We start from the raw sequence: 49,865 nt of genomic DNA, 5'->3' as shown, positions 1-49,865 counted from the left end.
TAGTGAGTGGACCCTGAAGGATTCGAACCTTCGACCCTCTGCTTGTAAGGCAGATGCTCTAAACCAACTGAGCTAAGGATCCGATATATCTTCTTTTTGCTTTAGCTTTGCAAAGGTACTATAAATATTTCAATCTACCAAAGAAGTCGCCAATGTTTTTTGAGTCACGTAGAATATAAGTTGAATATAAAATGAGAGACACCCTAGACCTAGGTCTAAGGTGTCTCTATGTATTTACAAGTGTCGGATTAAAGATTACTGAAACTTGTATCTGCGGTCTTTAATATCCGACTTCTGGATAATATAGGTAAGTGCCTGTGAGCGAACTATGCCCTTACGCTCAGCATCGAGTAGCCCCTTAGTATCTGCTTCCGTAGCAGGATCCTCAGTACGATTCAGAGCCTTAACGAGGTAGACACTACGCACTCCCTTGAGTGGTTGTAGACTCTCTACTGGAGCATAAGCAGCTGCAGCATTGATAGCTGGCTCGTAGCCGATACCTGCCAATCGTGTAGTATTGAACTTCACCGTGCTGAGGGTGTCGACCTGGCTATGTAGCTGCTCTGCAAAGGCCTCGAGATTGCTGTACTTAGCACCTGTGAGTTGCGCATACATTGCCTCTACCTTCTTCTCGTCACGTACGATATCAGTTACTTGATCCTTTACCATTGCTAGTGGGATCACCTTATCGGTAAATGAAGAGTTGAGACGCACAAATACCCACTTATCTCCACACTCCGTGATATCGCTGACCTCGCCTGGCTTAGCCGACATTGCCCACTTAACTAGCGAACGGCTATTCTCGATGCCCTGAGTAAGCATAGGCTGGTCTGCACTCACCTTAACATTTGGAAGCACCTGATATCCCTTATTGAGTGCCAATGAATCAATATCTTTATCCATATTCTGAGCAATGAAGCTACTGATATCATTGTAGAGAGCAGTCTGTGTCTCATTGCTTGCCACGATATTTCGCTGTGCAAAGGCCACCTTGTACTTAGACACATTGTCCTTAGCTTCGTTTACAAGCACAATATGCTCACCATATTGCGACTTAAATGCAAAGGGCACTCCAACGGTTGCCTTGTAAATAGCATCGCTAAAGTCTTCGCCTAGATATTGAGCTGCAGTGGCCTCATTGAGCCAAGTGATCTCTCCACCATTGGTCTTGGTATTGGTATCGATCGAATAATTAGCAGCCAAAGTGGCAAATTGACTTGGATCGGCTTTCAATACAGTGAGAAGGCTATCCACAGTTGGCTGACCAGCTTGTGCAGGTGCCAGCATGATGTGGCTTACTCTCAGCATCTCTGGCGAAACCTTCTTATCCAATAGTTTTGCCACACTTACAGACTGTCCAAGGTCATAAACCTGAGAAACCTCTCCTACTGGAGCCGACTCAAGGAACGCAGCAAAGTCAGCAGGGAAGATAGGATTATTAAATTCACCAATTGGAAGATAGTAATCAACGTACTTCACATCAGAGTAGTCCTCCAAAACGTTGGCTGGGTTCTCGCCCGCCTTAAGTGCCTTCTCCGCCTCGGCAATATCACTCTTCGCCGACTCCACATCGCTAGCCGATGGAGTAATAGTAGCATAGATCACATCTAGGTCAGCACCGCCATTTTGTGAAGCAAATAGCTCCTTATGGCTATCGTAATAAGCCTTGATATCTGCGTCCGTCACTTGGACATCTGCATCAGGCGCTTGAGCTACGCTTTGCTGTACATACGCGAGGTCCGCCGCTACGCTATTAGCCTTGGTATAGTAGGCTAGCTCTAGCTTGTTGGCTACTACGGCACCCGATATCAGACTAGTGTACTTCTCACCTAGCTTATTAGAGCGAATATCATCCTCTAGCTGTACCCAAATGGCCTTATACTGATCAATAAGTGCCTGCTCTTGAGGAGTGGCTCCCTTTGTCTTGATCTGCTTAAGGAAATTGAGAAGAGCAGCCCTATCAAAGAGCCCCGTCTCGGGATTGGTAAATAGCCCACTCTGTAGGATCATTGGAGATAGATTATCCCCTTGCACTAGGTCAAATGTCTCTGCAGGAGTCACTGTGAGACCAATCTTATCAGCCTCTTCGGAGAGTATTTGCTTGCTCACCATTGTCTGATAGACCATATTGCGTACTTGCTGAGTCTCCGCCTCACTTAGGTTGCGGTTCATCTGCTTGTACTGCTCCATTGTTTGGCTCACTGCCTGCTCATAGTCTTGGATCTTCACCTTATTGCCATTGACGATGAAAGCATCCATCTCGCTGTCGCGATAAAGCGACGAAAACCAATTGCCCACATCCCCAAAGATAAAGGCAAAGAGACCCAAGCCGATGGCTATCACTAGGATGACTGCCCTGCTTCTAATCTTTTCTAATACTGCCATATATATACTAATGTTTGTTTACATGTTCCACATCTATCGTCACCGTTGGTGCACCCTATTTCGAAGTGTACCCATTTGGTTTGCGAAGTTAGCAATTTTTTAGGACTATATCAAATATCCTTTCTTACGAATTTATCTCTACTCCCCCATTCCCTTGATATTATCAATGTCTACTACGGGTTGTTCGAGCTCAGTAAAGGGTAGTTGTCTAGCTAATCGTATGGCCTCCCACTCCTGGGCATACTCATCGTAAATATCCATTCGGAAGTTCTCCGAACCAAGTCGATCCATCGCTGTGAGCACCCTCTTGATCGTAATAGAAGTGATCTCAGAGGCAGGTGCATAGGTAACAGGCTGGCTGGACTTTTTCGACTCTATTGCCACTAGAAGGCGACAGGCAACTAGCTTATCTAGAGTATCTTGCACAATCACTATCGGCAGGTCGGTCTCACCCGCTAGTAGATCGGCACTATACGACTCACCCTCGTGCCTGAAGGCCTTGCATATCTTCTTCATAATGATCAGGGCTACAAGGTCTCTAAAGCGTCGGCTAATGCGCTCACTCTCCTTCCTAAATACATATTGCTTTACATTTTGTATAGCATAGCTCAGCTGTGCCCCAAAGAGGATGATGGTCCACGAGAATTGCATAAAGAGCATCAGTAGGGGGATCGCAGCGACACTTCCGTAGATGCTATTGTACTTAGAAACCCATAACTGCCCCGAGATATAGACCATCTGAAAAATCTGAAAAGCTGCTCCAGCCAAGACCGCCGAAGCAAAAGCGGGTAGAAACTTCACCCGCGTATTGGGGAGTAGCATATAGAGGGCGGTAAGAATCAATATAATCACCACAAAAGGAAGCACCTTCAGTAGCGTGGTGACAACTGGAGTAATACTAATCGTACCAAGTAGCTCAATAGAACTAAGCGAGCCGATAAAGATGTTGGAAAATGAGATGGCAATCAGCGAGATAGGCACGATCACAATGGCGGCAAAGTAGCCAATTAGGCTCTTGCTAATAGAGCGAGAGTCTTTGATCTGCCAAATCTGGTTGAAAACACTTTCCACCGTCAGTAGCATACTAAATACCGTATAGATCAACACAATAAGACCCACAATAATTAGCACACTACTCTGGATCTCAGCTAGGTACGACTCCACAAAATCAAAGGCTGTAGTGAGCTCCATCTGATGGGCTGGGAAAGCATCGTAGAGGGCACGCTGCACCGAGGCCTGCATCCCAAAGCCAGCGGCCACACTAAGGATAATAGCGAGCGTAGGCACCAATGCCAGTAGCGTGGTATAAGTGAGGGCGGAGGACTTCTGGGCCACCGACCCATCGATAAACTCCTTTACTGAGATATAAAGCACCCTTAGGATACGCACGAAAAAGCCCGACACCCCTTTCATCTCGGCGTCATAAAGCCGCCACATATCACTCGTGATAAAATTATAGGCATTGCCAAACCACTTGCCGAGACGATTAAAGACGGAATTTTTTGATTCCCTCTTACTTCTCTCCTCTTGGATCTTTTCCAGCCTTTGGTTGATATCCTCCTCTTGATTTCTCATTCAATACTTCCTATATATATAATGAGTAAAGAAAAAACGTATGAGTCCTCAATAAGCCGGGTTCTGTCTGCCTTCTCCCTAGGGATAAGGCTGCTTGCCATCTATCTAGACCTAGAGTCACCCCTAGGCTCTATCGGTCTACCCCCCAGCATCGGGCGAGCCACCCTACAAGCGCTGGTATACGCGACCTTTCCACCCACAATGCATACTGCAGCTCGATATCACTATCAGCTCGGTGGGCTCTTACCCCACCTTTTCACCCTTACCTGTGAAGTTTGCACTCAGTGCAAAGCCACGTGGCGGTTATTTTCTGTTATGCTCATCTACCTCACGATAGCTTCCCGTTAGGAAGTGTAGTGCTCTTTGTGGCCCAGACTTTCCTCTCGTGTAGCACGCTACACCAGCGGCACGCTTTCGGACTCATACGCTCTTACTCTCTCAGTTTCTCCAAAATAAAAGCTCCTAAAGCCGTTGCAAAGATACCAAATTGTTACGACACCACTTGAACCCATGCGCAGGGGTTACGCATTAGAAATATAAACTTAAGTTACAGCCTTAATATGGATAGCTTGTACTAGACAAGCGAGAAAGGACCTCGGAGAGGTCCTTTCTCAAAGACACCTCCCCAAAAACCATACGGTGATACCTTTCTAATGCGTTACCCCTTGCCACTCCGCCAGGGGTAACCCTGAATAGGTTTAGGGAAAAGTTGATTTCTTGAGTTATTATTGATAACTTTGCGAGTACATTTTTGTTCATAACTTGATAGCCATTAGTTGAATAAATACTGTTGATACTCAAGCTGTAAATAGGATTTTACTCCTAACAATCTATAATAGTATTGAGCAGTATTTTTAGGCCTCCTTATTGCCCCCAATAGATTCTATGATATTCATAGAATAATCAAGGATTTCGCCTAACTAACTAATGGCTATCTCTTTTATCGCTCTGCCCTTTATGCAAAAGGAGGAAACGAGTAAGGGCGGGCACCAATTGGTGCCCGCCCTTATCATTATCAGTCAATAGGAGGGTTACTCCTTATTTCCATCAGCAATAGCCGCTTTGAGGTGCTCAAGGTAAATATTGTTGATCTCCTTATAGTCGCCAAGGCCTTTCATATGTGTCTCTACCTTCCAGCCTTTCTTTTCCAATTGCCACTTCCAGCTCTGGTCTTCATCAGCCTCGCCTTTCTCGTAATCTCCAGCCATATCATTATTAGCGTGGTCACCTACGATGGTCATAAGAGGTTGTAGATGGATTTTCTTATTAGCTACTTTATCCTCTACCATCTTTAGTTCACCAACGAGGTAGTCAAATAGCATTGCTGGATAGTCCACAGTAGCTACATATACATAGCCATGTCCGTAGTTTTCCTTAGCATACTTTTGCATCTCTTGCTCTAGCATCTTATACTTTTGGTTGGCATACTCGTAGTTCTCCTCAGGGTTACCGTGACCCATAAAGGCTACTGCCTCACCCTTCTGGATATGCTCCTTATGATCGTCCACTAGGATCTTAGCTACCTTTTGGATATCCTCTTTAGAGTAGAGAAGAGGGTGACCTAGCACAGCATCATTACGACCTTTTCGATCATCAACCAACTTTACGTTGTACTCCTTCTTCACATAAGCATCCCTTAGAAGTGTAAACTCCTCACCTGGGATAACGTGGAAAGACTGTACATGGACATTCTTGTAGTTCTTCTTCAAGAAGCTTTGCATCCACATTGCAGGTGGAATAAACTCCTTTCCTTGAGCCTGCATACGGTTAATAATAATCCTAGAAGTATAGGAGAGGTAAAGGTCGGTATTGGGGAATTGCTTTTGGAAAAACTCCTTTTGCTTCTCAAAGGTTTGCTGTGGCACGGGATAGGTTGAGCCAAAGGTCACTAGTAGTAGAGCAGTGTCGTGCTTCTTTGGGAAAGCATCGGCTGGGTTTTGTGTGGGAGCTTTTACCTCCTCATCACAGGCAGTAAATGCGATTGCTGTCATAGCTAGAGCGACTAGCGTCAGCACCAAGTTGTAATACTTTTTCATCATTCTTGTAGTTAAAAGGTTATTAGAATATATTATTCATCTCTCTTCTGGTCAAAGCCTATCTTCACCGTAGCGAAGTAGGTACGTCCAGGCGTCTTTGTCCCGAAGTTGAGCCCATAGGGATGGGTCTCCTTGTAGTCAAAGATATTATTTACTCCGAGCGTCAGCTGGAGATTCCACTGCTTCCAATACTTAAATCGGTGGGTAGTGGTGAGGTTCCAAAGTGCAAAGCCAGGGGCATCGCCATAGTAGGCATAGTATCTATCTGTCTGAAGCCTACCATGTAGCCCTGCCACAAGGTCGTAGTGCTTTTTGCGAAGCGTGTAGGTGGCTCCTACCGTCCCCTTATGCTTAGAGGTGCCGTCTATTGGCCGCTCCACGATCACCGGCTTGCCATCGCCCTTTTTGGTGAGCTCCGAATCATACACATGGGTACTGGTATTGGTGAGCGTGTAGCCCATAGAGAGCTTCAGATACTTCACTGGTGCCCACGTCATGGCATACTCCAGCTCCCATATCTTGGCATCCTCAGCATTGATATACTGCATGGCACCATCTAGCTCTCGCCCTTCATCGCTTTGGTATTTAGAAGGCAATGGAACTGGGATTAGGGTAATCATATTATTGAGCTGGTTATAAGAGCCATAAAGGTGCATAGAGAGCTTCTTGCTAGGGTCATAGCTAAAGCCTAGAGAGAAGTAGTCTGATACTTGAGGCTTCAGGTCAGGATTACCCAGATAGACCCTTAGTTTACTCATCATCGTCCGCTGATATTCGTAGTAGATCTCCTTAATGGTTGGAGTTTTGAACCCTCGACCATAGGTACCACGGAGTTGCAACCCACTCTCCCCAAAACGGTATTGCAGAGAGAGCTTTGGAGTGATATGGCTACCAAATGCTTTATGGTACAAATACCTCACGCCACCCGTGACATTAAATAGAGGAGTTACCTGCCACTCATCCTGAGCATAAGCCGAAAGGGTATAGGCCGATCCGGAGCCATTGGGCATACGATTGGGAGCAATCAAATGGTCCACAATCCCCTCCACACCAAAGGTAGCTTGATGGTCCGTGCCAAAGTACATAGAGCCCTTGGCATGAAGTAGGTATTGGCGTTGGTCGCTCTCCAAAGACGACTCTCCAGGCTGATAATAAAATGGCATCGGCACATAATGTAGCCTACCATCATCTAGGACCTCAGGCTGTAAATACTCATCTAGGTAGCGACTGTAATAATCATAGTGGTAGGCGTGTCGGTCAAAGCTAGCTAAGAGATTAAAGGTCTGGTAGGCACTTGGTCGGTAGGTGGTCTCCACGCTTGCTGCCTGGTCATTGTATCTCAGGTTAAACTGTCTCCACCGTGGACCCCCTGGCTTGTGATAAATACGCTTTTTGTAGAGCATACCTGTACCACGCACCTCCCACTGCCTATTGGGTCGCCAAGCGATCTCTTGCTGGATACGATGATTATAAAAGGCACTAGTAGTCTCTGTAGTACTATTTTCGTAAAGCTCCTTCCGGTAAAGCTCCTGCGTGCTATTTTGCCAGCCACTACTCCTATCACCTGAGTATTGGGTCACGCTAGAAAAGGTCTTGTACCCCCACGCAATGGTATTATTCTGCTGCCATTGCCCATACGAACCTAGGCGTGTACTATTGACCACCGAAAGTGGCGTATCAGTATAGTCCTTGGTGATGATATTGATCACACCCGCAATGGCATCCGATCCATACAGCGTAGAGGCTGCTCCTTTGACGATCTCGATCTTCTCTATCATAGAAGCACTAATCTTGCCGAGGTCATTTTGACCACCCACATCGCCATGTAGTCTGCGGCCATTCACCAGCACTAAAATGTAGCTATTGCCTAGCCCGCCAAGAGTGATTCCACTTCCCATACCACTATTCAGAGCATCAAATGAAGGGGATATCGTAGTGAGGATACCATCGAGATTGTGCCCCGAAATACTGATCAAATCTTGCTTCGACACCACCTCTGTACGGACCGGTGCCACCGCACTATAGTGGCGGGTACCAGTACCCGTTACCACCACCTCCTCCAGCTGATCCGAGAGCTGAATAGAATCCTTAGGAAGCGACTGGGCCTCTGCACCTACCCCATAAAGAATACAGCAAAGCAGGCACCCAAACACGCACCATACACTCCACCTTTTACGTGAGCACATAATATAATAACGATAAATAAATACACACGGATACTAGCCTGTTCCTGAGCCAAGAGTATCCATAAAAATACTAGGCAAGTAGGCAGGTCTCCCGACTTAGTCTTATCCCTTTTAATAGAAAAGCCTTCCCAGAGTAAATCCAGTGGCTTCAGAGAATATCTGAAAGGCGGAGGCAACCTACCTCCTCAAGACATTACGGTAGCAGGAACTGTTTTGGATTCTCACCAAATTCCCTATTAAACAGCCACCCATCGTACACAAGTGGCCATACCTATCTGCTTTCTGCAAAGGTACCCAAAAGAAACACAAAAACAATAAAAATTAAGATTTATTTTCCACAACACGCAACACGCCACCCACCAGCAGAAAAAAGAATAGGCGATCACAGCCAAAACTGAGATGCAACTAAGCGATCGACGAGTTGCAACTAAGCAAACGGCGAGTTGCAACAAAGCAAACGCTTAGTTGCAACTAAACTTTTCGCCCGACCACTACCTCCGACTCGTCCGACCTGTCCGACTCGTCCGATTAGGCACTCCCGATTAATCGCCCTATAGTAAGAACCCCTGCTATAAACCATACGGTAAGAACTTTCTCATGCGTCACCCCTAGGTAGAGGGCTACTATAGTGGATTAATCAATATATTCTTGGTACCTTAGTGCAACTATTGTAAATACGAGGTAGAGAAGTAAGTATGAATATTGCGATTATTGGCACAGGATATGTGGGGCTAGTGAGTGGCACTTGCTTTGCGGAGATGGGGGTAAATGTCTGCTGCATTGATAAGGATCAAACCAAGATTGAAGCACTCAGAAGGGGCGAAATACCAATATACGAGCCAGGGCTGGCCGAGCTAGTGGCTAAGAATAGAGCCCAAGGACGTCTCTCCTTTTACACAGACTTGGGAGAGGTGATCAATAAGGTTGACATCCTCTTTATTGCTGTCGGCACCCCTACTGGTGAGGGCGGGGAAGCCGACCTTCAGTATGTATTTGCTGTAGCCGAGGAGATAGGACAATTGGCCACCAAGCACCTATTGGTGGTGACCAAGAGCACCATACCAGTAGGGACTACAGATCGGGTGGAGGAGATAATAAGGGCTGGGTATGCCAAGCGAGGGCTCGCAACACTCGAGCTAGACATGGCAAATAACCCTGAATTCTTAAAGGAGGGGGCAGCGATCAAAGACTTTATGAGCCCCGATCGTGTAGTGGTGGGGTACAAAAGCGACTATGCCAAGGAGCTGTTGCATCGGCTCTACAGACCCTTTCTGCTTAATAATTATCGTGTCATCAGCATGGATATCCACTCTTCGGAGCTCACTAAGTATGCCTCCAATGCGATGCTCGCCACTCGCATCAGTTTTATGAACGAGCTGGCCAACCTTGCAGAGGCAATTGGAGCCGACATCTCTCTTGTTCGGGAGGGTATGGGTTCGGACAAACGCATCGGCAAGGCCTTTTTGTACCCTGGCTGTGGCTATGGGGGCTCTTGCTTTCCAAAGGATGTACAGGCACTCGCCAGCACTGGCCGCGAGCACGGTCGGCCACTGACCATTATTGAGCAGGTGCATAAGGTGAATGAGTGGCAGAAGCTACGCCCCTATGAAAAAGTGGTAGAGCTCCTAGGCGACCTCAAGGGGAAAAAGGTGGCAGTATGGGGACTAGCTTTTAAACCTGAGACGGATGATATGCGACAAGCACCCTCTATCGTGGTGATTAATGAGCTGATCAAGGCGGGAGCAGAGGTATCCGCTTTTGATCCAATCGCCATTGAGAATGCCCGCAATATCTTACCAGCACAAGTGGCTTATGGCCAAGATATATATGATGTGGTGGAGGGGGCAGATGCTCTAATCTTACTGACTGAGTGGAAGCAGTTTAGGCTCCCCAATTGGAAGCGCGTCAAGGAGCTGATGCGTGGAAATCTTGTGGTAGATGGCCGAAATATCTATCCGGCGGAGGAGCTAGAGGCTCTCGGCTTGGAATACAAAGGAATTGGAATTAACTAATTAATAACAACAAAAGGATTATGAGAAAGTATCTTATCTATTTAGGAATTGCACTCGCAGCTCTTGCTCTAAGTAGCTGTAGTAACAAGCAAAAGACGAATGAAGAGCAAACAACCACTACCACAACTGAAACAGCCGTAGTGGCAGATGAGGGAGTGGACTTCTTTAAGGCTGTTCCTAAGGAGCAACTCGAGGGCGAGTGGACTGTCCAAAAGATCGGGAAGACGGAGATGACTGAGGTGAGCCTCACCCTCTCTTTTGACATTGCCAAGAATCGATTCGCAGGCAACTTTGGCTGCAATGACTACATGGGCAACCTTGAATTTGACGACCCAACCGATGATGACTATGATGCCACGGAGATCGACTTCGATGACCTTGCTGGCACCCTAGCCCTCTGCGAGCATATGGATATTGAGAAGCAATTCACTCAGCTACTCGATAAGGTTGAGCACTTTACCATCTCTGAAAATGGTGAGCTCTATCTACTTGACGATTTCCGCAAGCCTCTAGCTACACTCGTACGCAAGTAACTCTCATTTGCTTTATGAGCAACAAAAAAGGCAGTCTTGACATTAAGCCGAGACTGCCTTTTATTATAGAGAGAAGGTCGGTAAAAATGGGTATATTTGCAGATAGTTATTAAGGAACATATATTAGGAAACGTATGCGACATTACCTATCACTGGCTGTGGCTCTCATAGCTATCACAGCAGCGACTCTGCCGAGCTTTGGACAGAATAAATTGGATAACAGCCTCACGCCTAGAGAGGTTCTTCGCCTAAGAGAGGGTTGGCACTTCACTAGGGAAGACCAAAAGGCGTTTAGCAACCCCAAGTACGACGATAGCAAGTGGTCACAAGTGGTGGTGCCACACGATTGGGCCATCTATGGCCCTTATAGCCCAGAGATAGATAAGCAGTTCTTGGCCATTTCACAAGATGGTCAGAATACACCTATTTACCACGTAGCTCGTACGGGTGGTTTACCACATGTGGGAGCTGGCTGGTACCGCAATACCTTTGCCCTAAAGGAGGGTTATCAGAGCTCCGACCGCACCTATCTACGAATAGATGGAGCGATGAGCAATGCAAGGGTCTTTATCAATGGTAAGGAGGCGATCTACTGGCCTTATGGGTACAGCCCGTTTCAGGTGGATATCACTGATTATATCAATCCACAAGAGAAGCTTCAGAGCATTGCCATTCGCTTAGAAAACCCTGACGAGACCTCTCGCTGGTATCCTGGTGCTGGGCTCTACCGCAATGTATGGGTTACCTTTGCCTCTGGAGTAAAGGTAGCCGAATGGGGCACCCAGATCACTACACCCAGAGTAGACAAGGAGTGGGCACAGGTGAATATCAAGACGACACTCGAAAACCATACCGCTATCGAGCCTGAAAGGATCTCTATCCGTACTGCACTTCTTGAAGGAGGAAATGAGGTGGCGGTAATGGAGAATTCTGGCAGCGAGCTAATGGGAAATCTACTGGAGCAGAATATCAAGCTCCAACACCCCAAGCTATGGGATCTCAATGAGCCCAACCTATACACTGCCCTTACTCAGGTATTTGTAGATGGCGAGCTGGTGGATAGCTACCAGACGAGATTCGGGGTGAGGACCATTGAACTACGCCCCGATGACGGCTTTTACCTCAATGGCAATAAGGTGATGATTCAGGGCGTCTGTTTGCATCACGACCTAGGCCCATTGGGCGGAGCAAGCCACAAGAGGGGATATGAGAGGCAGATTCGACTGATGAAGGATATGGGTGTGAATGCTATTCGCACTTCGCACAATATGCCAGCCCCAGAGTTGATTGAAGCTTGCAACGAGATGGGGATGATGGTGATGGCTGAGAGCTTTGATGAGTGGGCACGCCCTAAGGTGAAGAATGGTTACCACCTCTACTTTGAGCAGTGGGCGGATCGAGACCTGACCAATCTTGCGAGAGCTTTCCGCAACGACCCTTCTATCGTGATGTGGAGCATCGGTAATGAGATAGATGAGCAAGTGACCCCTGGCGGTAATAAGGTGGCATACTTCCTACAGAGTGTACTGCATCGCGAAGACCCTACTCGCCCCGTGACAGTCGGTATGAACAACCCTCTAGGAGCGGTGAAGAATAACTTTGCTACGATTATGGATTTAGCAGGCTTCAACTACTACAATTGGCAGTACCAAGAGGCGTATGAGCAATTGCCACAACGGCTGATACTAGGTGCCGAGACCACCTCTACGCTCTCTTCTCGTGGAATCTACAAATTCCCTGTAGAGCGGAAGTCTATGGCCAAGTACCCCGACCAGCAGTGCAGTAGCTATGATGTAGAGCATTGCGGATGGAGCAATCTACCAGAGGACGACTTCCTCAATCAAGAGGATCTACCTTACACGATCGGGGAGTTTATTTGGACTGGTATTGACTATATTGGTGAGCCAACTCCTTACTACACAGAGTGGCCTAGCCACTCCTCTTACTTCGGAGCAGTGGACTTGGCGGGGATTGAGAAGGATCGCTTTTATCTTTATCGCTCGCATTGGAATAAGGGCGAGGAGACACTCCACATCCTTCCGCATTGGAATTGGCAAGGACGCGAAGGGGAGGTGACTCCTATCTTTGTCTACACCAACTACCCTACGGCGGAGCTATTTATCAATGGCAAAAGCCAAGGGAAGCGGACAAAGGATCTCTCTGTATCTCTGGAGACGCCCCGTGATGGACTACAAAGACAACCACGCTACCGCCTGATGTGGATGGATACGGTTTACCAACCTGGTGAAGTGAAGGTGGTGGCTTATGATGAGCGAGGTAATGAGGTGGCTACTAGAGCTATTAGGACTACGGGCAAGCCTTATGCCATCAAGATGAAGCTTGAGAATGACCATATCAAGGCGGATGGTGAGGATATTGCCTATGTGCGTGTGCAGATAGTGGATCGGGAGGGCAACGTAGTGCCTACTGCTACGAATGAGGTGACATTTAAGGCGAAGGGGGCGGGACACTTTCATGCGGCAGCCAATGGTGACGCTACCTGTATTGTGCCATTCCAAAGCAATAAGCAACCTGCCTTTAGCGGACAGCTCACTGCCATTGTACAAGCGGGTAAAAAGGGTGGTACTATCCAGCTAACAGCCTCAGCTAGGGGGCTGAAGTCCGATACTATCACAGTCAATGTAGAGCCCTAAACCATTTGCGATGAAGGATAACCATACCGCCAAAGTACAGGCATATCACGCCAGCATCTGGGTCAATTCATTATTGCCCCCACTGAAACTCGTGGTAGGGATCCTCGGCAATAGCTTTGCCCTCATCGCGGATGGTATCAATTCACTAGCTGATATTCTCTCTAATCTGGTAGTCTATCTACTACTCAAAGTATCTGGTAAGCCGCAAGATGAAGACCACGATTATGGACACGGCAAGTATGAGACGGTGGCCACCTTTTCGCTCGGGGCAGTAATGATTGTCGCTGGTGTGATGATTGTGGTGGATGGTATATCAACCATTGCTACCTACTTCACCAATGGGGAGCTCCCTGAAATCCCCTCGTGGATAGTACTGGCAGTTGCTATCTTTGCGATGGGGCTTAAGGAGTGGGTCTATCACTACACAATGAAAAAGGCGAAGGAGACCCGTAGCGAGGTACTCCGTGCAGAAGCATTGGACCATAGGAGTGACGTATTTACCTCACTCGCAGTACTGATAGGAGCTGGGTGCGCGATAGCCTTTGGAGGGGTGGCTAGGCTAATGGAGCCTGTGGCTGCTATTGTGGTGGCTGGCTTTGTAATGCGGATGGGTGCAATTGTAACTATCCCAGCACTCAATAAGCTCACAGAGGCAAGCCTACCCCAAGATACCGAGGAGGAGATTCTCCAGATCGCTGAAAATGTAGAGGGGATACAACTGCCTCACAACCTACGGACGAGGATGACTGGTAGTGATACCATCGCCATCGAAATGGACGTGAGAGTGGATGGGAACATACCGCTTTACGAGGCACACGACCTCACCATACGCGTGGAAGAGCTTCTGAGGGAACGCTTTGGAGAGGAGACGCACATCATCATTCATATTGAGCCGATGACCCCTTTTGTGCATAAGGTAGGCTCCTACAAAAAAATCCAAAATGAAACTGCCCAATAGGTTGATCCCCGAGCGGATAGAGGCGGGGATAGATGAGGTGGGCAGAGGCTGCTTGGCAGGTCCTGTAGTGGCAGCCGCAGTAATCCTTCCACCCGAATGCTCTATTTCTAGCCTGCACGACTCGAAGAAGCTCTCGCCAAAGCGTAGAGAGGAGCTAGCAAGTGCTATCAAAGAGCAAGCTCTTGCTTATGCCATTAGCGAGGTACCACCAGCAGAGATTGACGAGATCAATATCCTCCAAGCCACCTTCAGAGCAATGAATAAAGCCATCTCGGCACTCTCTACACTGCCTGAATACCTATTGATAGATGGCAATAAGTTTAAGCCCGAGACAGACATCCCTTTTGAGACAATAGTAGGAGGCGACGACAAGGTGGCAAGCATCGCTGCCGCCTCTATCCTAGCCAAGACTTACCGAGATAGATTGATGATAAAATACGCAGAGGAATACCCAGGATACGACTGGGAGCACAATATGGGATATGGCACGCCCCGACATCTCCTCGGGATCCGAAAGCTAGGCATTACCCCACTCCACCGACGCTCCTTTGCACCGTGCCAACCAACATTATTTGATTCATTATGACCAACGAACGTACTAAAGGCTATATTGCAGGCCTACTATCGTCTGCAACATTTGGATTGATTCCACTATTCACCGTCCCACTCATGAGAGAGGGGATGGAGACAGAGACGATTCTCATCTACCGCTTCGGCTTTGCTACACTTCTAGTAGCTCTAGTAATGCTCCAAAAGCGAATATCCTTTCGGGAGACAGCCAAGCACATACGTATCATATTCATTATGTCGACCCTCTACTTCTGTAGTGCACTATTTCTGATCAATGGCTACAAAGTGATGACCTCGGGCGTGGCGACAGTGATCCACTTTATGTACCCTCTGATGGTGGCACTCCTGATGCTCATATTCTTCAAACAACGGATGACCCGCCGTGGGCTCATCTCACTAGTCATCGCTTTTATGGGGGTAGTACTACTTTCGGGGATTTTAGGTAGCGAAGGGGTGCAAGTAAAGCTAACTGATATCGCACTAGTCGCTTTCAGTGGTTTCTGCTATGCAGTCTATATTATTGTGGTGAATAAAACCACCATTGGTACCATTCCAAAGTGGCGACTCACCTTTTACCTGATGCTATTTAGCACCCTATTCTTTATAGGTCTATCTATCGGTAAGCAGACACTTGAACTACCCCCCACACCAAGAGCATGGGGCTTACTCTTCCTATTGGGGTTGGTGCCTACATTGATATCCAATTTATTCCTCATTGTTGCCATTCCTATCATCGGTTCCACCACCACTGCTATTATGGGAGTACTTGAGCCCCTCACTGCAGTGATCGTCGGAGTTACCGTACTAGGGGAGCAACTCACGGCACAAAGCACCCTCGGCATCGGTGCGGTGATTATCGCTGTAGCTCTATTGGTGAGTGAGAAGCGACCCACCAGATAGATCAGTGCCTTCTATATCCCCTTCCGTAGCGTTGACCGCTGTGCATTCCTGAAGGCCGGACATCGGCGCCCATATTATTAAAGCGGTAAGAGAAGGTCAGCATCACATAGGAGGTAATTCCATTGACCTCACTATCTGTAATTCGATCCAGTGAGATTTGCCTCATAAACGTGGTACGTTGCTGTAGAAGGTCATAGCCTGATAGCTGTAGCGTGCCACGTTTTTCTTTCAAGAACGAGTAACTAACAGAAGCGTCGAGTAGCCAAAAGTTGCGCTTCAATTGATCTTGGTAGCCCGAAGTATCTTGGTAGGTGAGTTTGGAAGAAAGAGAAAGGCCAAAGGGCAAAGTGACTATCGCTTCGCCAAACGCATTGAAATCCCATGTGCGGCTATCCATCTCCTTAGAGATACTATTCTTCGCCTGCTGCATCATCGCAAAGCCACCCACAGTCGCTTGTAGCCACGAGCCACTCCAAGTAACTCTCTGAGACAGCATAGGTCGCCACACATCGGCTCGGTTAAGGGCTTCATTGACAAACCCCTTTTCACGCGAATAACGCACCCTTCCGAAGGTGAAACTACTCCACTTCGACGAAGCTCCACCTATCGGCAAACTCATCATAAATCCGCCGAAGAGCGACTGATTACCACTGATATTCTGATAGCTCGTCTGCCTCACCCCTGTGGTAGCGTCAATCTTTTGTATCGGTGCCACCGCATTATTGGTGAGGTTCCAGCCCCACATCATATTGAGACTTTGGCGAGCCATAGGTCTATTGAAGTTGATGCTTCCCCATACACTATGCGAAAAAGAGGGGAGTAGGTCGGGATTACCTTGCACCTGAGCGAGCGGTGAAAGGACAATCGTTGCAGGGTTGAGCTGGCTCATAGAGGGTTGACTGGTACGACCATTGTAGCGGATATTGATTTGCAATGAATCCGAAGGTCGGTATTCCAAAATCGCGGTAGGTGCATAATTCCACACCGTACGTTGCTTATCAAAGGTCACCTCACCCCCTTGCGTAGATATCGTATGCGATGTACTTGGGTTCACCCCCATTCCAGCATAGAGGTAACTGCGAGGGGCAAGTTTATAACGCAGGCGTGCTAATAGCCTATGGGTAAAATAGCTATTCTCCGACCCCCTTGAGTAGATAGGGTCTAGCTCCGTGTACTCTCCCGTAGCACCCTTATTGAAGGTTGATTGATCGCTCTTTCTCCTACCAAAGTTGGCATCATACATCAATTGAAGTGCCCACTCCTTACTAAAGGGCTCAAGATAGGCGACTCTAAAACGTCCCGACTCCCCACGGTCATAAGAGCGTTGTTGTTGATCGCGTAGCTTCTTCTCCTGCGACCGTCGGAAGTTGGTCTCAGATAGCTGAAGCCCCTCTCCATCAGAGCCATTAAATCGGTAGGAGAGACGGGCATAAACATTCCGCCCTAGCTCATTAAAGGTATGACGGAAGTGCAGATCGCCATTCACCTCGTAAGAAGTTCCATCATTAGTTCGTAACGATTGTCCATCATTAATAGCGATACCCTGACGGTTAGTTGTCTGAAATTGAGAGCTATTATCCGTTTTATTCCAATTATATCTGAAGTAAGGCTCAAAGACCAGCATCGTGGACTCCTGGGGGTTCCACTCCAGACGACCATTAAGGTTGACCTCCTCATTCCTCCTAAAGTTGTGATACTGCTCCGCCTCGTTATTGGCCTTTTCGCCACCCAGCAACTGAGTCGTCATCGTCTTGCCATCCACCGAGAAATCACGGCTATTATAAAAGGCTTCGGCAGTGACCTTCAGGGTTTTATTGAGGAAGAGGTCGTCATAATTCCCCCCTATCCTACGGGTGGTCTCCTCTCCTCTTCCCCTTCGCACGCCATCAATATTATTCAGCTCGCCGATAATAGTGTACCTCGCATCGTGATTAAATAGATTGACGAGGGCATTGGCAGTATACCGCTGTTGCGTGCCATATCCGGCCGACAGATTAGAGATCAACCCACGCTTTTTATCCTCCTTTATCTCCAGATTGAGCACCTTGACCTTCTCCCCATCGCTCATCCCGGTGAGCCTTGCCTCGTCCGACTTCTTATCTACCACCTGCAGATTCTTTATCATATCAGAGGGGAGGTTGCGCGTAGCCATTTGTGGATCGTTTCCGAAAAAAGACCGCCCGTCCATCTCAATCCGCTCTATCGCCTCGCCATTATAGGTGATTTTTCCATCCTCATCAATCTCCATACCAGGGATACGCCGTAACAGCTCCTCCAAGCTAGCCCCTTGTCGCATCTTAAAAGCAGCTGCATTGAATTGGATCGTATCTTGCTTCACCGTCATTGGCGTCGCCTGCCCCCTTACCTCTAGCACCCCTAGCCTAGTGACCGACTCGGAGAGGTGAATCTTGCCCAAGTTTACACTCTTATTCACCACCTCCACCTCTTTATAATAGGGCTCCATACCCAAAAAGCTGATGTGTAGGAGATACTTCCCTGGGGCAATATTCGCAAGAGAAAATTGACCCTTTGTGCCTGTAGAGCTACCTGCTACATAAAGAGAATCGGCTTGATGCAAAAGACGTACTCCCGCCCCTACAATAGTCTCCTCTGTCGCCTCCTCATAAACTACCCCTTTGATTGAATAAGTCTTACTCTGTGCTGATGCCAAAACAGACACCAGCAGAGCTCCTACGATCCATAGCCACTTTCGCATCACGCCTGCACTTCAATATATTTATACATCTCTTAAATATCCCTTGGATGCCTTCTCGCCACAAAAGTTTAAGGGCCAGAGATATTTTCAAGGGTTACGTTATGAGTAAGAATATCGAGATAGGCTACGCTTTTATAGTTTCATCTAGGGCAAAAATACTATCCTGAGACATCCCCATAAATCCTCTATGCTAGTAGAGTAAAAGTTGAGATGCAACTAAGCAATCGGCGAGTTGCAACTAAGCAAATGCCGAGATGCAACAAAGCAAATGCTTAGTTGCATCTCGGCAGACACATTTATATAGCACTGAATTACAGACAGTTACAAAAGAGCCTTTGCGGCCCTATTTTAGTCGGATTTTTATCTGGCTTCTCTAATGCGTAACCCCTGGAGGTATTTTAATTTGGCTCCCACCATAAACGTTCTTTTATGTAGCTTTGCAATTGGAATGAAGAATTGGTGCCAAGACATATTCCGACGACTGATCTATCCTCCCACTTGTATCGCCGAAAGCAAATTAAAGGGGAGGCTAGAGGGGCGGGTATGCCTCGTAACAGGTGCCTCCTCGGGCATTGGTTTTGCCTTAGCTAGCAGGCTGATCGCTCTTGGTGACGAGGTGATCCTCCTTTCACGCCATACCGAAGAGCTGGAGCAACTATATGGCAATGAAAGCCGTGTGGCCATCTATTCCGTGGACCTCCGAAATCGGGAAGAGTTGCTCCGCACCTCAAGCCTGATTGCCGAAAGATATCCAAAGATAGACTACCTCTTTCTGAATGCAGGCAAATCTATCTGTAGGGCCATCCCCGAATCCCTAGAGCGACTGCACGACTATGAACGGACGATTAGCGTCAATTACCTTGGGCACGTGGCACTGCTCTTAGCACTCCAGCCGTCTCTGAAGCAAAGTGGTGGTCGGGTCATCTACAGTGGATCCGTCAGTCTGCTATACCCATACGCTCCTAGGTGGTCGGCCTACCACGCCTCAAAAGGGGCCATGGATATTTGGCTACGTACCGCCAAGGTAGAGTGGCACCAAGAAGGGATCAAGGTGCTGACTGCCTACCTCCCACTCGTCCACACCCCGATGTCGGGAGCCAATGCAACATACCGCAATCTACCTGGTTACACGGCAGATGAAGCGGCAATGAAGCTACTCGGCCTCGCCCTTAGCAAAGTTCGCACCACTTATATCCCGTGGTGGGCAAGAATCACCGCTCCAGTAGCACGACTGCTTAGGACACCTATTGAATGGATATACCAACGTACTAACTATGCGAAATAAATCCCACTTCTCCCTATTGAAAGCCCTTTGGCAGATCAAGTTCATCACCCCCAAGGGGCTCTTCACTTGGGGAAAAGCCATCTACTCCGAGGGGGTCAGCTTGATGGCGCTGCTCAGATTTTCAGCAGAGACCTACCCCAATAAGAAAGCGCTCAATAGCGAAGGCGAAGAGCTGACCTACCTACAGCTTCTTGAGCAAGCTTATGCACTAGCCAGCCACCTTCAGCAGAAGTATGGCATCACAGAGGGGAGCAAAGTGGCCCTACTCTGTCGCAATCATACCCAAGCGGTGCTCTCGATTTTTGCAGTCTCACGCTTGGGGGCTCACCTTTACCTCCTAAATAGCGATCTATCTGCCCAACAGCTCTCTGACCTCTCCAGTAAAAACAAGGGGTATCAGCTATGGATTACCGATTCCGACTTGCCTTTTGTAAAAGGCAGAGTGGTGACGACCGAAGAGCTATCCACCCTTCCCTCCACAAACCATACCGCTCTACCGAAAGTAGCACGAGGCGGCATGATATCGGTTCTCTCCGGAGGCTCCAGTGGCCACTACACAGAGGCAAGTCGCAAGCCCTCCACCACCGCCTTCCTTCCACCGCTCCTAGCTCTGCTTAGGCAAATTGGCATCCACCGGCAACAGAGTGTCTATATCCCCCTACCCCTATTTCACGGGTTTGGGTTAGCCACACTACTCATCTCCCTCGCAATGGGAAAGCAGATATGGCTCACTAAGCACTTTAGTAGCTTGGAGACGCTGCACAGTATCAAAACGGGAGAGATAGAAGTACTCATCGTGGTTCCGTCGATGATACCGAGATTGCTACAGCACTCCAACGCCTCAGGCCAACTCTCCTCACTTCAAACCATCATCACAGGCGGAGATCGGCTCACCCTCACACAGGCACACCTTTGTCTTAAGGAACTGCCGAATACACAGCTATTCAACCTTTACGGCACGTCGGAGGCTGGATTCTTCATGCTGGCCACCTCCGAAGAACTCAGAAAGGCGACCACAGAAATACCGATCGGCAGACCCATCAAAGGGGTAGCGTGCAAGATCAATAACCCATCTTCCCAAGGGGTGGGCGAACTATGGGTGGCCTCGAAGTGGGCCATGAGTAGCCGACAAGGGAAATGGCAAGCCACTGGTGACCTAGTCTACCGAGACCCTCAAGGGCTTTACTACCACCGAGGTAGAGCGGATAGAATGGTGGTCTGCGGAGGAGAGAATATCCACCTAGATCACTTAGAAATGGTTGTAGAGCAACACCCCCTGATAGCTACAGCGAGAGCCTTTACGATAGACAACCCCACACTAGGCAATAGCATCGGATTAGAAATAGAATTGATTGAAAAGGGAGCCCTCAGCGAGGAGAGCTTTAGAGAGTGGCTCAGGGAAAAAGTACCCTACAGCTCCGCTCTCACGCAGATAGCTTTCAGGGAAGTGGTACTTACCAGTACCGGCAAGCGCCCCTCCTCAGGGATTACGCATTAGAAACAGACTGTTGTGCGAGTGATCATATACATGATAATGGAGTTAGGACCTCGGCAGAGGTCCCTCTTAAATAGGCACAGGTCGGAGGGGCGTTAGCCCCGAACGACCTGTGTACAAGGGCATATTCACCATCACCTTGACCCCGGCTGAGGGGTCAGACCTAGAAATAGGGTTGTCCGACCCCTCGGCCGGGGTCGCAAGGGTGTTTTACAACTATCTATACACAGGTCTTCGGCACTGCGTGCCTTGACCTGTGCCTATTTAGCACGGACCTCTGCCGAGGTCCTTACTCATAGACCCCTGCTAAAAACCATACGATAAGAACTTTCTAATGCGCAACCCCTGGGGTCCTTCCTCCCTACAGCATTAGTAGAGGAGGATATTCCGTATTGCAGCCTGCTTACTTTCATCAAAGTGGAGGTAGTCGGTCAGATAGTTATTTATGGAGCCATACCTCCGCTCTATCTCGTCGATGAGTTCATTGATCTGGTTTGGTTCACACCTGAAGTACTCGGTCAGCGCCTCCTGCACACCCTGAGGCATAGTAAAGCCCTTCGGCTCCAATCTATTTGGGGGCAGATTGTCATTGCTCATCATATAATCGACGATCGCATCACTCTTACTCACCCCTAGAATATGGTGAATCAAGAAGATCACAAAGGCGACCCGATCCTTTCCCAGGTCATCACTCAAGAGGATAGGATACTTGGCGGGATTCGTCATCTCATTGAGGATAATTCGGAGTTGATTAGGGTTATCAAACGCTATATTATAGAGTACCTCTCGGTGCATCCCCTTGATCTCCTCACTGCTCCGCTCCCCCTCATAAATCTTATCGATGAGATACTGGAAGTCTATCTCCTTATCTGGTTCCACCTGAATCTGCTCAATCGCCGACATTCCCATCTGCGGAGGATAGTTGGCTATCCTCGAAGGCGACATGATATATTGTGACCGTATTCCCAAAGTCCCAATGATTGGAATGTCCTGTTCAAAGCTTCGCCATAAGTCACCCGACCGATAGAGCATCCCCCACTTCATCTGCTCTCCACTAGCCGTCATATACCCCCCAGCGTCACGGAGATTGAGGATACCCACGGTAGGGATCACCCGACTCGTCACCACCCTCATGTCGCTATTATTAAAGACCAGCAAGAAGTAAGTGTGGCTGTAGCTACCCTCCGGACTATTATAGTGGTAAACCTCCTTTCGTATCTGCTCCACAGCAAGCGGCTGGTCGGGATATTTATTGGGGCTTTCCGAGGCATAGATGGCCACCTCGCCATTCATTCCAGGATTGATTTGCCACTGAATGGTGTGATTACCCTTGGCATTTTGCCGAGAATAGGCATCGATATAATAAGCCTGCTTGGCACAAGAGGTCGTTACTACGGCCACTACCAAGAGCATTCCCCAGAAATAGACTCTATTAATCACACTGTTTCTACACATATCATTCCTTACTTATCAACCACAAATATAAGGAATTAGAGAGAGTTGCCGACCATTAATTAGTTAAATCAAGTTACAAAGAGAATGTTGCACGAAGTGCCATTCTCACATATTTTCTAAAATATGCTGAGACTTTGCACGAAGGATGAGATGCAAGGCGCTGAGGGTGAGGGTGCTGGGAGCGTACTCACGTACGTGACCGAGCCCGAATCCAGAAAGCAACGCAGCAGATCGCCTTCGTGCAATGTCTCTACAAAGTCGGCTCTAGACGCCTTGCGAGTACAAAATTTCGCTTTCCCGTTTCATTGGCATAAGCAAAGAGAAATAAGTCACCCCCCTCCTTCACCTTCAGCTGTCGTCTTAATTGATCTGTAGAGGTGGGGAGATTTTTAGCTTGCAGATGGAGGGGTTGGCGAGACACCTTCTTCAGCCACCGCTTCTCGCCTAGGTTGTGCTCTAGTAGCTCAAAGGCACGACCGGGGAAGTCGGGAAGCAGCTCCTCCGAAAAGTATAGATGGGTGTGACGAGCAGGCTGCCAAACGGGATCGTCTAAGCCCAAACGCTCATACCCCACCTTGGCAAAGGCGGGGTAGAGGTCGTAGAGATACTGCCCCACCCGATGACTAATCTCCACAGGTCGAGTAGTATGCCCATCGGTGGTGCAAGTAATTGTACGCGTCCTACCTATCTCCACCACCGTGACACTCTGGGTAGCGGTAGGAGAAAAGTGCAATAAGAGCTCTTTTGCCTCACGCCTGAGCGATACGATGTGCGTATCAAAGGGGAAATGAAGTGCCCCCTCTAAATAGGCGAGGTCGGCCATCGGGGAGAGCTTCACCAGCACTTCACTACTCGGCGATACAGCCAAGAGCCGAGGAAGCAACGTAGTGAGGTCTGGACGACTATCCTCCAAACGAAAAACCCTCGACCGGGCCGCAGAAGGGCGCCGATCGGGGTCTAGATAGATCAAGTTTGGCTGTAGCTCCTTTGCCAAAGCAAGCCCCTCCACCTCCGCAGCTCCAGTATGGCAATAGATATTACCACACCCCAACGCCTTAAAGTTGTGGGCAGCCAGCTCGGCACGCTCCTGTGAGAGTTCCAGATAGGTCACCGCTTTTGCCACCTTGGCAAAGGCAAAGCTATCCGCCCCCATGCCACCGCTAAGATCCAGCACCGTCCCATCGGTCGGAACAAACTGGCTCTTGTAGGCAGCCGTCTCAGGACTAGAGGATTGCTCCACCACCACTGCTTCAGGGATAAAGACCTCTGGCACCGCATACCATTCAGGGTGCTTTAGCTTTAGCTTTTGCCGTGCTTGTATCGCCTTAAGTGCCGACGGAAAGTCCAAGTCTCCAGCATCGTTCCTACCACTAAGAGCCAGCTTTCGTACATCCTCCTCCCTATGTTTCCACACATAGGCGAGTAGTTCGTCATTCATCACTTTTCGTGGGGAATATAGGTCTCCAGCACCTTCGCCCCATTCGTCTCAATCGTTACCTGCTTCATCACGGCAGGGAGCAACAATAGTTCCCCCTTCCCAAGACGATAAGCACCATTAATAGTGATCTCCCCTTCGTCCACAAATAGGATAGTGAAAGAGTCACGACCGTCCAGATCCATTGCATAATCCTTCGTCAGTTGAAGCATACGGGTAGCGAAGTAGTTGCACTCTACCATCGATACCGGCTGGTCTTTCGTCTCACGGTCGTACGGCTCAGCCCCGTGCGTATTAAGCGAAAAGTCGATCACCTCTGCACCGTCTGCCACATGTAGCTCCCGCTTATTCCCCTCCTTGTCGGTTCGATTGAAGTCAAAGAGACGGTAGGTAATCTTACTCGCCTGCTGTATCTCTAGCAAAAGATTTCCCGCCCCAATCGTATGCACCTTTCCAGCTGGGAGGAAAAAGAGATCGCCTGGGTGAGGAGTATGCGCCTCCAAGTAACCCATCACTGCATCAGTCTGCACTAGCTCTGGCAACGCCTCCTTAGAGGTCTGCTTCTGCCAACCAGCATAGATCTTAGCTCCAGGCTCCGACTCCAGCAGATACCACATCTCCGTCTTTCCCCAGCTGTGGTGGCGCTTCTCGGCATAGGCATCATTTGGGTGCACCTGCACACTCAGATCCTGCTGTGAGTCAATCAACTTAATCAGTAGTGGGAACTTACCTCCGAAGCGGTCAAAGACCTGCTGTCCCAGCAAGTCAGCTCCATACTCCTGCGTTACCTCTATCAAGTCCTTTCCTGCCAATGGACCTTCCGCTACCACCGAGGCATCGCCCTCCATAGGCGATATCTCCCACGTTTCGCCGATATTTTCGGCCGGTGCTGGTCTCCCCTTGTATTGATAAATCTTATTCCCGCCCCAAATCGTCTGTTTGTACACTTCCCTAAATCGCAAGGGATAAAGCTCTACTCTTTCTTTCATTACCGTCTTAATTATTATCCAAAAAGCACTTCCCTCGCTCCCTTATTCTTCTCGCACCAGCACAAAAGCTGTACGGGCTGGGATGTAAAGGCTTAGCCAGCCACGCCCTTCAAAGTTCAATTCATGGTCACAGAGCGTAAAGTGTGGCACCGAGAGATCCACTAGATCATACCCCCCAAAGCGACGCTCATCGCTACAGAAGAGTGTCCGATACTTCCCAGCCGGTGCTGGGAATCGGTAGTCCGCAAAGGAGTCGGTAGGATGGAAGTTGTAGACAAATAGATACTTACCACGCTCATAGACCAACACCTGATCCTCCCACTTATCCCAAAGCTGCACTAGTGGCAACTTGTGGAAGTCCTCTACCCCACGCACAAAGTCCACTAATTCTCTATCAAAGTCACCCAACTGCTGATACTTCAAGAAGCCATTCTCCTCCAAGCTCCACTGGCGGCGTGCATACTTGTGACTCCATCCATTCCCTTCACGAGGGAAGTCGATCCACTCTGGGTGGCCAAACTCATTACCCATAAAGTTAAGATACCCCCCATTCATCGTGGTCATCGTCACCATTCGGATCATCTTATGAAGTGCTATTCCACGGGCCACGGCACTATTGTCGTCCGCCTTGTCCATGTGCCAGTACATCTCCTTATCGATCAGCCTAAATATCAGCGTCTTATCGCCCACCAAAGCTTGGTCGTGGCTCTCGGCATAGCTGATGCTCAGCTCGTCCTTACGGCGATTGGTACACTCCCACCAGATAGAGCCAGGCCGCCACTCCTCATCGGGGCACTCCTTGATCAGCTTTATCCAAAAGTCGGGAATATTCATAGCCAGTCGGTAGTCGAAGCCATAGCCACCTGCCTCCACAGGCAAAGCAATACCTGGCATACCACTCACCTCCTCAGCAATCGTGATTGCATGTGGATAGTGCTCGTGGATCAACTTATTGGCGAGTGTGAGATAGGTAATCGCCTCCTCATTCTGTCCCCCATCATAGTAGTTTTGGTAGCTACAAAAGCTCCGCCCTAGCGCATGATCCTCATAGATCATCGAAGTAACTCCATCGAAGCGATAGCCATCGAAGCCATACTCATCGAGCCAATACTTGCAGTTGGAGAGCAAGAAGTGCAGCACCTCATTCTTTCCATAGTCAAAGCACTTCGAGTCCCACTGACTATGCTCTCCTCTCGCCCCTTCGTGGAAAAACTGCGTCGACGTACCATCAAAACGAGCCAACCCCTCCACCTCATTCTTCACTGCGTGTGAATGAACCAAGTCCATAATCACCACCAGACCCATACTGTGAGCCGTATCAATCAGCTCCCGCAGCTCATCGGGCGTACCGAAGCGTGATGAAGGGGCAAAGAAACTAGAGACATGATACCCAAAAGAACCGTAGTAAGGGTGTTCCATAATCGCCATCAGCTGTACAGCGTTGTACCCTTTCTCCACAATCTTTGGCAATACCCGCTTCTGAAACTCACGATAGGTGCCTACCCGCTCCTCCTCCGTTGCCATACCGATATGCGCCTCATAGATCATCAGTGGCTCATGACCTAGTACCGCCCTCGGCGACTGCATCACATAAGGCTCCTTAGGATCCCACACCGAGGCACTAAAGAGATGCGTCTCAGGATCCTGCACCACATACCTTGCCCAGGCCGGAATGCGCTCTCCTTCGCCACCGTCCCATACCATCAGCAGTTTGTAGTGGTCGCCGTGCTTCAATGTCTCCTTGGGGAGTCTCAGCTCCCACACCCCATTCTCCAATGGAGAAAAGACAAATGCCTCGTCACGCTGCCACCCATTGCAATCGCCCAAAAGATAAAGTGCCGTTGCATTGGGAGCCCACTCCCGAAGCACCCACTCCTTTGGCTCCTTATGAAGTCCAAAGTAAAGATGTCCTGAGGCAAAGCTATCGAGCGAAGTGTGCTCCTTGCCCAATAACTGTTGTTCCTTTGCCATGGCATCTTCATATCGCCTATTGAGGCACTCCTCGTAAGGGAGCAACCAGTGGTCCTGCTGTAGTATCTGTAGTTTTTTCATGATCCTAATTACCTAACATTATTACCTCTCCCTTGCTTAGTCGCGATACCGCTTGGTGATGTCGCCATAGGCATCAATTCGGCGGTCACGGAGGAAGGGCCACCATCTCCGCACCTGCTCGCTACGCTCCATATCTACCTCCACCACACTCTCTGCCTCTGCATCGGTTGGCAAAAGCTCTAGCAGCTCGCCCTGCGGACCAGCCACAAAGGATTGCCCCCAAAAGGTGATGCCACCAGTGACCCCTGAAGGGTCTGGCTCATACCCCACTCGGTTCACCGCCACTACAGGCAAACCATTTGCCACGGCGTGACCACGCTGCACAAGGGTCCACGCTTCACGCTGCCTTAGTTGCTCCTCAGGAGTATCGGTACTCTCCGTACCAATGGCGGTAGGATAGATCAATAGGTCGGCCCCAGCCAAAGCCATCAGACGAGCAGCCTCGGGATACCACTGATCCCAGCAGACCAGCACTCCAAGCCGACCCACCGAGGTCTCTATCGGCTCAAAGCCGAGGTCGCCAGGGGTGAAGTAAAACTTCTCGTAGTAGGCGGGGTCATCAGGAATGTGCATCTTACGGTACTGCCCAGCGATTGAACCATCACGCTCCAGCACCACCGATGTATTGTGGTAAAGACCCGTTACACGCTTTTCAAAGAGCGATAGCACCAGCACCACTCCCGCCTCCTTAGCCACTTCACCATAGAATTGGGTACTTGGTCCGGGGATCGTCTCCGCCTCATCGAAGCGATCGACACTCTCTACTTGGCAGAAGTAAAGCCCCTCGTGTAGCTCTTGAAGCACCACCAGTTCGGCTCCTTCACGTCCGAGCTTCAGGATCTTCTCTCTCAGTCTCCTTCTATTCTCCTCCCTATATGCCCCATTTTGTTGCTGTATGATTCCTACCTTCATCTTCATATATGTTGATAAAACCTTTCGGTACCTGCATCGTGATACAGTGGAGCGACCCGTGCTGCTGCACCAAGGCACTACACTCTATCCCCACCACTTCATACTCTGGCATCGCCTCTTGGATAATCCTCAGCGCCTCCTCATCCTTCGGATCGCTGTAAATAGGCACTAGTACCGCCCCATTCACAATTAGGAAATTGGCATAAGTAGCTGGCAGAGGCTTCCCCATCTCATCCTCCATTGGCGAAGGGATAGGCAGAGGGATTAGTCGATACTTCTTTCCCTCGCTAGTCCTCAGTTTTTGGAGTTCCATCTCCAATTGCTTCAGCTTCTTAAATTGTTCATCCATAGGATTCTTTGTCGCACAATAGACAATTGTCTCATCATCCACCCAACGTGCCAAAGTATCGATATGTCCATCGGTATCATCGCCACTCATCGGCGTTATCCCTTCTAGCTCAAAGACCCTTTGTACCCCCATTTCCTCAGGGAAGTAGAGGTCATGACACTCCTTTGGATAGGAAGGATTGCGATTCGCCTCCCGAAGCACCGAGTCGGTGGTCAAAAGCTCGCCACGACTATTCACATCAATCGCCCCACCCTCCAAGATGGTCTCAAGGCGATTGATATACCGTACACTCGAGTCGAAGAGCTTACGCTCAAAGAAGAGCTCACGCACCGCCTGATTATCCCGATTGCTGGCAAACTTCAAGCCCCAACCATTGAAACCAAAGTCATAAGCCACACGCTCCCCATTTTGCATACCAAAGAGGGGCATCACATCGCGCATCCATGTATCGTTAAGGGAAAAGTCAAAAAAGGGTATCAGACTATGACCCGAATCTCCCGACATCCAACGATTCATACAAACCATCGGAACATCCTGGAAATCATCTATCAAAAGCACTACATCGCTGTATTCCAATAGATGATCAATGATATCGATGTAGCATTCTTGTACCTCATCGAGATTATAGCCCCAATCCATCAAGACATCGGGCCACGCGAGGATCACTGCATCCACACTAGACCACTCAGGAATCAGTCCATTCCTCCTCCAACCTTCCAACCCAATCACTTGCTCACTCATAATTATATCTAGGCAAGAAAAAACAAATACCCCTCCCTGCTACAAATATAGCTATTTTCAGCGACACCCTAACCAGCCCCTAGGGGTTACGCATTAGAAAGGTCTTTATTGAATAGGCTATGGGTAGGGACCCCCTTGGGGGTCCGATTTGTTGTAGCCCCCTGTCGGAGGGGCTAACGCCCCTCCGACAGGGGGTAACTAATGGCGCACGTATACATTCGACCCCTTGCGGGTCGGACAATATGAACTAAATCATCAAAGTTAATCCTAGAATAGGTTGTCCGACCCACAAGGGGTCGTGGGTTTTGGTCGCCCTACATACCCCCTAGTCATCGGCTCTGCGAGCCTCGACTAGGGGCTACGACAAATCGGACCTCTGCCGAGGTCCTTACCCACTTATCTAATACAAGCTATATATATTAGGAACAAAACTCAAGCAAAAAGTCGTTTTATAACTAGCTGATATACAAGCCCATAAATCAGCGTTAGTTTAGTTGCAACTAAGCAATCGGTTAGTTGCAACTCGGCAAATGCTTAGTTGCAACTCGTCAAATGCTTAGTTGCAACTAAACTTTTCGCCCGACTCGTCCGACACGTCTGACCTGCCCGACTCGTCCGACATGACACCCCCATCTCCCGATTTATCTATTGGCGACGAGGTACTCAGCGATCTGAATGGCATTGAGTGCGGCACCCTTACGGATTTGGTCACCCACGCACCAGAAAGCAATACCATTGGGATTGGTGAGATCCTTGCGGATTCGCCCTACATAGATATCATCTTTACCCGAGAGATAGAGCGGCATCGGATAGCTCTGTTCGCTTGGCTGATCCATCAGCACCGCCCCCTTGGCGTGGCGGATAGCCTCTTGTACTTGCTCCACCGTTAGTGGTTGTTCTGTCTCCACCCAGATGGCCTCGGAATGGGCTCTCAGCACCGGTACACGGACACAGGTAGCACTCACTTGGATAGGTTGCTCCATAATCTTCTGCGTCTCATTGATCATCTTCAACTCCTCCTTGGTATAGCCATTCTCAGTGAATTGATCCACCTGTGGAATAAGGTTAAAGAGCAATTGATAGGCAAACTTCTCTACCGTCAGCTCCTTCTCCTCAGCAAATTGATGGGTCTGCTCCAGCAGCTCCTCAATCCCCGATTGCCCGGCTCCACTCGCACTCTGATAGGTAGCGACGTGTACCTTGGTGATGGGCGAGAGATCATTAATCGCCTTTAGGGGCACCAACATCTGAATAGTGGTACAATTGGGGTTGGCAATGATCCGCTTGGGTGCCTCAAGTGCCCTCTTGGCATTGACCTCAGGCACTACCAGAGGCACCTCTTTATCCATACGGAAGGCACTTGAATTATCAATCATCAGCGTGCCGTGCTTGGTGATGGTCTCGGCAAATTCCAATGAGGTGCCACCGCCAGCCGAAACGAAGGCGATATCAATCCCTTTGAAGGCGTCGCCATGCTCCAACTGCTCCACCACTATCTCACGACCTCTGATGGTGTACTTCGTCCCGGCACTTCTCTTCGAACCGAATAGTCGGAGAGAGGTGTATGGGAAGTGACGCTCCTCTAGTAGCTTGATCAACTCTTGTCCAACGGCACCTGAGGCGCCTACAATTGCAATATTCATATATGTGCTAGTTCTTTTACTTTAATGGTTATTACACCCATTGAATGGGCGTTATATGATGACTAATTAAGTAGAAATTGGTCTGCGAAAAGGGCTTTGAACCAAAGAACCCACGATAGGCGGAGAGGGGCGATGGGTGAGGTGCCTTAAGGATCTTATGCTTCTCCTCATCAATCATCCACGCTTTCCGCTGAGCGTCGGTGCCCCAAAGGATAAATACGATATTGGACCGCTGCTCGCTCAATAGCTGAATCACCCGATCGGTAAGCCTTTGCCACCCCACGGCGAAGTGCGAGCGGGCTTGGTGTGCCTGAACAGTGAGGGTAGAATTGAGGAGCAACACTCCTTGCTCTGCCCAATGGGTGAGGTCGCCACTCTGCGGTGGCTTCTGCCCGAGGTCACTCTCCAGCTCCTTATATATATTCTGCAGGGAGGGAGGAAGGAGCACGCCATTCGGCACCGAGAAGCTGAGCCCCATCGCTTGCCCTGGACCGTGGTAGGGGTCCTGCCCGAGTATCACCACCTTCACCTGGTCAAAGGGGGTGAGATTGAAGGCATTGAAGATCAAAGGGGCCGGCGGATAGACCACACTGGTGGCATACGCCTGACGTACGATATTGGTGATCTGCTCAAAGTAAGGCTGATCAAAGTCGGGCTGTAGCACCTTTTGCCAAGAGGGGTGGATGGAGACGTTCATAGCTTTTTACTGCTGCTCTTGGGCTAGTTCGACCAACTGTTGTGCCAACTCCTTACTCGTCCCTTCGCCCTTCGAAAGTAGCTCGTTGCAAAGTGGGGTAAGGTCGATATCAGGACGCAGCGACGCCACCTTTACCAATGCATGATAGATGACGCTGCTACTATAGAAATCGGGCGCCAAAAAGTCAGCCACGATCTGTGGGGTAGCCTGCTCTATCAAGGTGGCGGTAACGCCCTCCTCGCCCGCCAGATGATTAAGCAGTAGGTAGGGAAGGGTAGCTGAAGGGGTATGGCGATCGTACTTCCGCTCAAAGAGAGTGGAGAGTAGCTCCGCAGCAAAAGGGGCACGACGGAAGAGTCGGAAGACCAATTGCTCCGCCACTTCGAGTGTCTCCACTTCGTCTGCTAAGGTGAGTGCCTGATCCATAGTTAGCGTATCAACGGAGCGTATCATCAGAGAGAGGAGCTTCATCTCACGCACCTTCTTATGCCACATTAGGTCAGCCAACTCCTCCTCCTTTGGAAGTGACTTGGCTAGCTCTTGTAGTCTTAGGAGGTTAACCCCAAAGTTCACCTCATAATCCAATCCCATCTTACGCTGATTGGTAGAGGTTTCGCCATCCATACCACGGCGTAGCTGTAGGCGGATCTGCTGTAGCGTCTCGTGCCACTTCCCCTCGATCGTCTCTTCGATACTCTTGCTCATCACTTTATCTCATGTAGTTCAAGCCCATTGTTGTAAGTCTCCAGTGCCCCGGTAGCATGGTCACTATAGATAAGGCAGACCTTAAGCTGTGGTTGCTGCTCAAGCAACTGCTTTCCTCTTTCCAGCCCCACCGCCATCAGTGCCGTTGCCCAGGCATCGGCCTCCATACAGGTAGGGGCCACCACCGTAGCACTCAGGATATCTTGGTGGGCGGGACGACCGCTCAGCACATCAATAGTATGTGCCACCTTTTTACCCTCCACCACTTTGAAATTGCGATAGTCGCCACTCGACGCCATCCCTTCGCCGTCACACAGCTCCACCGAATAGGCCAGCTCGCTAATGGTAGAGGTGCTATCCTCGGTCGGTTTATTGATCCCCACTCTCCAGCAATGGCCATCGGGATTTACCCCTTTCGCCACGATCTCACCACCGATCTCCACCAGATAGTTGGTCACCCCATATCGCTCCAGTGTTGCCGCCACGAGGTCCACCACATACCCTTTAGAGAGGGAGGAGGGGTTGAGCGTCATCCTTGGATCGGCCTTGATGAGGCTATCGCCCTGCAGCACTAGCTTTTGCCAGCCAACAAAGGTGGCGATGCTATCTAGCTCCGCCTCGGTAGCCTGTCGTGTCACCCCTTTCTTCGTTCCAAAGCCCCAGATATCAAAGTAAGGGGCACCAGTGATATCATACCGCCCTTCGGTGGCTCGGCTCACCTCTAGCGACTTAGCCACCACCGTGCGGAGCATCTCGTCCATCACCACCGCCTCATTGCGATTGATGCGGGAGATGAGTGTGGTGCTATCAAAGGGGTTGAGCGAAGCATTAAAGGCGGTCATGGTGCTATCGATCTGCTCGGTGAGCAACTCGGGTGCCTCGTAAGTGATATTGTAAAGGGTATGGAAACGACTTCCACTTTCGTGGAAATACTCCATCTGACCAGTGCCCTCCTGGCAACTCATCAGCATCAAAGCCACGAGTGGGAGGAGTAAATGCTCAAATCTCTTCATCGATGATATAATGATTGCGTGTAGGTGACTGACGAGCCAGGAGTTCGCCAATAAATCCAGCGAGAAATAGCTGTACGCCGAGGATGATGGCGACTAGGCAGACATAGAAATAGGGCAGATCGGTAATCAATCGTGCTGGGACGCCACTCCGGAGGGCCACCAGCTTATGAACAGCTAGCACCACGAGAGCAATGAAACCGATGAGAAACATTACACTCCCCCAAAGCCCGAAGAAGTGCATCGGCTTCCGACCAAATCGTCCGGTAAACCAAAGTACCAATAGGTCTAGGTAGCCATTGACAAAGCGACTCATCCCAAACTTAGTATGCCCATACTTCCGTGGACGGTGCTGAACCACCTTTTCGCCAATCTTATGGAAGCCCGCCTGCTTCGCCATATAAGGCAAAAAGCGGTGCATATCATTATAGACCTCGATATTCTTCACCACCCGCCAGTGATAACTCTTCAATCCACAATTGAAGTCGTGCAGAGGAATGCCCGAGAAAAGCCGCACCGTAGCATTGAATAGCTTGGTCGGAAGGGTCTTAGAAAGCGGGTCGTACCGCTTCTTCTTCCAGCCACTCACGACGTCGTACCCCTCCTCCTTGATCATACGGTAGAGCTCGGGAATCTCATCAGGAGAGTCTTGGAGATCGGCATCCATCGTGATCACCACCTCCCCACGAGACTTCGTAAAGCCTACCTGAAGGCCGGGCGACTTGCCATAATTGCGGTTGAAACTCACCGCCACCACGTGAGGGTCTTTGCTCCGTAGCTCCTTGATTACCTTCCACGAGCCATCGGTGCTCCCATCATTGATGAATAGGATCTCGTACGACACCCCCATTTTACTCACCACACGAGAGATCCACTCGTGTAGCTCTGGGAGCGACTCCTCCTCATTGAATAGGGGAATCAGTATCGTCAGGTCCAGACTACATTTGTTCTCCTCCATTGGGTCGATTTCGCTTGATAAAGATACTCACTATATATATGTATAGAAGCCCTTGTACGATCATATTAAAGACCACCGTCCAGGCAATTCGCAACGGGGTAAGCCCTCTCAGCTGACTGAGTGCCTCCTGATACCCATCAATATCCTTAGTCATCTCCTGTAGCAAATTGAGCGACTCCTCCATCATCCCAATAAAGGTGGCATCCTTTAGGAGAAGCGAGAAGGCGACAAAATAGGCGAGAAATGCCACCATTAGCGATGCCAGATAGGTCCAAGAGAGATAGCTCGTCACCTCGAGATACCGTGCATAGCCACCTTTAGTAAGGTCTCTATACCGTGTCCCTACCTTATAAATAACGACGGGCACCGCTACAAAGCCAGCCACAAAAAGGAGCGTGGAGATAATTCCAAAGCGATAAAGCAAAAGCGCCAACGCCTGTACTATATAGCAACACCCAAGCCACAGCCCATCACGCCACGACTGCTCCCGGAGGTCTTGCATCACTGTCCCTGTCCCCTTTTCTATCTCTGGCTCCTGCCTATTCATTTCTCCTCACTAATGCTTCGTTGTTATTATTATGCCAATGAACCCTCTTAGCCACCACAGAGTGGTACCAGAGGGTTCAAGCGTTATCTTATTTCATAGAGATCTCTTGCCCGATATCGCCAAGGGCAAAGCGGCTTTTATTGCACCACTTCACCCTTAATGGTGAGTACTAGCGGCCCCTTCTTGCCATTGCTGTAGACAGAAACAGTCTTTACAAAAGGGTAAACTCGTCCAGTAGGATTGTAAACCACCTTGATTTCACCGCTCTTACCAGGGGCAATTGGCTCCTTGGTAAACGTAGGAGTAGTACAACCACAAGAAGAGATCACACGGGTGATCACTAGAGGCGACTTGCCCTCGTTCTTCACCACAAAGACATGGCTCACATCGCCATCGCTCTCCTTGAATACCCCGAAGTCGTGCTCAGTCTCCTTGGCCACAATCTTTGCAGCACTATCCTCCTGAGCAGAAGCCACCATTGGAAGTCCTATCAATAGGGTCATCATAATAAGTAGCGACCCGATTCTTTCCTTGATATTCATACTTTTCATATTCCTTTCCTTTCTCTAAAAATCCCTTTGCAGCACTATGGCCACAAAGCCTAATCTTCAATGTTATGATGCTACAAACTCGGTGAGGTTTAATGCCTTCCACCTCATACCAACCGTAGCAATTCAACCGATAACTACCGCAAATCTACCATAATTCCCGCTAACTACATAAAAACAGCCCTCCTCACACATCAACTATGGCCTATCTGTGATGTGCATCTCATCTTGATTCATTCGAATAGAAAAGTCCTGTACAAAGGCTTTGATAAAAGGTATGTGCTGGTTGATAACCTCTGGGTGAGACTCGCTCAAGTCATTTCCAAGCGAAGGATCTGCCACTACATCATACAGCCCTACCACGTTAGTCCCATCAAACTTGATGAGATAATTATCAATGGCAAAGATATAGCAATCATCAATCATATAAGTATAGTAGTGTGGCTTATCTGTCGCTAGCATATTTTGTCCAAAGGCAATAATCGGTTCGTCATAGCCGAGCAAGTCCAGCAAGGTAGGCATAATATCCATTTGCTGTACGATCTCATCGCTTGTCCCGATCAACCCTCCCTTAGGATCAAAGATAATGATAGGAATGCTTACTTTTCCGAGCATCGTTTTATACCGATCCAGTACACCTGGCACCGCATGATCAGCAGTGATAATAAAAATTGTATTCTCATACCAACTCTGTTGCTTCGCCGATTCGAAAAACCTCTTTAGCGAGTAATCAGTGTAGCCAATACACTGATGCAATGGAATCTCACCCTTAGGGAATACTCCCTCATACTTTTCTGGAACTGCAAATGGGTGATGTGAACTTGTGGTAAACTCCACCGCCACAAACGGCTCCTTAAACGTCCCTATCTTATCCGACACAAACTGCAAGAAGGGCTCATCCCAGATACCCCACATTCCATCAAACTGACTATCGTCATTGAACTCACTCATCCCGAAGTAATCGTCAAAACCAAGCTTATAGGCCAAAGCATCAAACCCAAGAGAGCCATTTCTCGCATTGTGGAAAAAGGCTGTGTAATACCCTTTCCGCTTAAGCCTATTAGCGATAGAAGTGAGGTCATTACCAGCATAAATGGAATTGACAAAAGTGGTGCCAGGCTTCAGAATAGATGCCAAAATACTGGGCATCGCATCTTGAGAGTGGCTACCATTGGCATACGCTCTTGTAAAGGTATAAGCCTGCGGTATAATAGAATCAATAAATGGGGTATACCCTTCATATCCCTCTATATCCTTATTGAGTGCACCCACCCACTCTCGAGCAAAGCTCTCCCAGATGATCAGCACTACATTTCGGCCTTCAAACTGCCCACTGTATGGCGAAGCATCGGGTAGCTTTTTATAGCTTGAGTAATACTCCTTGAGCTCCGAAGAGGTAAAGTACTCATACCGCCTCAGACTGCTATTGGTATAGGAGTATAGCACGCTAAATGGGGTATTGATCACCATGGGGTGTTGCTCTGGCCTCTCCGTGTATTTCGTGGTGATATCAAGTGTAATAGGCATTCTCTTGGTCGTCGAAAAGGTGAGCCGAGAGTCCTTGCCATAAAAAGCGAATAAGACTGCCACAATCCAAATGAGCGAATAGAGTGCGCCCCTTCTTTCCGCCACCCATGTGCCAGCCGCGAGGATCCCCTTCCGTGAATAGAAGTAGTGTAGTACACCCCACGCTACAATAATCATTAGCCCAATCACCGATACCCCTCGAACCTGTATATAAGGTCTAACTATCACCAAAGTTAATAGCAATATAGGAGGTGCAAAATATCCCAAACGAAGCCACAACCCCTTCACACCGCTTCGTACCAGACAAATTAAGAGTATCAAGCAAAGCAAACCTACCCCTACCAACTTTGAGGTAATAGGATACATGCAGGTAACTAATATCACCAAGAGAGCAGAGAGGGAGAGAGGGAAGAGCCACTTCTCGCCCACTTCCTTACCTTTTAGTCGAGAGAGGATAAACCCACTACTGCCTACCCATATCCAAAGACCTAATAGCACCAATCCTAGCACCGTTAGATGCCAGTAATCAACTAGAAAGCGCAAGAACATCAACGGATTCTCATTGGAGAATTCCTTAAACACCGAAATCCCTGTACGATGAAGCGTAAAGCGAAAGTAGACCACATCTACTAGATTCATCACGATGAATGGAAGGTTTAGGATAAAGTAGAGTATGCTCATCAGCTTAAGACTCCACCTCTTGGTCATAAACCGAAAAGGAAGCATTTGGAGGGCAATCCAAACAAGATTAATCCAGCATATCGCAGAGATATCATACCGCAAACCACCTAGTAAGAGCCTTCCAAAGGCAGAAAGACTTGAGACCTCTAGTAGGTCGCGGTTATTATAAAAAAAGGCAAGGCGACAGAGTGTGTATATCACGAGTAGCAGAAACAGCCGATACCCTACCAATAGAAGAATATTGGGAGTTTTACCATCATATCCTTGCCCCTTTACTTCCTGACCTTGACCCATTGAACCAACTGAGACCATACAAGTCTTATCCTCCATACGCTATTTTTATATTATATTATCTAGAATCCCAATGAATTATTATTCTGCAAAGATATTCATAATCCTCCGCATCACATAGCCCCCTAGTTAATCACCTAGGGGTTACCCATTAAAAAGGGCATACCATGGGGCATTCAAAGGGGTGTCCATAGGAGAGAACCCCAGCCGAGGGGTCCCCCTGGGGGTATTATTCTTCCGACTTGTCCGACTCGTCCGATAAGGCACGCCCACCCGAGAACCTCCGCACAGCACCCTGTCGATTGCGGATGAGGTCACGTCGGCGAGATTGATTCGCCGTTGGCCTATTGGAGTTGGGACTCTCTTTGTACCCTACAATTTCCTCGCCATTTCCCCTCCACCTCAAAATTATTACCTATCTTTGCCAAAGGAAAAATATCACACAACATCACATAGTTTCAAGACACGAGATGAAGAACATTCTTATCATTGGATCTACAGGTCAGATCGGCACTGAGCTAGCCATGTACCTGAGAGGAATCTACAAAGAAGGGCAAGTAGTAGCAGGATACATCAAGGCTCAACCACCAAAGCAAGAGCTCCTAGAGAGTGGCCCTTGCGAAGAGGTGGACATCACCAATGCACAGCAGATTGCCGACGTGGTGAAGAAATACAATATTGATACCATCTACAATCTTGCTGCGCTCCTATCAGCAGTAGCCGAAAACAAACCTCAGCTGGCTTGGAAAATAGGACTCGGCGGATTATTCAACACCCTAGAGGTGGCACGCGAGATGAATTGTGCCGTCTTCACCCCTAGCTCTATCGGAGCTTTCGGTCCTGGCACTCCTAAAGATAAGACCCCCCAAGATACCGTACAGCGTCCTACCACCATGTATGGCGTCACCAAGGTATCAGGCGAATTGCTTGGCGATTACTACCACCGTCGTTTCGGAGTAGATACCCGCTCAGTACGCTTCCCTGGCCTTATCTCCAATGTAGCGCTCCCTGGTGGAGGCACCACTGACTACGCAGTAGATATCTACTACAAGGCAGTACAAGAGGGCAAGTTTGTCTGCCCAATCGCCGAAGGCACCTACATGGATATGATGTATATGCCCGATGCACTACACGCCATGGTACAGCTAATGGAGGCCGATCCTACTAAGCTCATTCACCGCAACTCTTTCAACATCGCCAGCATGAGCTTCCAACCAGGAGATATCTACGCCGCTATTAAGCGACAGATGCCCAGCTTCGAGATGGTCTATGACGTAGACCCACTCAGACAGGCAATTGCAGAGTCATGGCCAAATTCACTCGACGACACTTGTGCTCGCGAAGAGTGGGGCTGGGCACCCAAGTACGACCTCGATAGCATGACAACCGATATGCTTCGCGTTCTCACCGAGCGTTACAAAAAGTAACTTCCCCCACAACACCATACAAAGTCTCCTAGGCATCCTCCCCGATCCTAGGAGACTTTTTTATTGCATAAAAGTCCGATTAGCCACCTCAGTTAAGGAGAATGCAACACGAAGATCCACACTCTAGTTAAGAGAGCAAAAGTTGAGTTGCAACTAAGCATTTACTGAGATGCAACTAAGCATTTGCTTTGTTGCATCTAACCGATCGCTTAGTTGCAACAAAGCAAACGACAAAACACGGCACTGATTATCAGGTATTTACAAGAGGGCTCCCAACGGCTTATATTTCATCATAATTCAATGTGTAAAAATCCTCCTGCATCGTCATAAAACATTTGCAGGCAAATGTCTGAAAATGGCACTTTGCAGAAGAACCTCTTAATTAGAATAGAGTTGTCTAATAGAGGCTCCAATTAAAATATTTTTGCAAGGCTTAGCCATTGATACTATAATTTGGTACCTTTGTAACTGCTAACAAGGAATAAAAAGGGGAGTAACCACCTTTCCTTTGCTGTACAACCACATTCGCACCTAACGAATACGAAGTGGAACATGAGTAATAATTGTTTTATAATTTAATACGTTCAAAAACTAAGGTATGAGTTTCAACTACTTGTGCAAAGTCCGTATCGCATTCCTCGTGATGCTCCTTGGACTCACTGCACCCAATGCTCTAGCCCAGACCATCACCGTGAAAGGTGTGGTCACGGACGCCACTTACAATGAGCCCGTAATAGGGGCCACTGTAGTGCTAGTAGAAGATACCTCCAAAGGTATGCTAACTAGCTTAGATGGTGAATTTACACTAACTGGAGTGCCAAAGAATGGTACCATACGTGTCTCCTACGTGGGATACAAGACTATTGAGGTGCCTATCAACGGCCAAACCACCCTCAACATCGTTATCCAAGAAGATAATGAACTCCTCGACGAAGTAGTAGTCACCGCACTCGGTATCAAACGCTCCGAGAAAGCCCTCTCCTACAACGTCCAAGAGCTCAAAGGCGAGGCTCTTAACAAACTAGCAGATGCCAACTTTGTGAATAACCTCAATGGTAAAGTAGCCGGAGTGACCATCAATAGTAGCTCTGCAGGTATGGGTAGTGCTAGTAAAGTGGTCATGCGTGGTACGAAATCTATTGATGGCAATAATAACGCCCTCTATGTGATTGATGGTGTGCCCATCTTCTCTACTACGACCAAGCAAGGATCAGGACAATTTGATTCCAATGGTAGTACTGAGGGTGCCGCTGATATCAACCCCAATGATATTGAGAGCATCAGTGTCCTCACAGGTGCTTCAGCAGCAGCACTTTATGGTAGTGCCGCAGCCAATGGTGCGATCCTCATCACCACTAAAAAGGGTGCCTCTGGAAAGCCAAGAGTTACTTTCTCGACCAATAATGATTGGGGAGTTCCAATGTGGCTTCCTGAGTTTCAGTACCGTTATGGAAGCGATGGCAGACAAACCTCATGGGGCAGTCCAATAGGCAACCAGTGCGATGGCTATTATAGAATTGAAGACTTCCTGCAGACAGCATTCAACACCAATAACTCTGTCTCCGTATCTGGTGGCTCAGACCGCAACCAAACTTATCTCTCGGTCAGCACGACTAATTCATGGGGCTTGGTGCCAAATAACAGGTATGAACGCTACAACTTCACTGCACGAAATACCTCTTCACTACTTGAGGATCGTCTATCTATAGACCTCTCCACTAGCTATATCATCCAAAAGCACAATAATATGGTGAACCAAGGTGAGTATATGAACCCCCTTGCTTCTGCTTACTTGATGCCTAGGAGTGAACACACAGACAATGTAAAGAACTTTGAACAGTTTGATGCCGACAGAAATATATATGTACAAAACTGGCGGTATGGAGCTGGTGAATACACACTTCAGAATCCTTTTTGGGTTGCCTATCGAAACCTACGACACAGCAAGAGAGAGCGCTACATGCTTTCTGCTACCGTAGCCTACGACCTTATGAAGTGGAACGAAGCAGAGAAGTGGAACATTCAAGGGCGTGTACGCTCCGATGTAACCAATGGACTAGCCACAGATAGCCGATATGCTACCACTGAAAAGATCAATGTAGAGAGTGCTAAGAACGGCTATTACGGAGAGGAAAAGTCAACCGACCGTCAAACCTATGCCGATGTATTGAGTACCTTTAACAAGAGCTTTGAACTGGGTAGTCAAAGGCTAAATATCAATGCCACCCTAGGAGCTTCTATTCAGGACACTCGTTTTGAAAGCTCCACAGTAAGAGGACCACTCAGAGATGCAGGTGCTGCCAATCTATTCAACACCTTCAATATAGATCAAGACCACCCAAAGAGTGTAGCTTTCCCTGAGGGTTGGATTGAGCAAACTCAAAGTATCTTTGGGAGCTTGGAGCTAGGTCTTAATTCTTACCTATTCCTGACTGTGACAGGCCGTAACGACTGGGCTTCCCAGCTAGCCAATTCACCTCACAAGTCATTCTTCTACCCATCTGTAGGTCTCTCAGGCGTGATCACTGATATGCTTAGTGCCGATACTAAGACTAAGATCTCCCCAGTGCTAGGTTATCTACAGGTAAGAGCCTCATTTAGCTCGGTAGCTTCACCTTTCCAAAGAGGTCTGACCACCCCTACCCTCGTGAAGGACTTTGAGACTAAAGGCTATAGCGACCTGACCCATTTCCCAGTTGGAGAGCTTTTCCCTGAGCGAACCGACTCTTACGAAGTGGGCTTCTCTAGCAAGTGGTTTAGCAATCGCTTTACACTTGATATGACCTACTACCTTACAGACACGAAAAACCAAACATTCTTCGTCGAAGTGCCAGCAGGATCTGGTTATAGTGGCATGTATCTCCAAACAGGTATGGTACGCAACCAAGGTATTGAGCTGGCTGCTGGGCTGCACCTCGGCAATAACGATGGATGGGCCTTTAACTCCAATCTCACCCTTGGATATAACCACAATGAGATTAAGGAGCTAGCAGAGAACTATACCAACCCAATTACTAAGGAGAAGGAATCTAAAGAATTCCTCGAAATAGGTGCTCTAGGCATAAAATATGTTCTCCAAAAAGGGGGAACTCTTGGAGACATTTACACTGACCAAGACTTCAGTCGCGACAGCAGAGGGGACATCATCCTCAATGCCGATGGTTCTCTTGGAATTAGAGGGCTTGACGCAAAAGAGCGTGTAAAGCTAGGTAGTGTCCTCCCAAAGGTCAATGCAGGGTGGAGTAATGAAATCTCTTACAAAGGATTGGCCGTAGGGGCAACACTTACCGGTCGCTTTGGGGGTGTCGTTGTTTCCATGACGCAGGCAGCTCTAGACAACTATGGAGTTTCGGAGCGTACTGCCGCTGCACGTGACCGTGGATACGTGCAGGATGGCAACATCTTTATGAATCCTGAGCGCTTCTTTACCACGATAGGTAGCAAACGTATGGCACAATACTACACCTACGATGCCACTAATATACGTATCCAAGAGGCTCACATAGCTTACAACTTACCAAGGAAATGGTTTAATGACGCTGTGGGTGTCCACCTATCTCTCTTCGGTCGCAATCTAGCCTTCCTTTACAATAAGGCTCCATTCGACCCTGAGGCAGTTTCTAGCACAGGCAACTATTCACAGGGGCTTGACTATTTTATGATGCCTACTCAGACTAGCTTTGGCTTCAATGTCAAGGTAGACTTTTAATGGTTAATGCGTTTATTGAAAGATAACAATTATGAATAAGATATTATTCCCTCTCGTCGCACTATTCCTAGGTGTCTCCCTAGTGGGATGTACCAAGAATTTTGAGGAGTACAATCGTGACCTTGGAGGTGTTACAAGAGATGACCTCGGTAGTCTACCCAAAGGTGGCTCACAGGTCAAAAAACTTGCTCAATGGCTCATCCCTAATCAAGAGAATGGTTATCAAATGACCTTTGATATGCTATCCCCCTACTCCGGCTTTGCTGGCGCCCCTAGCTTTGTCTCTGACTTTGCTGCGTACAGCCCAAGAATTGGTTGGAATGACTACCCTATGGTAGATACCTTTACCAAGCACCTTCTTCCAGACTATATGAGTGTTTATGGTGCTACTGATGGCGATATCAACCACCCAGCGATGGCACTAGCCACCATTACGAGAGTGGCTATCACTCACTATATCTCGGACATTTATGGTCCTCTACCTTACTCAAAGGTTAATGGTGCCAACCTTTCTGTGCCTTACGACACACAAGAGGAGCTTTACAAAAACATGCTTGAGGATCTAAAGAAAGCATCAGAGTCTTTGATGGGCCCTGCAGGTGCTTCTGCTATGTATGCAGATTATGATGAGATGTATGGCGGCAATCTTAGAAACTGGGCTACCTACGCAAGATCACTAATTCTTCGTATGTCAATCCGAATATCAGGAGTAGCTCCCGAACTGGCTAAGGAGTATGCTGAGTGGGCAGTTGCTAATGGGGTAATTGAGTCCAACGCCTTGAATGCTAAGACACCAAGTACTGACAACCCTTTAGCAAAAACCAATGGGTGGAACGACTCTCGAGTTGGAGCTGACATCGTGGAATACCTACTAGCGTTCAACGACCCTCGCACTGATGCATACTTTACTAAGGTGCGAGACGGAAAGCCTTTTGGCTTGCGCTCACCTAGTAGCTCTATCAAAGGTAATGCAGCAATCATCTCTAGCTACTCTAGCCCTAATATTACGTCATCAAGCCCCATCTATCTGCTTACTGCAGCAGAGGTGGCCTTCCTGAAAGCCGAAGGTAAGTTGCTTGGCTGGAACGTTAGCGACAAGTCGGCAAAAGAGCTTTATGAAGAGGGCATCCGCCTATCTTGTGAGCAATGGGGTGTAGAGCTACCAGAGGAGTATCTACAGAATACCAATAAGCGAGGTGGCTTTGTTGATAAAGTCCTACCTGAGACAAGTTTACCCGACTTTAGCTCTGATATCACAGTCAATTGGGACGATGCCAATGGCGATGTAGAGAAGCAAAAGGCCAAGATCATCACACAAAAGTGGATCGCGCTCTTCCCTTATAATACTGTAGAGGCGTGGAGCGAGTGGCGTAGGACAGGCTACCCCAACCTTCTCCCTGCAGTTGTTAATTCAAGTTCAGGTGAGGTACAACAAATCACCCAAGTCAATGGAAGAGACACTGGCGGTATGCAACGCCTAAAGTTTGTCTCAAGCGAGAAGACTCAGAATGCCACAAACGTAGCTGCCGCCATCCAAGACATTGGAGGTAAAGATAGCTATGGAGCACCCCTATGGTGGGCAAAAAGAAACTAAACAGATGAGGAAGTAATCGTTATGAATAAGAAAATGACTAAGTGGGTACTTGCCACAATCATAGGTCTCGCACTACTCTCTTGCAACAAAAATGTAAGAATAGAGCCTGCTGAGGTGGTTACCCCACGCAATGAAATCAATACCGAAACTCTTGAGAGTTATAAAAATAGCCTACTTGGCCGACCCATCGTCATGGCAATGCACTATGGATGGGGTGCTGATGGTGGCTCAGGAGCACAGCTCTACAGACTACCTGATTATCTGGATGTAGTAGTGGTGAAGGATAGCCGACACCAGTTACTTGGTTGGATGGAGAAAGACCTATCTACCACACAACAAGTAAAGAAGACCAAAGTACTCAATGCTATTGACTTCCACGCCATTGACACTCAGTATGCCGATGAGCTCAAGACAAAGTTCAAACGTCAGCGCGATAAACTTAGAAATAGCTGGAAAGACTTGGAGACTCCACTAACACCTGAAGAGCAAGCTGAGCAACTCGCAAACCTCGAAAAGGCCCTTACCGAAGAGCTACATACCAATGCTCTAGCCAAGGCGACTAAAGACACCGAAGAGCAAGTTGACGCGATTAGCAAATATGGCTTTGACGGTATCTGTGTAAAGCTCCCTGAGAATTTCCAATTGATTTCCAAGGAAGAGGCTACCCAATTACTCTCCAAGATCACAGCTGTAGCTGGTGGTGCCAATAAAGCCCTCCTAGCTATTGAGGCACCCTTTGAGGAAGCTCGTGCGGAGATCGAGAAAGCCACTTGGATCATCTTCAATAAGAAGGTATTGGAATACCGTCTCTCAAATTTTGAGAGTGAGGCACTCCAATGGAAAGACAATAGGTATCTACCCTCAGCAAGCTTCAAGGGAAAAGATCAGAAAGAGGGCTTTATGGATGAGACCCACTTCTCACTAGACGAGCTACCCCGTATGCAATCCATCCTTTACTGGCAAGCACCCAATAAGGCAGGCGTGGCGTATTACCACACAGAGCTAGATGCCAGCAATGTAGTAGAGACTATGCCTTATGGCACCCTTACCTCTCTCATTGATAAGCAAAGAGTATTAAACAAGTAAGACGACAACACTATGAATACAAATAACTGGGTATGTAAGAGCATCGTACTTCTCTTGATCTCTCTAGCTCTAGCTTCGTGCGATAAAGAGAAGCACCTTGAGGGCGGAGAGCTCACTGAGCAAAGTGCCACCCTAGAGATCATTACCAAAGACAAGACCGAGTTGGCGGACCCCTATACCTTACGCAGTATAGAGATCGATAAGCCTGAGATTGAGCAGACCACTATTGACCTCAGAGCTCACCTTACGCTATCTACTGAAGGTGAGAAGGCCATCTCCATATCAATTGATGAAGAAGCAGCAAAAAAATATGGTAAAGGCAATGTAAAGTTACTGCCTTCATCAGCCATCTCTATTCCTAAGGAGATTACACCGATTCCTGCTTTTGCAGTTACTAGTGAGCCAATTTCTGTCACTATCAACCTCACTGACGAGATCGAGTTTGATGAAATCTATACATTTGCCCTCAGACTTGACCCTATTAATGGAGCGAAGATGAATAAACCAAATGATGTGGTTATCTTTACTCTATTGAGGGAAGAGAATAAAGTACAAGTCAAAAAAGCTGTACTACTCACTAGAGACTTCTACTTTGACCTTGCAAAAGACTTTTCACATAGGGGCGACTTCACTATGGAGTGCTTGGTAAATGCACAAAAGTTCAGAGACTCTGAAGACGAAGGTGAGGCACAAATTTCTACCCTTATGGGTATAGAGGGCGGCACACTACTCCGCTTTGGTGATGCTGGAGTACCAGGGAATAAACTCCAAGCTGCTGGTGAAGTGATTGACTTGCCATTTGAGACCAAGGCATGGTATCACGTTGCTTTCACTTACGAGGCAGCCACTCAAATTGTTACAGTTTACATAGATGGCGAGATGAAATCTTCATTCAGGAAGCCTTGCTCCATCGTTCCAAGAGGAGACAAGTGGTATATTGGCAGAAGCTATAGCGGGGGCAGAGGATTATATGCCATGCTTGCTGAGGTGCGTGTATGGAAAAGTGTCCGTAAACCTGCTGAGCTCTTAGAGCATATGCTGAAAGAAGACCCTACCAACCCAGCACTACTTGCCTATTGGAAGATGGATGCTGCAGAAGGAGCTACAGTCACCGATCTTACTGGCAATGGACACGATCTCGTCCTTAGGGTACAGCAAGGCGGTGCCGACCCTAAAGTAAATGTAGTAACGCTTGATAGTCCACTTGAGAGTGTAGAGAAGTAAGCAGATAAAGAAAGAATATAAATATGAAAAAGTATATCTTCACCCTACTTGGAGCGGCTTCAATGGCTCTCCTCACTGTAGGTTGTCAAAAGAATCTCACTATAGAGATGCCCGGACCTGACCCTCTAGAGGAAAAGGTACTCCTAGGTGAGCCTAGCATCGTAGATGCTGAGACAGGCGAGCAATTATTCAGTACCACGTACTATGACGGCACTGTAGACCTCAACGTGACACTACCTAGCAAAGAATCTACCATAGAGCTACTTCCTTACGACGAAGAGACCTATAGTAAGGTGCTAGGAGCACTCAAGAAAAAAGACCCCTTCGGTCAATACACCATATTGCCTGAAGGCAATGCAACCCTTGCCCTCAAGGATGGAGCAGACGCTACTCATAAGGTAATAGAAGCCACTCTCACAGGGATAGAGGAGCTTCCCTACAGCATCTACAATTTGCCAGTATTGGTAAAAATAGATGATCAAGTGGTAGCACACTTCATCAAGGTTCCTCTAATGGGTGCCTTTGTGCCTCTCTCCGAGGAAAATAAAAAGCCACTCCCAACTGTAGAGGGCTATACCGAGCCTATCAAGATGGTTGCTTATGTAGAGACCAACGATTGGGATCCCCGCAATATCGCCAACTTCGTGCTAAAGGATAGCAAGCTACCAGTATTCGATATGATCGTATGCTTTGCTGCCAACATGAATTACGACCTCACCAATCAGAGACGTGTACTATTCTTCAATAGTGAGCTTCAACCTATTGTCAATAATCCTGATGTGTTCATCAAGCCAATTCGCGATAGGGGCATCAAACTCATTATGGACATTCTACCCAATCACCATGGTGTAGGATATCACAACTTCCAGAGCTACGAAGAGGCACTAGACTTTGCTAGTCAGTTGAAGTACTGGTCTGAAAAGGCGGGCATTGACGGATGGGACGTGGACGAAGAGTATGCAGAATATCATAAGCTTCCCGACCTAAGATATAAGGAGCAGTCTGGGCTATGGTTCCTACGAGCACTACGTGAGACCCTGCCCAATACACTAATTACCCACTACGAGTACAACTCACCATTTAGAGCAGATAGGACAGATGAGACGGGAAAGACTGCAGCCGACTATATCGACTACGGTTGGACTGATTACGGTGTTCCTGGCCCTAGCACGATTGGTATCCCCAACAATCGGTTTGGCAACAAATCAATTCAAGCTAGCTACAATCAATTAAGCAGAGGAGCATCAACTGCACGCTCTATTCTTAATGAAAAGATGCAGTGCCTGATGATCTTCAATATGACAGTAACGAAGGACAATTGTGATAGCTTTGCAGCACAGCTCTCCGAGATTACTCAAGTCTTCTACGGCGAAGATTGTATATACTCTGGCCCTCACTTTATAGGACCAAAGGGTAAATAATTACAGCAAAAGAATTTAGAGACATGAAAAATATACTATCCAAAGGACTTATCCTCGTGATGGCTCTCTTTGCTCTCACTTCTTGTGACAAAGACCAGCCCAATGAGGAGCAGAAAGAGGTGCCAAACCTAGTAGTAGAGCTATCCGAAGCCACACTACAGCCAAATCAGTCACTCGAAATACCTATTAAGAGTGGCTCAGGTAACTATCTAGTCTCCATACCACAGATAGGTATAGCGACTGCTTCAGTCACCAAGGAGAGCGTTACCCTCACTGGTATCAAAATAGGTGAGACCTTGCTGACCATCACCGATAAAGTATCACGTCAAAGCAAGGAGATCAAGGTGAGCATAGAGGCCGAGCCAGTTTTGAAGCTCTCTCACCGTGAGCTTAAGACTTCGGTAGGTGCCACCAGCATTGTTACGATCCTCAATGGCTCCTCAAAGTACGAAGCTGAGCTAAGTGACCCTGCATTGGGTACTTACTACTTCCAAGAGCAAAACTTCGTATTTACAGCTAAGAAGGTGGCAACTGGCACCATTACTATCAAAGATACCGAGCTAGGCTTCTCTAAAAGCATCAATGTTGAAATCACCCCTACGCCACTACTACTCAATACGTATGACATAACAATACCTACTGGAGACAGCAAGAATATCTCTATCACGAGTGGATCAGGTGACTACACCATTACTTGTGATAAGCCCGAGCTAGTGAAGATCGTGGTCAATCGCAATACCATTATCCTTACAGCGACAGCAGTAGGCGAAGGAACCATCACGGTTAAGGACAATATTACCGAACAGGTTAAGGAGATTAAATTAACCACCACGCTACAGCCATTCGTTACCACTATTGATGATACGGATGAACTCACAGTCTATTTCTATGAGGGTAGTGAAAAGAATGTTCAGATCTACACCGGTAATGGAAACTATGAGATAGTGGTTGAGGATGAAGAGGTCATCACCGCTACATTGGTCAATAAGACGGTAAAACTCATTCCACATAAGGAGGGTGAATCCTTACTAACTATTAAAGACATCATTTCAGGCAATGAAGTCTCTACTAAGGTAGTAGTGAAAGCACCTCAACAATTGATAGTATTCTCTCAGCAAAAAGTAATCGTAAATGCTGGTTCAAGTGTGACCATTAGAATTATTGAAAACAATTCAGGACGAAATAATTGGTCGCTCTATTTTAATACTGTTAATGCATCAATTGCAATGGCTAATAAATCGTGGTGGGGAGATGACATAACGATTTATGGACAAATGGTTGGACAAACCACCTTGCTAGTTAAAGATGACTACGGCAATGTTTATGGTTCATTAGCTATTGAGGTAATATAAAAACCTATTACTATCCTATAAACCTTTTGCGAGTGACTACCTTAATGGCAGTCACTCGCTTTTTTTTATTCAAGGAGACTGATGTATGAAGCCGACCTACTTTTCTAGGGTAGTATCCCAAAAAGTGTGTAAGGCAGAATGCCTCTTTGAACTGCAAAAGTACTTATTTTTTTCGCTTTGCTTCCCATAAACAACAAAGATAGACCA

At 48.1% G+C, this 49,865-nt stretch carries 35 protein-coding genes, 1 tRNA gene, 1 other RNA gene and 1 riboswitch; of the genes, 15 read left to right on the top strand and 22 right to left on the bottom strand.

The genetic code is table 11. The annotated features are described in order from the left end of the window. Window positions 1-7 precede the first annotated feature (7 nt). The 6 genes from A3GK_RS0104345 to A3GK_RS0104325 form a co-directional block, all read right to left on the bottom strand. Window positions 8-82: transfer RNA gene (locus A3GK_RS0104345), tRNA-Val, on the bottom strand. 173 nt (window positions 83-255) lie between these two features. Then, entirely contained in the window at window positions 256-2,385 is a 2,130-nt protein-coding gene (locus A3GK_RS0104340; RefSeq protein ID WP_018028260.1) for a peptidylprolyl isomerase, read from the bottom strand. Between the two features lie 138 nt (window positions 2,386-2,523). After that, entirely contained in the window at window positions 2,524-3,960 is a 1,437-nt protein-coding gene (locus tag A3GK_RS0104335) for a YihY/virulence factor BrkB family protein (RefSeq protein ID WP_018028259.1), read from the bottom strand. A 37-nt stretch (window positions 3,961-3,997) separates the two neighbouring features. Then, window positions 3,998-4,383, bottom strand: an RNA gene (rnpB, locus tag A3GK_RS11000) — RNase P RNA component class A. 608 nt (window positions 4,384-4,991) lie between these two features. After that, entirely contained in the window at window positions 4,992-5,999 is a 1,008-nt protein-coding gene (locus tag A3GK_RS0104330; protein WP_018028258.1) for a sirohydrochlorin cobaltochelatase, read from the bottom strand. A gap of 29 nt (window positions 6,000-6,028) precedes the next feature. Next, the gene (locus tag A3GK_RS0104325; protein ID WP_018028257.1) at window positions 6,029-8,182 is read right to left on the bottom strand and encodes a TonB-dependent receptor plug domain-containing protein; all 2,154 of its coding nucleotides are present in this window, start codon (window positions 8,180-8,182) and stop codon (window positions 6,029-6,031) included. 64 nt (window positions 8,183-8,246) lie between these two features. Then, window positions 8,247-8,472, bottom strand: a riboswitch (cobalamin riboswitch). A 405-nt stretch (window positions 8,473-8,877) separates the two neighbouring features. Between A3GK_RS0104325 and A3GK_RS0104320 the strand changes: the two genes are divergently transcribed. The 6 genes from A3GK_RS0104320 (at window position 8,878) to A3GK_RS0104295 (ending at window position 15,809) form a co-directional block, all read left to right on the top strand. After that, a complete protein-coding gene (locus tag A3GK_RS0104320; protein ID WP_018028256.1) occupies window positions 8,878-10,194 on the top strand; it encodes a UDP-glucose dehydrogenase family protein in 1,317 nt (438 codons plus the stop codon). A gap of 20 nt (window positions 10,195-10,214) precedes the next feature. After that, window positions 10,215-10,727, top strand: coding sequence for an META domain-containing protein (locus tag A3GK_RS0104315; RefSeq protein ID WP_018028255.1), 513 nt, complete (start codon window positions 10,215-10,217; stop codon window positions 10,725-10,727). A gap of 134 nt (window positions 10,728-10,861) precedes the next feature. Next, the gene (locus A3GK_RS0104310) at window positions 10,862-13,381 is read left to right on the top strand and encodes a DUF4982 domain-containing protein (RefSeq protein WP_018028254.1); all 2,520 of its coding nucleotides are present in this window, start codon (window positions 10,862-10,864) and stop codon (window positions 13,379-13,381) included. A gap of 10 nt (window positions 13,382-13,391) precedes the next feature. Continuing rightward, complete coding sequence (locus tag A3GK_RS0104305; protein WP_018028253.1) at window positions 13,392-14,339, top strand: cation diffusion facilitator family transporter; 948 nt, start codon at window positions 13,392-13,394, stop codon at window positions 14,337-14,339. Further along, on the top strand, window positions 14,323-14,925 hold the full coding sequence (locus A3GK_RS0104300; protein WP_018028252.1) for a ribonuclease HII: 603 nt from the start codon (window positions 14,323-14,325) through the stop codon (window positions 14,923-14,925). The genes A3GK_RS0104305 and A3GK_RS0104300 overlap by 17 nt, the downstream gene beginning before the upstream one ends. Beyond that, window positions 14,922-15,809 (top strand): DMT family transporter, encoded by an 888-nt coding sequence (locus A3GK_RS0104295; RefSeq protein WP_018028251.1) that lies wholly within the window; start codon window positions 14,922-14,924, stop codon window positions 15,807-15,809. Before A3GK_RS0104300 ends, A3GK_RS0104295 begins: the two co-directional genes overlap by 4 nt. Before the next feature lies 1 nt (window position 15,810). Here A3GK_RS0104295 and A3GK_RS0104290 read toward each other — a convergent pair whose 3' ends face one another. Further along, complete coding sequence (locus A3GK_RS0104290; RefSeq protein WP_018028250.1) at window positions 15,811-18,525, bottom strand: TonB-dependent receptor; 2,715 nt, start codon at window positions 18,523-18,525, stop codon at window positions 15,811-15,813. A gap of 448 nt (window positions 18,526-18,973) precedes the next feature. On the opposite strand from A3GK_RS0104290, the gene A3GK_RS0104285 reads away from it, so the two are divergent. Then, window positions 18,974-19,810: an SDR family NAD(P)-dependent oxidoreductase gene (locus tag A3GK_RS0104285; protein WP_018028249.1), complete on the top strand. Its 837-nt coding sequence runs from the start codon at window positions 18,974-18,976 to the stop codon at window positions 19,808-19,810. Then, window positions 19,800-21,308 (top strand): class I adenylate-forming enzyme family protein, encoded by a 1,509-nt coding sequence (locus tag A3GK_RS0104280; RefSeq protein WP_018028248.1) that lies wholly within the window; start codon window positions 19,800-19,802, stop codon window positions 21,306-21,308. The genes A3GK_RS0104285 and A3GK_RS0104280 overlap by 11 nt, the downstream gene beginning before the upstream one ends. 366 nt (window positions 21,309-21,674) lie before the next feature. Here A3GK_RS0104280 and A3GK_RS0104275 read toward each other — a convergent pair whose 3' ends face one another. From A3GK_RS0104275 to A3GK_RS11420, 15 genes are all read right to left on the bottom strand, one after another. Beyond that, on the bottom strand, window positions 21,675-22,760 hold the full coding sequence (locus A3GK_RS0104275) for a tyrosine-protein phosphatase (protein ID WP_040575974.1): 1,086 nt from the start codon (window positions 22,758-22,760) through the stop codon (window positions 21,675-21,677). Between the two features lie 250 nt (window positions 22,761-23,010). After that, the gene (locus A3GK_RS0104270; protein ID WP_018028246.1) at window positions 23,011-24,198 is read right to left on the bottom strand and encodes a THUMP-like domain-containing protein; all 1,188 of its coding nucleotides are present in this window, start codon (window positions 24,196-24,198) and stop codon (window positions 23,011-23,013) included. Beyond that, the gene (locus A3GK_RS0104265) at window positions 24,198-25,184 is read right to left on the bottom strand and encodes a type I phosphomannose isomerase catalytic subunit (protein WP_018028245.1); all 987 of its coding nucleotides are present in this window, start codon (window positions 25,182-25,184) and stop codon (window positions 24,198-24,200) included. Before A3GK_RS0104265 ends, A3GK_RS0104270 begins: the two co-directional genes overlap by 1 nt. Window positions 25,185-25,226: 42 nt before the next feature. Next, a complete protein-coding gene (locus tag A3GK_RS0104260) occupies window positions 25,227-27,236 on the bottom strand; it encodes an alpha amylase C-terminal domain-containing protein (protein ID WP_018028244.1) in 2,010 nt (669 codons plus the stop codon). Between the two features lie 36 nt (window positions 27,237-27,272). Further along, entirely contained in the window at window positions 27,273-28,148 is an 876-nt protein-coding gene (locus tag A3GK_RS0104255; RefSeq protein WP_026161716.1) for a carbon-nitrogen hydrolase, read from the bottom strand. After that, window positions 28,108-29,238, bottom strand: a complete 1,131-nt coding sequence (locus A3GK_RS0104250) for an agmatine deiminase family protein (protein ID WP_018028242.1) — start codon at window positions 29,236-29,238, stop codon at window positions 28,108-28,110. Before A3GK_RS0104250 ends, A3GK_RS0104255 begins: the two co-directional genes overlap by 41 nt. A 641-nt stretch (window positions 29,239-29,879) precedes the next feature. Then, window positions 29,880-30,881 carry an aspartate-semialdehyde dehydrogenase gene (locus tag A3GK_RS0104245; protein WP_018028241.1) on the bottom strand — a complete coding sequence of 334 codons (1,002 nt, stop codon included), beginning with the start codon at window positions 30,879-30,881 and terminating at the stop codon, window positions 29,880-29,882. Window positions 30,882-30,912: 31 nt separating this feature from the next. Then, complete coding sequence (gene ung / locus A3GK_RS0104240; protein ID WP_018028240.1) at window positions 30,913-31,578, bottom strand: uracil-DNA glycosylase; 666 nt, start codon at window positions 31,576-31,578, stop codon at window positions 30,913-30,915. Window positions 31,579-31,584: 6 nt separating this feature from the next. Further along, complete coding sequence (locus A3GK_RS0104235) at window positions 31,585-32,283, bottom strand: DNA alkylation repair protein (RefSeq protein ID WP_018028239.1); 699 nt, start codon at window positions 32,281-32,283, stop codon at window positions 31,585-31,587. Continuing rightward, window positions 32,283-33,296, bottom strand: a complete 1,014-nt coding sequence (locus A3GK_RS0104230; RefSeq protein WP_018028238.1) for an FAD:protein FMN transferase — start codon at window positions 33,294-33,296, stop codon at window positions 32,283-32,285. Before A3GK_RS0104230 ends, A3GK_RS0104235 begins: the two co-directional genes overlap by 1 nt. After that, entirely contained in the window at window positions 33,283-34,251 is a 969-nt protein-coding gene (locus tag A3GK_RS0104225; RefSeq protein WP_018028237.1) for a glycosyltransferase family 2 protein, read from the bottom strand. The genes A3GK_RS0104230 and A3GK_RS0104225 overlap by 14 nt, the downstream gene beginning before the upstream one ends. Continuing rightward, window positions 34,232-34,798 carry a DUF4199 domain-containing protein gene (locus tag A3GK_RS0104220; protein WP_018028236.1) on the bottom strand — a complete coding sequence of 189 codons (567 nt, stop codon included), beginning with the start codon at window positions 34,796-34,798 and terminating at the stop codon, window positions 34,232-34,234. The genes A3GK_RS0104225 and A3GK_RS0104220 overlap by 20 nt, the downstream gene beginning before the upstream one ends. Window positions 34,799-34,935: 137 nt before the next feature. Further along, a complete protein-coding gene (locus A3GK_RS0104215; protein WP_018028235.1) occupies window positions 34,936-35,349 on the bottom strand; it encodes a DUF1573 domain-containing protein in 414 nt (137 codons plus the stop codon). Between the two features lie 195 nt (window positions 35,350-35,544). Further along, window positions 35,545-37,884, bottom strand: a complete 2,340-nt coding sequence (locus A3GK_RS10995) for an LTA synthase family protein (RefSeq protein WP_018028234.1) — start codon at window positions 37,882-37,884, stop codon at window positions 35,545-35,547. 190 nt (window positions 37,885-38,074) lie between these two features. Continuing rightward, on the bottom strand, window positions 38,075-38,251 hold the full coding sequence (locus A3GK_RS11420; RefSeq protein WP_155799428.1) for a hypothetical protein: 177 nt from the start codon (window positions 38,249-38,251) through the stop codon (window positions 38,075-38,077). A gap of 64 nt (window positions 38,252-38,315) precedes the next feature. Between A3GK_RS11420 and A3GK_RS0104205 the strand changes: the two genes are divergently transcribed. The 7 genes from A3GK_RS0104205 to A3GK_RS0104175 all read left to right on the top strand — a co-directional run bounded on the left by A3GK_RS0104205 (window position 38,316) and on the right by A3GK_RS0104175 (window position 49,658). Continuing rightward, the gene (locus A3GK_RS0104205; RefSeq protein ID WP_018028233.1) at window positions 38,316-39,272 is read left to right on the top strand and encodes an NAD-dependent epimerase/dehydratase family protein; all 957 of its coding nucleotides are present in this window, start codon (window positions 38,316-38,318) and stop codon (window positions 39,270-39,272) included. Window positions 39,273-39,870: 598 nt separating this feature from the next. Then, on the top strand, window positions 39,871-42,981 hold the full coding sequence (locus tag A3GK_RS0104200; RefSeq protein WP_018028232.1) for a SusC/RagA family TonB-linked outer membrane protein: 3,111 nt from the start codon (window positions 39,871-39,873) through the stop codon (window positions 42,979-42,981). Window positions 42,982-43,012: 31 nt separating this feature from the next. Next, on the top strand, window positions 43,013-44,575 hold the full coding sequence (locus A3GK_RS0104195; protein WP_018028231.1) for a SusD/RagB family nutrient-binding outer membrane lipoprotein: 1,563 nt from the start codon (window positions 43,013-43,015) through the stop codon (window positions 44,573-44,575). 21 nt (window positions 44,576-44,596) lie between these two features. Continuing rightward, the gene (locus A3GK_RS10990) at window positions 44,597-45,661 is read left to right on the top strand and encodes a glycoside hydrolase family 18 (protein WP_018028230.1); all 1,065 of its coding nucleotides are present in this window, start codon (window positions 44,597-44,599) and stop codon (window positions 45,659-45,661) included. 12 nt (window positions 45,662-45,673) lie between these two features. Then, entirely contained in the window at window positions 45,674-46,885 is a 1,212-nt protein-coding gene (locus tag A3GK_RS0104185) for a DUF1735 and LamG domain-containing protein (RefSeq protein ID WP_018028229.1), read from the top strand. 23 nt (window positions 46,886-46,908) lie between these two features. Further along, window positions 46,909-48,306: a glycoside hydrolase family 18 protein gene (locus tag A3GK_RS10415; RefSeq protein WP_018028228.1), complete on the top strand. Its 1,398-nt coding sequence runs from the start codon at window positions 46,909-46,911 to the stop codon at window positions 48,304-48,306. Between the two features lie 23 nt (window positions 48,307-48,329). Beyond that, window positions 48,330-49,658 (top strand): hypothetical protein, encoded by a 1,329-nt coding sequence (locus A3GK_RS0104175; protein ID WP_018028227.1) that lies wholly within the window; start codon window positions 48,330-48,332, stop codon window positions 49,656-49,658. Window positions 49,659-49,865 lie beyond the last annotated feature (207 nt).

Source organism: Porphyromonas somerae DSM 23386 (assembly GCF_000372405.1).
Classification (GTDB): Bacteria; Bacteroidota; Bacteroidia; order Bacteroidales; family Porphyromonadaceae; genus Porphyromonas_A; species Porphyromonas_A somerae.
Note: the sequence above shows the minus strand (reverse complement) of the source record. Positions and strands in the feature narration are given on the sequence as shown.

What these genes read in the sequence shown, in the direction of transcription:
- A3GK_RS0104340 (WP_018028260.1), bottom strand. Translation starts at nt 2,385, where the DNA reads ATGGCAGTATTAGAAAAGATTAGAAGCAGGGCAGTCATCCTAGTGATA.
- A3GK_RS0104335 (WP_018028259.1), bottom strand. Translation starts at nt 3,960, where the DNA reads ATGAGAAATCAAGAGGAGGATATCAACCAAAGGCTGGAAAAGATCCAA.
- A3GK_RS0104330 (WP_018028258.1), bottom strand. Translation starts at nt 5,999, where the DNA reads ATGATGAAAAAGTATTACAACTTGGTGCTGACGCTAGTCGCTCTAGCT.
- A3GK_RS0104325 (WP_018028257.1), bottom strand. Translation starts at nt 8,182, where the DNA reads ATGTGCTCACGTAAAAGGTGGAGTGTATGGTGCGTGTTTGGGTGCCTG.
- A3GK_RS0104320 (WP_018028256.1), top strand. Translation starts at nt 8,878, where the DNA reads ATGAATATTGCGATTATTGGCACAGGATATGTGGGGCTAGTGAGTGGC.
- A3GK_RS0104315 (WP_018028255.1), top strand. Translation starts at nt 10,215, where the DNA reads ATGAGAAAGTATCTTATCTATTTAGGAATTGCACTCGCAGCTCTTGCT.
- A3GK_RS0104310 (WP_018028254.1), top strand. Translation starts at nt 10,862, where the DNA reads ATGCGACATTACCTATCACTGGCTGTGGCTCTCATAGCTATCACAGCA.
- A3GK_RS0104305 (WP_018028253.1), top strand. Translation starts at nt 13,392, where the DNA reads ATGAAGGATAACCATACCGCCAAAGTACAGGCATATCACGCCAGCATC.
- A3GK_RS0104300 (WP_018028252.1), top strand. Translation starts at nt 14,323, where the DNA reads ATGAAACTGCCCAATAGGTTGATCCCCGAGCGGATAGAGGCGGGGATA.
- A3GK_RS0104295 (WP_018028251.1), top strand. Translation starts at nt 14,922, where the DNA reads ATGACCAACGAACGTACTAAAGGCTATATTGCAGGCCTACTATCGTCT.
- A3GK_RS0104290 (WP_018028250.1), bottom strand. Translation starts at nt 18,525, where the DNA reads ATGCGAAAGTGGCTATGGATCGTAGGAGCTCTGCTGGTGTCTGTTTTG.
- A3GK_RS0104285 (WP_018028249.1), top strand. Translation starts at nt 18,974, where the DNA reads ATGAAGAATTGGTGCCAAGACATATTCCGACGACTGATCTATCCTCCC.
- A3GK_RS0104280 (WP_018028248.1), top strand. Translation starts at nt 19,800, where the DNA reads ATGCGAAATAAATCCCACTTCTCCCTATTGAAAGCCCTTTGGCAGATC.
- A3GK_RS0104275 (WP_040575974.1), bottom strand. Translation starts at nt 22,760, where the DNA reads ATGTGTAGAAACAGTGTGATTAATAGAGTCTATTTCTGGGGAATGCTC.
- A3GK_RS0104270 (WP_018028246.1), bottom strand. Translation starts at nt 24,198, where the DNA reads ATGAATGACGAACTACTCGCCTATGTGTGGAAACATAGGGAGGAGGAT.
- A3GK_RS0104265 (WP_018028245.1), bottom strand. Translation starts at nt 25,184, where the DNA reads ATGAAAGAAAGAGTAGAGCTTTATCCCTTGCGATTTAGGGAAGTGTAC.
- A3GK_RS0104260 (WP_018028244.1), bottom strand. Translation starts at nt 27,236, where the DNA reads ATGAAAAAACTACAGATACTACAGCAGGACCACTGGTTGCTCCCTTAC.
- A3GK_RS0104255 (WP_026161716.1), bottom strand. Translation starts at nt 28,148, where the DNA reads ATGAAGGTAGGAATCATACAGCAACAAAATGGGGCATATAGGGAGGAG.
- A3GK_RS0104250 (WP_018028242.1), bottom strand. Translation starts at nt 29,238, where the DNA reads ATGAGTGAGCAAGTGATTGGGTTGGAAGGTTGGAGGAGGAATGGACTG.
- A3GK_RS0104245 (WP_018028241.1), bottom strand. Translation starts at nt 30,881, where the DNA reads ATGAATATTGCAATTGTAGGCGCCTCAGGTGCCGTTGGACAAGAGTTG.
- ung (WP_018028240.1), bottom strand. Translation starts at nt 31,578, where the DNA reads ATGAACGTCTCCATCCACCCCTCTTGGCAAAAGGTGCTACAGCCCGAC.
- A3GK_RS0104235 (WP_018028239.1), bottom strand. Translation starts at nt 32,283, where the DNA reads ATGAGCAAGAGTATCGAAGAGACGATCGAGGGGAAGTGGCACGAGACG.
- A3GK_RS0104230 (WP_018028238.1), bottom strand. Translation starts at nt 33,296, where the DNA reads ATGAAGAGATTTGAGCATTTACTCCTCCCACTCGTGGCTTTGATGCTG.
- A3GK_RS0104225 (WP_018028237.1), bottom strand. Translation starts at nt 34,251, where the DNA reads ATGGAGGAGAACAAATGTAGTCTGGACCTGACGATACTGATTCCCCTA.
- A3GK_RS0104220 (WP_018028236.1), bottom strand. Translation starts at nt 34,798, where the DNA reads ATGAATAGGCAGGAGCCAGAGATAGAAAAGGGGACAGGGACAGTGATG.
- A3GK_RS0104215 (WP_018028235.1), bottom strand. Translation starts at nt 35,349, where the DNA reads ATGAAAAGTATGAATATCAAGGAAAGAATCGGGTCGCTACTTATTATG.
- A3GK_RS10995 (WP_018028234.1), bottom strand. Translation starts at nt 37,884, where the DNA reads ATGGAGGATAAGACTTGTATGGTCTCAGTTGGTTCAATGGGTCAAGGT.
- A3GK_RS0104205 (WP_018028233.1), top strand. Translation starts at nt 38,316, where the DNA reads ATGAAGAACATTCTTATCATTGGATCTACAGGTCAGATCGGCACTGAG.
- A3GK_RS0104200 (WP_018028232.1), top strand. Translation starts at nt 39,871, where the DNA reads ATGAGTTTCAACTACTTGTGCAAAGTCCGTATCGCATTCCTCGTGATG.
- A3GK_RS0104195 (WP_018028231.1), top strand. Translation starts at nt 43,013, where the DNA reads ATGAATAAGATATTATTCCCTCTCGTCGCACTATTCCTAGGTGTCTCC.
- A3GK_RS10990 (WP_018028230.1), top strand. Translation starts at nt 44,597, where the DNA reads ATGAATAAGAAAATGACTAAGTGGGTACTTGCCACAATCATAGGTCTC.
- A3GK_RS0104185 (WP_018028229.1), top strand. Translation starts at nt 45,674, where the DNA reads ATGAATACAAATAACTGGGTATGTAAGAGCATCGTACTTCTCTTGATC.
- A3GK_RS10415 (WP_018028228.1), top strand. Translation starts at nt 46,909, where the DNA reads ATGAAAAAGTATATCTTCACCCTACTTGGAGCGGCTTCAATGGCTCTC.
- A3GK_RS0104175 (WP_018028227.1), top strand. Translation starts at nt 48,330, where the DNA reads ATGAAAAATATACTATCCAAAGGACTTATCCTCGTGATGGCTCTCTTT.